Annotated in this window: 49 protein-coding genes, 1 pseudogene and 1 riboswitch (2 of these 51 cut by a window edge); of the genes and pseudogenes, 28 read left to right on the top strand and 22 right to left on the bottom strand. The window is 74.6% G+C overall.

What is annotated here, in order from left to right; translation table 11 throughout:
* Positions 1–1,180 carry the 5' portion of an NtaA/DmoA family FMN-dependent monooxygenase gene (locus ACIF6L_RS15850; RefSeq protein ID WP_359804645.1) on the bottom strand. 179 nt of this gene lie to the left of the window's left edge, so the window shows 1,180 of its 1,359 coding nt (coding positions 1–1,180); the start codon lies at positions 1,178–1,180; its stop codon lies off the left edge, out of view.
* A gap of 262 nt (positions 1,181–1,442) precedes the next feature.
* Here ACIF6L_RS15850 and ACIF6L_RS15845 point away from each other — a divergent pair, with 262 nt between their 5' ends.
* Positions 1,443–2,234, top strand: coding sequence for an arylmalonate decarboxylase (locus ACIF6L_RS15845; RefSeq protein ID WP_329491367.1), 792 nt, complete (start codon positions 1,443–1,445; stop codon positions 2,232–2,234).
* Positions 2,235–2,315: 81 nt separating this feature from the next.
* Here ACIF6L_RS15845 and ACIF6L_RS15840 read toward each other — a convergent pair whose 3' ends face one another.
* A complete protein-coding gene (locus ACIF6L_RS15840; protein WP_396487463.1) occupies positions 2,316–4,217 on the bottom strand; it encodes a hypothetical protein in 1,902 nt (633 codons plus the stop codon).
* A 54-nt stretch (positions 4,218–4,271) separates the two neighbouring features.
* On the bottom strand, positions 4,272–5,801 hold the full coding sequence (locus tag ACIF6L_RS15835; protein ID WP_396487461.1) for an SDR family oxidoreductase: 1,530 nt from the start codon (positions 5,799–5,801) through the stop codon (positions 4,272–4,274).
* 282 nt (positions 5,802–6,083) lie between these two features.
* Between ACIF6L_RS15835 and ACIF6L_RS15830 the strand changes: the two genes are divergently transcribed.
* Both ACIF6L_RS15830 and ACIF6L_RS15825 read left to right on the top strand, forming a co-directional pair.
* Positions 6,084–6,806 carry a CBS domain-containing protein gene (locus tag ACIF6L_RS15830; RefSeq protein WP_359834721.1) on the top strand — a complete coding sequence of 241 codons (723 nt, stop codon included), beginning with the start codon at positions 6,084–6,086 and terminating at the stop codon, positions 6,804–6,806.
* 169 nt (positions 6,807–6,975) lie between these two features.
* On the top strand, positions 6,976–7,626 hold the full coding sequence (locus tag ACIF6L_RS15825) for a beta-glucanase (RefSeq protein ID WP_359804655.1): 651 nt from the start codon (positions 6,976–6,978) through the stop codon (positions 7,624–7,626).
* 55 nt (positions 7,627–7,681) lie between these two features.
* Here ACIF6L_RS15825 and ACIF6L_RS15820 read toward each other — a convergent pair whose 3' ends face one another.
* The gene (locus ACIF6L_RS15820; protein ID WP_352290761.1) at positions 7,682–8,053 is read right to left on the bottom strand and encodes a hypothetical protein; all 372 of its coding nucleotides are present in this window, start codon (positions 8,051–8,053) and stop codon (positions 7,682–7,684) included.
* Positions 8,054–8,171: 118 nt separating this feature from the next.
* Between ACIF6L_RS15820 and ACIF6L_RS15815 the strand changes: the two genes are divergently transcribed.
* Positions 8,172–8,573, top strand: coding sequence for a hypothetical protein (locus ACIF6L_RS15815; RefSeq protein WP_396487458.1), 402 nt, complete (start codon positions 8,172–8,174; stop codon positions 8,571–8,573).
* A gap of 59 nt (positions 8,574–8,632) precedes the next feature.
* Here the strand turns inward: ACIF6L_RS15815 and ACIF6L_RS15810 are convergent, their stop codons facing one another.
* Entirely contained in the window at positions 8,633–9,043 is a 411-nt protein-coding gene (locus ACIF6L_RS15810; RefSeq protein WP_352290759.1) for an organic hydroperoxide resistance protein, read from the bottom strand.
* Between the two features lie 259 nt (positions 9,044–9,302).
* On the opposite strand from ACIF6L_RS15810, the gene ACIF6L_RS15805 reads away from it, so the two are divergent.
* Positions 9,303–9,785 carry a MarR family winged helix-turn-helix transcriptional regulator gene (locus ACIF6L_RS15805; protein WP_396487683.1) on the top strand — a complete coding sequence of 161 codons (483 nt, stop codon included), beginning with the start codon at positions 9,303–9,305 and terminating at the stop codon, positions 9,783–9,785.
* 105 nt (positions 9,786–9,890) lie between these two features.
* Positions 9,891–12,137: a TnsA endonuclease N-terminal domain-containing protein gene (locus ACIF6L_RS15800; RefSeq protein ID WP_396487456.1), complete on the top strand. Its 2,247-nt coding sequence runs from the start codon at positions 9,891–9,893 to the stop codon at positions 12,135–12,137.
* Between the two features lie 268 nt (positions 12,138–12,405).
* Here the strand turns inward: ACIF6L_RS15800 and ACIF6L_RS15795 are convergent, their stop codons facing one another.
* From ACIF6L_RS15795 to ACIF6L_RS15765, 7 genes are all read right to left on the bottom strand, one after another.
* Positions 12,406–12,789, bottom strand: coding sequence for a VOC family protein (locus ACIF6L_RS15795; RefSeq protein WP_329491376.1), 384 nt, complete (start codon positions 12,787–12,789; stop codon positions 12,406–12,408).
* 127 nt (positions 12,790–12,916) lie between these two features.
* Complete coding sequence (locus ACIF6L_RS15790) at positions 12,917–13,876, bottom strand: STM4011 family radical SAM protein (RefSeq protein ID WP_396487453.1); 960 nt, start codon at positions 13,874–13,876, stop codon at positions 12,917–12,919.
* Positions 13,873–15,207 (bottom strand): STM4012 family radical SAM protein, encoded by a 1,335-nt coding sequence (locus tag ACIF6L_RS15785; protein WP_396487451.1) that lies wholly within the window; start codon positions 15,205–15,207, stop codon positions 13,873–13,875. Before ACIF6L_RS15785 ends, ACIF6L_RS15790 begins: the two co-directional genes overlap by 4 nt.
* The gene (locus tag ACIF6L_RS15780) at positions 15,204–16,121 is read right to left on the bottom strand and encodes an STM4013/SEN3800 family hydrolase (RefSeq protein ID WP_396487681.1); all 918 of its coding nucleotides are present in this window, start codon (positions 16,119–16,121) and stop codon (positions 15,204–15,206) included. Before ACIF6L_RS15780 ends, ACIF6L_RS15785 begins: the two co-directional genes overlap by 4 nt.
* Positions 16,122–16,195: 74 nt before the next feature.
* A complete protein-coding gene (locus ACIF6L_RS15775; protein WP_396487449.1) occupies positions 16,196–17,431 on the bottom strand; it encodes an STM4014 family protein in 1,236 nt (411 codons plus the stop codon).
* Positions 17,432–17,446: 15 nt separating this feature from the next.
* Positions 17,447–18,388 (bottom strand): STM4015 family protein, encoded by a 942-nt coding sequence (locus tag ACIF6L_RS15770; RefSeq protein ID WP_396487447.1) that lies wholly within the window; start codon positions 18,386–18,388, stop codon positions 17,447–17,449.
* A 98-nt stretch (positions 18,389–18,486) separates the two neighbouring features.
* Complete coding sequence (locus tag ACIF6L_RS15765) at positions 18,487–19,440, bottom strand: STM4015 family protein (RefSeq protein ID WP_396487445.1); 954 nt, start codon at positions 19,438–19,440, stop codon at positions 18,487–18,489.
* A gap of 154 nt (positions 19,441–19,594) precedes the next feature.
* Here ACIF6L_RS15765 and ACIF6L_RS15760 point away from each other — a divergent pair, with 154 nt between their 5' ends.
* The 3 genes from ACIF6L_RS15760 (at position 19,595) to ACIF6L_RS15750 (ending at position 21,801) form a co-directional block, all read left to right on the top strand.
* Positions 19,595–19,921, top strand: coding sequence for a hypothetical protein (locus ACIF6L_RS15760; RefSeq protein WP_359834735.1), 327 nt, complete (start codon positions 19,595–19,597; stop codon positions 19,919–19,921).
* A gap of 127 nt (positions 19,922–20,048) precedes the next feature.
* Entirely contained in the window at positions 20,049–21,167 is a 1,119-nt protein-coding gene (locus ACIF6L_RS15755) for a DUF6745 domain-containing protein (RefSeq protein WP_396487443.1), read from the top strand.
* 52 nt (positions 21,168–21,219) lie between these two features.
* Entirely contained in the window at positions 21,220–21,801 is a 582-nt protein-coding gene (locus ACIF6L_RS15750; protein WP_396487441.1) for a MepB family protein, read from the top strand.
* Between the two features lie 42 nt (positions 21,802–21,843).
* Here the strand turns inward: ACIF6L_RS15750 and ACIF6L_RS15745 are convergent, their stop codons facing one another.
* A complete protein-coding gene (locus tag ACIF6L_RS15745) occupies positions 21,844–22,710 on the bottom strand; it encodes an SDR family oxidoreductase (RefSeq protein WP_396487440.1) in 867 nt (288 codons plus the stop codon).
* Positions 22,711–22,868: 158 nt separating this feature from the next.
* Between ACIF6L_RS15745 and ACIF6L_RS15740 the strand changes: the two genes are divergently transcribed.
* On the top strand, positions 22,869–23,258 hold the full coding sequence (locus ACIF6L_RS15740; RefSeq protein WP_329491386.1) for a helix-turn-helix domain-containing protein: 390 nt from the start codon (positions 22,869–22,871) through the stop codon (positions 23,256–23,258).
* A 139-nt stretch (positions 23,259–23,397) separates the two neighbouring features.
* On the opposite strand, the gene ACIF6L_RS15735 is transcribed toward ACIF6L_RS15740, so the two are convergent.
* Positions 23,398–23,607, bottom strand: coding sequence for a hypothetical protein (locus ACIF6L_RS15735; protein WP_359804680.1), 210 nt, complete (start codon positions 23,605–23,607; stop codon positions 23,398–23,400).
* A gap of 218 nt (positions 23,608–23,825) precedes the next feature.
* Positions 23,826–25,307 (bottom strand): bifunctional phosphatase PAP2/diacylglycerol kinase family protein, encoded by a 1,482-nt coding sequence (locus ACIF6L_RS15730; protein WP_396487438.1) that lies wholly within the window; start codon positions 25,305–25,307, stop codon positions 23,826–23,828.
* A 122-nt stretch (positions 25,308–25,429) separates the two neighbouring features.
* On the opposite strand from ACIF6L_RS15730, the gene ACIF6L_RS15725 reads away from it, so the two are divergent.
* The 3 genes from ACIF6L_RS15725 to ACIF6L_RS15715 all read left to right on the top strand — a co-directional run bounded on the left by ACIF6L_RS15725 (position 25,430) and on the right by ACIF6L_RS15715 (position 27,761).
* Complete coding sequence (locus tag ACIF6L_RS15725) at positions 25,430–26,074, top strand: lysophospholipid acyltransferase family protein (RefSeq protein ID WP_396487436.1); 645 nt, start codon at positions 25,430–25,432, stop codon at positions 26,072–26,074.
* A 619-nt stretch (positions 26,075–26,693) separates the two neighbouring features.
* A complete protein-coding gene (locus ACIF6L_RS15720) occupies positions 26,694–27,452 on the top strand; it encodes a class I SAM-dependent methyltransferase (protein WP_359804686.1) in 759 nt (252 codons plus the stop codon).
* Between the two features lie 63 nt (positions 27,453–27,515).
* Complete coding sequence (locus tag ACIF6L_RS15715) at positions 27,516–27,761, top strand: hypothetical protein (RefSeq protein WP_396487434.1); 246 nt, start codon at positions 27,516–27,518, stop codon at positions 27,759–27,761.
* Positions 27,762–27,820: 59 nt separating this feature from the next.
* Here ACIF6L_RS15715 and dnaE read toward each other — a convergent pair whose 3' ends face one another.
* Positions 27,821–31,378, bottom strand: coding sequence for a DNA polymerase III subunit alpha (gene dnaE / locus ACIF6L_RS15710; protein WP_352290743.1), 3,558 nt, complete (start codon positions 31,376–31,378; stop codon positions 27,821–27,823).
* 380 nt (positions 31,379–31,758) lie between these two features.
* Between dnaE and ACIF6L_RS15705 the strand changes: the two genes are divergently transcribed.
* The gene (locus ACIF6L_RS15705) at positions 31,759–32,553 is read left to right on the top strand and encodes a metal-dependent hydrolase (protein ID WP_329491395.1); all 795 of its coding nucleotides are present in this window, start codon (positions 31,759–31,761) and stop codon (positions 32,551–32,553) included.
* Positions 32,554–32,598: 45 nt separating this feature from the next.
* Here ACIF6L_RS15705 and ACIF6L_RS15700 read toward each other — a convergent pair whose 3' ends face one another.
* Positions 32,599–33,960 (bottom strand): MFS transporter, encoded by a 1,362-nt coding sequence (locus tag ACIF6L_RS15700; RefSeq protein WP_396487431.1) that lies wholly within the window; start codon positions 33,958–33,960, stop codon positions 32,599–32,601.
* Between the two features lie 364 nt (positions 33,961–34,324).
* On the opposite strand from ACIF6L_RS15700, the gene ACIF6L_RS15695 reads away from it, so the two are divergent.
* From ACIF6L_RS15695 to ACIF6L_RS15670, 6 genes are all read left to right on the top strand, one after another.
* Positions 34,325–35,692 carry a hemolysin family protein gene (locus ACIF6L_RS15695; RefSeq protein WP_359804887.1) on the top strand — a complete coding sequence of 456 codons (1,368 nt, stop codon included), beginning with the start codon at positions 34,325–34,327 and terminating at the stop codon, positions 35,690–35,692.
* Complete coding sequence (locus ACIF6L_RS15690) at positions 35,689–36,714, top strand: hemolysin family protein (RefSeq protein ID WP_352290741.1); 1,026 nt, start codon at positions 35,689–35,691, stop codon at positions 36,712–36,714. The genes ACIF6L_RS15695 and ACIF6L_RS15690 overlap by 4 nt, the downstream gene beginning before the upstream one ends.
* 255 nt (positions 36,715–36,969) lie before the next feature.
* The gene (locus ACIF6L_RS15685; protein ID WP_396487429.1) at positions 36,970–37,881 is read left to right on the top strand and encodes a RimK family alpha-L-glutamate ligase; all 912 of its coding nucleotides are present in this window, start codon (positions 36,970–36,972) and stop codon (positions 37,879–37,881) included.
* Positions 37,882–37,959: 78 nt separating this feature from the next.
* Positions 37,960–38,133, top strand: a riboswitch (M-box (ykoK) riboswitch).
* A 364-nt stretch (positions 38,134–38,497) separates the two neighbouring features.
* A complete protein-coding gene (locus ACIF6L_RS15680) occupies positions 38,498–39,667 on the top strand; it encodes a magnesium and cobalt transport protein CorA (RefSeq protein WP_329491400.1) in 1,170 nt (389 codons plus the stop codon).
* 236 nt (positions 39,668–39,903) lie between these two features.
* A complete protein-coding gene (locus ACIF6L_RS15675) occupies positions 39,904–40,977 on the top strand; it encodes a helix-turn-helix transcriptional regulator (RefSeq protein ID WP_396487427.1) in 1,074 nt (357 codons plus the stop codon).
* Positions 40,978–41,060: 83 nt separating this feature from the next.
* Positions 41,061–41,720 (top strand): helix-turn-helix transcriptional regulator, encoded by a 660-nt coding sequence (locus ACIF6L_RS15670; protein ID WP_329491402.1) that lies wholly within the window; start codon positions 41,061–41,063, stop codon positions 41,718–41,720.
* Positions 41,721–41,875: 155 nt separating this feature from the next.
* Here the strand turns inward: ACIF6L_RS15670 and ACIF6L_RS15665 are convergent, their stop codons facing one another.
* Complete coding sequence (locus ACIF6L_RS15665; RefSeq protein ID WP_359804698.1) at positions 41,876–42,703, bottom strand: alpha/beta hydrolase; 828 nt, start codon at positions 42,701–42,703, stop codon at positions 41,876–41,878.
* A 391-nt stretch (positions 42,704–43,094) separates the two neighbouring features.
* Between ACIF6L_RS15665 and ACIF6L_RS15660 the strand changes: the two genes are divergently transcribed.
* From ACIF6L_RS15660 to ACIF6L_RS15650, 3 genes are all read left to right on the top strand, one after another.
* Entirely contained in the window at positions 43,095–43,841 is a 747-nt protein-coding gene (locus tag ACIF6L_RS15660) for a hypothetical protein (protein ID WP_396487424.1), read from the top strand.
* A 360-nt stretch (positions 43,842–44,201) separates the two neighbouring features.
* Positions 44,202–44,408: a hypothetical protein gene (locus tag ACIF6L_RS15655; protein ID WP_359804702.1), complete on the top strand. Its 207-nt coding sequence runs from the start codon at positions 44,202–44,204 to the stop codon at positions 44,406–44,408.
* A gap of 106 nt (positions 44,409–44,514) precedes the next feature.
* On the top strand, positions 44,515–45,708 hold the full coding sequence (locus ACIF6L_RS15650) for a trans-sulfuration enzyme family protein (protein ID WP_396487422.1): 1,194 nt from the start codon (positions 44,515–44,517) through the stop codon (positions 45,706–45,708).
* 138 nt (positions 45,709–45,846) lie between these two features.
* Here ACIF6L_RS15650 and ACIF6L_RS15645 read toward each other — a convergent pair whose 3' ends face one another.
* Positions 45,847–46,314 carry a MarR family winged helix-turn-helix transcriptional regulator gene (locus tag ACIF6L_RS15645; RefSeq protein WP_396487420.1) on the bottom strand — a complete coding sequence of 156 codons (468 nt, stop codon included), beginning with the start codon at positions 46,312–46,314 and terminating at the stop codon, positions 45,847–45,849.
* Between the two features lie 88 nt (positions 46,315–46,402).
* Between ACIF6L_RS15645 and ACIF6L_RS15640 the strand changes: the two are divergent.
* Positions 46,403–47,246, top strand: a pseudogene (locus ACIF6L_RS15640) (SDR family NAD(P)-dependent oxidoreductase).
* A gap of 190 nt (positions 47,247–47,436) precedes the next feature.
* Positions 47,437–48,663, top strand: a complete 1,227-nt coding sequence (locus ACIF6L_RS15635; protein WP_396487418.1) for an ROK family transcriptional regulator — start codon at positions 47,437–47,439, stop codon at positions 48,661–48,663.
* A gap of 102 nt (positions 48,664–48,765) precedes the next feature.
* Here the strand turns inward: ACIF6L_RS15635 and ACIF6L_RS15630 are convergent, their stop codons facing one another.
* Together ACIF6L_RS15630 and ACIF6L_RS15625 are read right to left on the bottom strand one after the other, a co-directional pair.
* Positions 48,766–50,175: a lamin tail domain-containing protein gene (locus ACIF6L_RS15630; protein ID WP_396487416.1), complete on the bottom strand. Its 1,410-nt coding sequence runs from the start codon at positions 50,173–50,175 to the stop codon at positions 48,766–48,768.
* 213 nt (positions 50,176–50,388) lie between these two features.
* Positions 50,389–50,607, bottom strand: coding sequence for a hypothetical protein (locus ACIF6L_RS15625; protein WP_329491412.1), 219 nt, complete (start codon positions 50,605–50,607; stop codon positions 50,389–50,391).
* A gap of 214 nt (positions 50,608–50,821) precedes the next feature.
* Between ACIF6L_RS15625 and ACIF6L_RS15620 the strand changes: the two genes are divergently transcribed.
* Complete coding sequence (locus ACIF6L_RS15620) at positions 50,822–51,631, top strand: arylamine N-acetyltransferase (protein ID WP_396487414.1); 810 nt, start codon at positions 50,822–50,824, stop codon at positions 51,629–51,631.
* 100 nt (positions 51,632–51,731) lie between these two features.
* On the opposite strand, the gene ACIF6L_RS15615 is transcribed toward ACIF6L_RS15620, so the two are convergent.
* Positions 51,732–53,129: an APC family permease gene (locus ACIF6L_RS15615; protein ID WP_396487679.1), complete on the bottom strand. Its 1,398-nt coding sequence runs from the start codon at positions 53,127–53,129 to the stop codon at positions 51,732–51,734.
* 361 nt (positions 53,130–53,490) lie between these two features.
* Between ACIF6L_RS15615 and ACIF6L_RS15610 the strand changes: the two genes are divergently transcribed.
* Both ACIF6L_RS15610 and ACIF6L_RS15605 read left to right on the top strand, forming a co-directional pair.
* Positions 53,491–54,534, top strand: a complete 1,044-nt coding sequence (locus ACIF6L_RS15610) for a chitinase (RefSeq protein ID WP_396487412.1) — start codon at positions 53,491–53,493, stop codon at positions 54,532–54,534.
* A gap of 11 nt (positions 54,535–54,545) precedes the next feature.
* Positions 54,546–55,284, top strand: the start of a protein-coding gene (locus ACIF6L_RS15605; protein WP_396487411.1) for a glycosyl hydrolase family 8. Its footprint extends 917 nt past the window's final position; only the first 739 of its 1,656 coding nucleotides appear in the window; its start codon is at positions 54,546–54,548; its stop codon lies off the right edge, out of view.

The following is a 55,284-nucleotide window of genomic DNA, read 5'->3' as shown; positions in this document are numbered from 1 at the left end:
CGAAGCGGTCGATCGTGTCGGCGACGGTCTGCGGGCTGCCGACGAAGTTCTGGCCGCCGTGGACCTCGATCATCAGTTGACGGATGCTCAGCCCGCGCTCCTCGGCGATCTTGCGCCACCGCCGCGCCGTCTCCTCACGGCCCTTGCGGAACACCGAGTGCCCCTTCAGCAGGAGGGCGTCCGGCTCCGGATCGATGTCGGGCAGCGGCCCGTCCGGGTCGTACGCCGAGAGGTCGCGGCCCCAGACGCCCTCCAGGTGGGCGATCGCGGTCTGCGGGCTCACCTGCGCGCGGGTGATCTCGTCCGCGTACGCGGTGGCCTCCTCGTCCGTGTCGGCCACCACGGCGGTCGCGGTGGGCAGGATCTTCAGGTCGTCCGGGCGCCTGCCGTACGCGGCGAGCCGGGACTTCACGTCCCGGTAGAACGCCCGGGCCTCGTCGGGCCGGTTGTACTTGCTGAAGATGACTTCGGCGTCGGAGGCGGCGAACTCCCGGCCCACGTCCGACTCCCCGGCCTGGATGATCACCGGATGGCCCTGCGGGCCGCGCGGGGTGGTGAACCGGCCCGCGATGTCGAAGTGCGTGCCGCGGTGGGCGAAGGTGCCGGCGCCGGGGCGCACGAACCGGCCGGCCGCCGCGTCGGCGGGTACGTCGCCGTCCGCCCAGCTGTCCCACAACTCGCGCGTGGTCTGCAGGAATTCCGCCGCCCTGGTGTAGCGGTCGGCCTCGGCGAGGAAGCCGCCGCGGCGGAAGTTCTCGCCGGTGAAGGCGTCGTAGCTGGTGACCACGTTCCAGGCCGCCCGGCCGCCGCTGAGCAGGTCCAGGCTCGCCAGCTTGCGGGCCACCTCGTAGGGCTCGTTGAAGGTGGTGTTGACGGTCGCGGCGAGCCCGAGCCGGTCGGTGACGGCGGCGAGCGCGGCGAGCACCGTCAGGTTGTCCGGACGGCCCACCACGTCCAAGTCGTAGACCTGGCCCTTGTGTTCGCGCAGCCGCAGCCCTTCGGCCAGGAAGAAGAAGTCGAACTTGCCGCGTTCCGCGGTCCGTGCGAGCCGGATGAAGGAGTCGATCGCGATCTGGCTCTCGGAACGGGGGTCCGACCAGACGGTCACGTTGTGGATGGCCGGCAGTTGCACGGCGAGGTGCACCTGCTTCCTTCCGGCGTGTTCTGCGGCGGCAGGCACGGGGCTTGCTCCTTCGGGGAAGGGCCGGCCCCAGGGAGGCCGGCCGCGTGGCCACGCGTGTGCGGTCCGGTCCACGGGGCGGCTGTGATCACCAGGGTTCACCGAACGGATGTGGCGGACAAGGGGATTCGGGTCAGGGATGTGTGGGGGAGTGTCAAGGAATGTCAATAACGGGAACGGCGTGCAAAGCGCTTGTGAGTGGTCTGTCGCTTAATGTCGGCGGATCTGTCCCCTGTCTCGGCGTTCGGCCTACTGTGCGGCCATGGATCTCTTCTCGCTGCCCAGACTCGGAGTCGTCGTCCCCCCGGAGAACCCCACGGCGGAGCCGGAGTTCAACCGCTTGATCGGTGCCGCCGTGCACGTGTACACCTCCCGCTTCCCCACCACGCCGGGGGTGGAGCTCCGGGAGATGCTGGAGACCTACAACCGGGTCCTTCCCGACACCCTCGACGGTTTCGGCGGCATGCGGCTGGACGCGGCCGTGGTCGCCTGCAGTGCCTCGCACTACCTGCTGGACCCGGCGGGCGACCGCGCCCTGTGCGAGGAGATGTCGAACCGCTCAGGGTTCCCGGTCAGTTCCTCGACGCAGGCGATCCTGGCCGCCTGCGAGGCGCTCGGGGTGAACCGGCTGACCCTGGTCTCGCCCTACCAGCCGTGGCTCACCGCGACCTCCCGCGCCTTCTGGGAGCGGGCCGGGCTCACGGTGGACGGCGTCGTCCTCGTGCCCGCCGGGACGGCCCCGGACGGGTCCGACCACTTCGACCCCTACGAGGTGACCACGGGCCGGATCCGCGAGCGAATACGGGCCCACCAGCAGGAGAACGGGATCCCCGACGACTCCGCGCTGCTGTTCACCGGGACCGGGATGGGGACGCTCGGCGCGCTCGCCGAGCTCGCGCGGGAGGACACCAGCGGGCGCCCGCTGCTCTCCTCGAACCTGGCGTCCGCCTGGTGGGCGCGCCGCGTGACGGGACGGCGGACCGGGTCCGGGACCGCCGGGGACGCGCATCCGCTACTGCGACGCCTGGACGTCCGGGCCCGCTGGGCGGCCTGAGGCACCGTCGGGCGTCGGTGCGCCCGCGGCCGGCGGGCGCACCGGGGGCGGCTGCCGAGGGGGAGGCTCCCGCGGCCGCCCTCACCGCAGCGGAGCGATCCGGGTGCCGCCGTCCAGTACCGCCTCCAGCGTGACGGCGGCCCGGCCGGGCCGCTCGACCGCCAGGGTGTGGTCCGGCGTGGCCCGGTCGGCCGACCAGTCCGGTCCCTTGGCCGTGATCCGGCCGACCCGCCGGCTGCCCGCGGCCAGCAGGAACTCGGTGCCCTGCGGCGAGCGCCACCACGTCCACCCCACCGTGTCCTGTTCGAACCGGCTGCACGCCCGACCCGGCCCGCCGCCCGTGCGCTGCGGGCCCCGGGCGTTCGGCAGCAGCACGGCGGTCGCGGCGCTGCCCTCGCCGTTCCAGCGGTCGGCGCGCAGGCAGACCCAGGACGCCGCGCCCGCGTTCTGCGGCAGCTGCTGCACCGCGAAGGCCCAGAGGTTGAGCTGCTTGACACCGGGGGTGCCGTCCGGAACGGCGCAGCCCGCGCGGGCCCAGGCCAGCAGAGCGTCCTGGCCGACCGCCTCGCGGGGCTGCCGGGCCGGCTGGGTGCGGTCCGGCGGCGGGGTGTAGCTGAGGTGGGCGGGCACCAGCCCGCCGAGGTCGGCCAGCAGGAAGGAGTGCTTCTCGGCGATCGTGGTGGAGGAGCGCAACTGGAGCACGGTGGCGCCCAGACAGTCCGCGAGCGCCCCCGGGGAGCGCGAACCGGGGGTGCTCGCGCCGGGTGCCGCGGCGGTCACGCCGTCCACGCGGTCCAGTGCCCTGGCGGGTACGTCCGGCTGGTCGATCCGGCGGGTGTCGGCCGCGTCGATCCACGGGGCGAGCAGGTAGCGGGCGGTCGCCCCCTGACGGTGCAGCACCACCGCGCCGGCGGTGGTGACGGAGGAGTCGTCGGCACGGGCGAGGTCCAGCCCGCCGCCGGGTCCGTCGGTCCAGCGGGCGAGCCGGCCGCCGTCGTAGAGCACCACCACGGCCGCGCCGTCGACGGTGCCGGCGAACAGCAGCTGGGGCGGGCCCTGCGGCGGGGCGGCCGGGGTGCCCGGCTCGGGCCTGGTCCGCGGGCCGGGGCCCGACCAGGCGGCGAGCGCCCGGCCGAGCAGGGCGGTGTCGTCACGGCGGTCGCCGCGGGCGGGCCAGGCGGAGAAGTCGATCCGGGCGGTGTGCTGCCACTGGTCCGCTGCCACCCGGAGCAGCCGGGCCGGGTCGGGCGCCGTTCCGCCCGGCGGGACGGCGAGCGGACGGACGGGCGCGCCGGCCGGGGCCGGGGCACCGGGGACGGCCAGCGCGGCGGCGGTACCGGTGAGCGCGAGCGCGGCCACCGCGAGCGAGGCACCGAAGGCCCGGCGGCGGCGCAGCAGGTCGGTCGGCTGGACGCGCACCGCGCAGGGGTCGAAGGCCGACAGGCCGTGATCCGGTCCGGCGCAGAGCCGTGCGGCCTCGTCGACGGCCTGCCCGGGGTCGGTCGCACCGGCCTGAAGCAGCACCTCCGCGGCCTGCTCGGGCGTCAGCTCCTCCACGGCGAGCAGCGCGAACGCGGACCGGGCGGGCGCCCCCAGGGCGGCCAGTCCGCGGTCCAGTGCCGCGTCCCGCTCACCGCCGCCGGGGGTGAACAGCCGCAGCCCCCAGACCCGGGGCGTCCGCAGCCGGTCGGCGGGCCGCGGGTGCAGCGCGCCGCGCAGCACCCGCAGGCGCAGGGCGGCGTACAGCGGGTCCTCGTCCGTGCCGGCCGGCTCCCGCAGCCTGCTCCAACGGGACGGCAGGGCCCGCTGGACGGCGGCGTGCGCGGCGAGCACCCGGCTGTGGCGGTCCCGGTCGGCCGGCAGGGCCAGGTACGCGAGCCGGACCAGCCGGCGGTAGTGGCGGACCAGGGTCGCCTCGGCCCGGGCCACCGGACGCGCGCCCGCGCCCCGGGGCGGTGCGCCGCCGTCTATCCGTCCTGCCAAGGCGTTCTCCCCGGAGCCGTCTGTCGTGTGGTGGCGGACGGTCCAACGAGTCGATCATGTGATGGTTGCGCCGTCCGGGGCGGTGTTCCGGGATCCGGCGGCGCGTTCGGTGATCCGGCGCGCCATCCCGCCGAAGACGATGGCGTGGAACGGTGCCACCGACCACCAGTACGCGTGCCCGGCCAGCCCGTGCGGGTGGAACAGTGCCCGCTGCCGGTAGCGGCTGCCGCCGAGGCCGTCCGGGGTGACGGACAGCTCCAGCCAGGCCAGTCCGGGCAGCCGCATCTCGGCGCGCAGCCGCAGCAGCCGCCCGGCCTCGATCTCCTCCACCCGCCAGAAGTCCAGCGAGTCGCCGACCCGTAGCCGGGCCGGGTCGCGCCGGCCCCGGCGCAGGCCGACGCCGCCGGCCAGCCGGTCGAGCCGGCCGCGCAGTGCCCAGGCGAGCGGGAAGGAGTACCAGCCGTTCTCGCCGCCGATGCCCTCCACCACCCGCCAGAGCGCGTCCGGCGGGGCGCCCACGTCGCGCTCCCGGACGTCCTGGTAGAGGCTGCCGCCGGCCCAGTCCGGGTCGGTGGGCAGCGGGTCGCTCGGCGCGCCGGGCAGGGTGGCGGAGGACCACCGGGTGGCCACTTCGGCGTCCCTGATCCGCCGCAGTGCCAGCCGGACCGCCTCGTCGAAGCCGGTCGGGCCCCCGGGTGGGTCGGGCACGTACTCGGCCAGGTCGTGCTCGCCGCGGACCACCTCGTGCCGCAGCGACTCCACCAGCGGGCGGGCGAGCGAGTTGGGGACGGGCGTCACCAGGCCGACCCAGTGGCTGGAGAGCCGGGGGGTGAGCACCGGCACCGGGACGATCAGCCGGCGCGGCAGCTCGGCGACGGCGGCGTAGCGCATCATCATCTCGCGGTAGGTCAGGACGTCCGGGCCGCCGATGTCGAAGGCCCGGTCCACCTCCGGCGGCAGCCGGGCCGCCGCGGTGAGGTAGTACAGGACGTCCCGGACGGCGATCGGCTGGATCCTGGTGTCGACCCAGTTCGGGGTCACCATCACGGGCAGCCGCTCGGTGAGGTAGCGCAGCATCTCGAACGAGGCCGAACCGGATCCGATGATCACCGCGGCCCGGAGTTCGGCGGTCGGCACCCCGCTCGCCCGCAGCCGGCGGCCGACCTCGGCACGCGAGCGCAGGTGCGGGGACAGCTCGGCGGCCGGCACCCCGGCGGGGTTGATACCGCCGAGGTAGACGATCCGGCGGACCCCCTCCCGGGCCGCCGCCTCGCCGAAGGCCCGGGCGGCGGCCCGGTCGGTCGCCTCGAAGTCACGGCCGGTGCCCAGCGAGTGGACCAGGTAGTAGGCGACGTCGATGCCGGCGAAGGCCCCGGTCAGCGACTCCGGCCGGGTGACGTCCCCGGCGGTGGCCTCGACCGAGGCCCGCCAGGGGTGGTCGCGCAGCCGGCCCGGGTCGCGGACCAGGCAGCGGACGGAGTGCCCGGCGGCCAGCAGCTCGGGGACGAGCCGGCCGCCGATGTAGCCGGTGGCGCCCGTGACCAGGCAGCGCAGCGGGGCGTCGGGGGTGCTCGGTCCGGCCATGGTGCCTCCCAGAAAGCCGCGTCAGGGGTGCGGGGCTCGGCGCGGCGGCGCCGGCGGGCGGGCCGCACGCGCCCTCCGCCAGCTTCGCCGCCCGCCGTCCGGGCCGCCACAGCACCGGCCCGGCACCCGCCCGCGCGGGCCGCCGTCCGGAGCGGGCCGGGCTCGACGGCCGGGCGAGCGGAGCGCACCGCCGTACGCTGTGAGGGGAGCGTCGGACGGCGGTGCCGTTGGTCCCGGGATGTCAGCCCCTTCGGCCCCTGGCCGGGGGCGCGGCCGGGAGGGATGCTCCAGATATCCGGCCGGACGGCGGTCGTCCGGCCGACATCGCTCGTGGACGAGGTGACCGGCGTGCTGCATGCCACCGTCGAATCAGTGATGACCAGTCCCGTGGTGCGGGTCGCGCCCGAGACCGGGTTCCGGGAGATCGTCGCCGTGCTGACCGAGTACGACATCACGGGTGTCCCGGTGGTGGACCCCGACGGGCGGCCCCTCGGCATCGTCTCCGAGGCGGACCTGCTGCTCACCCTGGCCGCTCAGGAGGACCCGGGCAGCCTGGTGCCGCCGCCCGAGCTGACCCGGACGGGGCCGGGCGGGGCCGTCACCGCCGCGGACCTGATGACCGGCCCCGCCGTCTGCGTCACCCCCGGCACCAGTGTGGTGGCGGCCGCGCGGCTGATGAGCCGGCACGGGGTGAAGCGACTGCCCGTGCTGGACGAGGACGGCCGGGTGTTCGGCATGGTCAGCCGGGGCGACCTGCTGCGCGTCTTCCTGCGCGAGGACCGGGTGATCCGCCGCGAGATCGTCGAGGAGGTGCTCGGCCGGATCGAGGGCGTGAGCCCGGCGGAGGTGGGCGTGGAGGTCGACCAGGGCCGGGTGGTGCTCAGCGGCAGCGTGCCGGCGCCGCACCTGGTGCCGATCGTGCTGAGCCTCTGCCGCTCGGTGGACGGCGTGGTGTCGGTGACGGACCGCCTCGGCAGCAGCGACGAGGCCGCCGTCGTCGGCTGACTCCGGCCTGGGCCGGCGCCGCTGTCCCGTGGCGTCCCGTCGCGGCCCGCCGTCCTGACCACGGACTCGGAGCGTCCGCTTCGCATACTGCGGAGAGTATCGGGTAAGTCACTCCTTGTGTGCGGCGGCAGCGGGCCGCCGAACGCGCCGGGTGACCCGGGAGGCGGCCGTGGCAGTCGTGTTCGACGCGGATTTCACTTCGACCAGGCAGTGGGTGGCGGGCCGCAGCAGCGCCTATCCCCGGATGGGGCCGACCAACCGGGGCGATCACAAGCTGGACTTCCTGAGCCGCTCCTACTGCCCCGGTGGCGTGTTCGCCGCCGTCCGGCGGCACGGCGGCGACCTGTGGACGTGCAGCCTGCTCACCACCGAGGGCAGCCCGGAGGCGTTCCAGGTCCGCACCGGCGACGTGCTCACGGCGCGGGTCACGCTCCCCGTCGAGACGGGCGCCTGGCCGGCCATCTGGACCTGGCGGGACGGCGGCAACGAGGTGGACGTCTTCGAGTACCACCCCGACCATCCGGACCTGCTGGAGGTCTCGAACCACGTTCGCGGCGGCTCCCGGTACTGGCACGGCGCCGACGCCGGGATAGCCCCCGGCGCCACCTTCGACCTGCGGGCGGTGCTGGGCGCGCGCTCGGTGGACTGGTTCGTCGGCGACACGCTCGTGCACGCGGACCGGCGCGGGGTCGGGCCGGACTTCCACGCCTACCTGATCGTCAACCTCTCGGTGGCGGACGGCACGTACCACGACCGGCCCCCGGCCACGGGTCCGGACCGGCTGAGCTGGACCTGCCACAGCCTGCGGATAGAGCGCTGACGAAGGCCGCGCGGCTGCCCCCGGGTCGGAGCCGTCGGCCCGGGGGCAGCGCGGTTCACCGGTCCGGCGGGAACGTCGCCGTGATCAGGCCGCGCGGGCCGGTGCGCTGGAACCAGACCACCCGGCGGTACGGGCCGATGTGGGCGGGGTGCGTCACGTACAGGTCGTCGCGCGGGGCGCCTTCGTTGCCGGGGGCGAGGGCGGCGTCGACGGCCTGGTCGGCGATGGTGGCCAGCAGCGCGTGCGCCGTGGCGGCGGCCGCTTCCGGGGCGATGGCGAGCGCGGTGAGCTCCGCCCAGAGCCGGCTGGAGACGTAGAAGATCGGCGAGTGGCGCAGGGCCGGATGCAGGCGTCGGTCCTCGTAGCGGCGGAGCACCCCGGCCGCGACGAGCCGCTCGCGGTCGTCGGCCGGCGGGTGGTGGTCCATGGGCCGCAACGCTACCCCGACGGGCACGATCGGCGCGTCGCGAGCGTTTCTCAGACAATCCTCAGGTCCGCCGGAGCACCTGCGGGCGCAGGATGGTGATGAGGCGCCGATCACCTCGATGAGCCCTGCGGGGCCGGAGGAGGAGGCCGTGATGGGGCACTGGAACGGTCCGCGCCACGGGCACGGCCACGGTCACGTGCTGGGCGGCTGGGGCTACGGCCTGCTGGCCCTCCTCCTGCTGCTGGTCCTGGCGGTCCTCGTCCTGGCGGCCGTCGCGCTGGTCCGCCACCTGTCGCGGACCTCGCGGGGCGCGCGGCCGGTGCCGCCGGGCCCGTGGGCCGCGACCGGGCCGGCCGGGCCGCCGCGCCGGGCGGTCTCGCCGACGGCCGAGCAGCTGCTCGCCGAGCGGTTCGCGCGCGGCGAGATCGACACGGAGGAGTACCGGCACCGCCTGGACGTCCTGCGGGACGCCGGCGGACCGGGTGAGGCCGCCGCCGGGGAGCCGCCCGGCGGCGGATGACGCCGCGGGGCCCCGCCGACGGCGCGGCGGGGCCCTGACCTGCCGGGGGGCGGGTGCTGCTACTCGACGACGAGCTCCACCGGGATGTTGCCCCGGGTGGCGCGGGAGTAGGGGCAGACCTCGTGCGCCTGCTTGACCAGGAGTTCGCCGCCCTCGCCGGCCAGCGCGTCCGGCAGCTCGACCCGCAGGACGACCGCGAGGCCGAAGCCGGCGCCGTCCTTGCCGATCGAGACCTCGGCCGTGACCGAGACCTCGCTGGTGTCGACGCGGGCCTGTCGGCCGACCAGGCCCAGCGCGCTGGCGAAGCACGCCGCGTAGCCGGCCGCGAACAGCTGCTCGGGGTTGGTGCCCTGGCCGCTGCCGCCGAGGGCGGGCGGCATCGCCAGCGCGAGGTCCAGCTGTCCGTCGGAGCTGACGGCGCGGCCCTCTCGGCCGTTCGCGGTGGCCACAGCGGTGTAGATCGCGTCCATGGGTCTGGTCCCTTTCGTCCTGCGTCCGTACTGCTTCTGTCCCCGGCGGCCGGTGGGGCCGCCTTCCAGGTACAAGTAGAGCACGCAATTCAATTGCGCACAACTCAATGGTGCGCACGGCCGCTATCATGGAGTCATGGCAACACCCCCCGAGATCGCCGCCGCCGACCCGCCGTCCGTCGACGCCCTGCCCGTCCACGCCGTTTCTGTCGATGCCGCTTCCGTCGATGCCGCCCGCTCCGGTGCGCCCGTCGCGGACCTGCTCCACGGCGAGCAGCCGCTCCGCGACGAGGACCTGCTCCGGCTCGACCAGCAGATCTGCTTCTCGCTGAACGCCGCCTCGCGCGCGTTCGGCGGCGTCTACCGCGTCCTGCTCAAGGACCTGGGGCTCACCTACCCCCAGTACCTGGTCATGCTGGTGCTCTGGGAGCACCGCGAGTTGCCCGTGAAGCGGATCGGCGAGCACCTGCGCCTGGACTCCGGGACCCTCTCGCCGCTGCTCAAGCGGCTGGAGGCGGCCGGCCTGGTCCGCCGGGAGCGCAGCCCCGAGGACGAGCGCTCCGTCACCGTCAGCCTCACCGACGCCGGGCGCGAGCTGCGCGACCGCGCCGGGCAGGTGCCGCGCAGGCTGCTCGCCGCCACCGGCCTGCCGGTCGAGGACCTCGCCGACCTGCGAGCCCTGCTCAACCGGGTGACCGGCGCGCTCGACTCCGCGCTCCTGGCCGACAGCGCCGAAGGCTGACGCCGACGGCGCCGAAGGCTGACCGGCCGGGCCCGCCGGTGCGGCGGCGTCCAGTCGGTGGCGGCGGGCATACTGGATCCCTCGTGAACGAACCCGGGGGGGAACGTGGAGGGTCCGGCACCCGCGTCGCGGCAGGGCCGCGCGTGGAGCGACGAGGAGACCGGGCGGCTTGTCGACGGCGTTCGGGAGGGTTTCGACCTGTCCGAACTGGCCGGGCGGCACGGCCGGACGACCGGGGCCATCGGCGCCCGGCTGGCCCGCCTCGTGCCCGAGGCCGAGCTGGTCGAGGACAGTCCGGCTTCCGGCGGCGGACCGGCCTCCGGTGTCGCGCTGGTCGGGAGCGCTGAGCTGGAGTGGCTCCGAGCGCGCCTGGCCGCCGACCCGGACTATCCGTGGCGGAGCGTGTTCGACGCGCGCCGCCGTCCCCCACGCGGGCTGCGCCGGCGACGGGCCGCCGGTCACGCTCCGGCGGCCACCCCCGGGGAGCCTGCCCCGGCCGGGCCCACGCGCGGCGAGCCCGCCGCCGGGCCGCAGTGGTCGGCCCGCCTCGATGACGTGCGGGCCGAGTGGGAGCGGACGATCGGGCACCAGCTGCGGGCCGAGCGCCGGGCGGAGTTCGTCGCGCGTCCGGTCGTGGCGGACCTGGCGGTCGTAGCCGCACCGCTGCGGCAGGCGGCCGCCCGACGGCTGTGGGAGGGCGAGGCGCGTCTGCTGCTGGACGACTGGCTCCTGGAGTGCCTCTGCCCCGGGGCGTCGAGGCTGACGACCGACTGGGCGCCGATCGCCGAGCGCGACCCCGACACGGTGCTGCTGCTCCGCGAGCTGGCCGCCGCCGCGGCGGCGGAGATACCCGCTGGGCGGAGCCGCGAGATTGTTTGCCGCCGCCTCGGGCTGCACGACGGACCGGCCGAGTCGTTGGCGGCGGTGGGCGAGGCGTTCGGGATCTCGCGGGAGCGGGTCCGCCAGCTCCAGGTGAAGGCGGTGCGCGGCATGGCGAGCACCGCCGCGCCGGCGACCCGGAGCCTGCGGACCCTGCTCGCCGGGCTGAGCCGGGTCGATGATCCACCGTGCCCCGACGGTTCGCCCGACGGCTCGCCCGACGGTTCGCCCGCCGGGGACGGGCCGGATCCGCTGGACGGCTCCCGGACCGCCGGTGCAGCGGTGGCGGACCCCCCGGCGTCGGCCCGACTGCTCGACCTCGCGGAGGTGCTGCTGCCGGCGGTCCCGGTGCGGCAGGCCGCGCTGGTGATCGCCCAACTGGCCGGTGCTCGGAAGCTGCGCGCGGAGAACCTGGCGGCCGAGGCCGTGACCGTGCGCGCCCTTCGCCACGACGCCGCGCGTCGCGAACTGTCACGGCAGGGGCGGATCGAACGCGCCGCCCGACGCTGGGCCGCACTGGAGGCCGAAGTCAGCTGGTTCGGGGCGCCCCAGCCCGCCCCGCCGCGCGGGGAGCTGGCGGCCCTGCGGGACACGGCCGGGGAGGACGGGCGCTCCGGGTCCTGGCACTGCCCCAAGCTGGGCCGCGAGGTCGCCTACGAGTCGGAGACCGAGTGGCGGGTCGTCCAACTGCTCAGCTTCGCCCCGCAGATCGCGTACTACCAGGAACAGCCCCTGGCCATCGGCTACGACTTCGACGGTCGCCGGCGCACCTACTACCCGGACCTCCTCGTGGCCACCACCGACGGGCGCTGCGTCCTGATCGAGGTCAAACCGGTCTACGAGATGGCGACCGCCGTCAACGTCGCCAAGTACCGTGCGGTGGAGGCACTCTGCCGGGCCCGCGGGTGGGGTCTGGTGGCCACCGACGGCTGGAGGACCCGCAGACTCCTGGAGGACCGCCCGGTCGACGGCCGGTTGGAGGCCGCGCTGGACGAAGCGCTGGCGAGGGGCGGCGAACTGACCTGGCATCAGGTCAGGGCTGCCGCAGGGGCCCTGCCACTGAAGTCGCTGGACCTCGCCGCGCTGGTGCTCCGGCGCGGCTGGGCCTGGCGCACCCACCCCTACCGGCTGCGGGGCCGCGCGCCGGCGAGCGTTCCCGCCCCGCTGTCGGATCCGACTCCGGCATCGGATTTCATTCCGGTGTCCGCCCCCGCCCCGGACGCCCCCGCCCCGGACGCCCCCGCCCCGGACACCTCCGCGCCTCCGTCGCCGTCGCCGGGGACGGAGTCGATCCCCCTCTTTCCGGAGGTGTCCCCACAGCCGAGGGTCGTGCCCTCCCCGGCGGAGGTCGAGGCGGCCCGAACGGCGGCAGGCGGCTGGACCCGGGCCCAGCTCGCCGCCTGGGGAGTGGCCTGGCCGGCCCCGAAGGGGTGGAAGCAGCGCCTGGCGCAGGAATGGGCGGCCGGTAGGTAGCACCGGTGCGGTCCCCCGTGCGCCCGGGGCGGCGCGCCGGGTCCGCCCGGGTCCGCCCGGGCGGGTACGCCGGACCTCGTGGCCCCGGTGCCGGCAGTCGGCGGTACCGGCGCCATGGCACGGGCCCGGCCGCCTCGCCGGAGCCGGTCCACCGGCGAGGCGGCTGCGGCACGCCGACACCCGCGCCACCGTGGCGGTGGTACCCGGCACGGTGGTACGAGCCGACGGTGCGGGCCGGGGGGCGGGTGCTACCCGGCGGCCCGTGCGCTCACGCGGTCCGCTCGTTCAGGCAGATGATGTTCCCTTCGCTGTCCTTGAACCAGGCCGCGCGCATGCCCTCGGCCTCCACGACGCCGTCGACGGTCTTCAGACCCGGCATGTCGTACTCCTCGAAGGTGACCCCGCGGCCGCGCAGCGTCGCCATCTCGCCGTCGAGGTCGGGGACCTTAAAGCTGGCCAGCGTGTGCGCGGCCTGCCCGGCGCTCGGCGTCTCGTACATGCCGAACTCCGTGCCGCCGCACTCGAAGCTGACGTCCTGCTCGTTCTCATCGGTGAGCTTCAGGCCGAGGGTGTCGGTGTAGAAGCGCTTCGCCCGGGCGAGATCCGCCGCCGGGATGATGGCCACCATCGGTGCGTCTCCAAGCATTGCCATCGCCTCCTCCCTCCAGGCTAGATACGCCGGGGCCGATCTGCCCAGGGCCGGCGGCGCCGGAAGCCCGGTGTGCCCGGAGGGTGGCGGGCCGCTACCGCGCGGGCGGTGAGCGGCCGGGCGCGCCGCGTCACCAGGCGTGCGGCACCCGTTCCAGGACGCCTCCGGCGAAGAGGTCGTAGAGCGGCAGGGTCTCCAGGTGCACATAGCCGATGTGGCAGTCGCAGACCGGCAACGGGCAGGGCCGGGAGCGCAGTTGGCGCCGGTACGAGCCGTCGTAGAGGTTGCCCAGAACACCCCGGACGAAGTGGCAGCGGCGGACGGTGCCGTCGCCGTCCACCGAGAGCACGGACTCCCCGGTGCGGCAGGGGCGGCCGGCGCTGGGGTGGGGGTGCCGGCTGTAGCCGAAGTGCGGGTCGAGCGCCGTCCAGTCGGCGGCCTCGGCGTCGCTGTAGGTGAGCCCCTCGGCGGCGTTGATCCAGAGGTAGACCGCCGGGTCCAGCGCGGCGCGGAGCCGGCGGGCCTCCCCGAGGTGCCCGGGTTGGCCGACCACGCCGACGCTGTACCGCACACCGAGCGCGTCGAGCTCGCGGCACTTGGCGAGGAACCGCCGGTGGTCGACCTGTCCGGGGTGGTACGTCACCCAGAGGGCCAGCGTGTCGGGGTCGGCCTCGGCGAGCCAGCCGGTTCGGCAGCTGAGGTTGGTCTGGATCGCCACCCGGCGCACGTGCGGCAGCCGGCTCAGCTCGACCAGCGCCCGCCGGTACCAGGACCGCACCAGGCCCTCGCCCCAGGGCGTGAAGAGCACGGACAGCGTGTCGCCGGTACCGGCCCGTCCGGCGGCCCAGCCGGTGAACCGCTCCAGCGCCGCCCGGTCGGCCCGCAACTGCTCCGGCGTGTCACGCCGCTTGGCGAACGGGCAGTACGGGCAGTCGTAGTCGCAGGAGGACAGCGGGCCCCGGTAGAGCAGGGTGAGGTCGACCCCGCCGTCGTCCGGCGCGGGCCGGGAGGCCGCCGCGGGTACGACGTCGGGGCCGGACCGGGCGTCGCCGGTGGCCGGCCGGGGCGCGGGCATGCCGAGGAAGGTCATTTCGCCTCGTACTCGGCCATCAGCCGGTGGACCTCGGGCGAGAACAGCATCGGACCGGCCGCGTCCGAGTGCGCCAGCCCCTCCGGCGAGAGCATCAGGCGCAGCTCGTCCTGCGCCAGCCAGCCCCGGGCCTCGAACGCGGCCAGCTCGGCCGGGAAGTCCTCGTTGGGCGTGCTGCCGAACCGGGCGCGGTAGTCCGCCAGCGGCATGCCCTCGGCCTGGAGCAGCGACTGGACGAGGTGCCGCCGGCGGGCCTCCTCCGGCGTCATGTACCGACCGACCTCGGCGTGCCGGAAGTCGGTGGTGGCCACGTAGTCGTCGATGATGCCGCGCACCTCGGTGGCGTTCACCGCGTAGTCGAAGGAGTAGTGCAGCCGCGAGGTGTAGGAGCGGGCCCCGCAGCCGAGGCCGACCATGCCGTCGGTCTGGCAGGCGTACTCGCCGCTCCCGGCCTGCGGGGAGGCGGCGCGGCGGAACATCCGCATCGACACCTGCTGGTAGCCCCGGGCGAGCAGGTGGTCCCGGCCGGCCCGGTAGAGCGCGAGCCGGCGGGCGTCCCAGGCGGCCGGGCTCTCCTGCTCGCCGCGCCGGGCCAGGCCGGTCAGCGGCCGGACGTACAGCGGGTAGAGGTACAGCTCCTCGGGCTCCCAGGCCAGCGCGGCGTCCAGCGAGCGCAGCCAGCCGGTCTCGGTCTGGCTGTCGATGCCGTAGATGAGGTCGATGTTGAGGACGGGGAACCCGGCGGCGCGGATCCGCCCCAGGGCGGCCTCGACCTCCGCGCGCTTCTGCGGGCGGACGGCGGAGCGGGCCTCCTCGTCGAGGAACGACTGCACGCCCAGGCTCAGCCGGGTGGCGCCGCGGGCGGCCAGCACCTCCAGGCGGTCGGCCGTGGCGGTGGCGGGGGAGGCCTCGACGGAGAGCGGGACCGCCCGCAGGTCGACGCCCGTCCGCCGCTCGGCGATGTCGCAGAGCCGCTCCAGCTCGCCGGCGGTGAGGTAGGTGGGCGTGCCGCCGCCGAACGCCGCCAGCGCGAACCGGGCGCCGTCGTCCAGGGCCTCGCGGACGGTGGCGGCCTGGCGGTCGAGCGCGTCCAGATAGGCGGTGGTCAGCCCTTCGGGGCTGCCGATCCGGGTGAACAGGTTGCAGAAGCCGCAGCGGACCTCGCAGAACGGGATGTGCAGGTAGAGCGAGAGCGCGTGCTGCGGCTCGCCGGCCCACAGCTCGCGTAGCGCGGGACGCTCCGGCAGCCGCCGGTAGGCGGTCTTGTGCGGGTAGGCGTAGACGTACGACCGGTAGGGCGAATCGGTCGTCGGGGCCGCGGCCGTGGTCATGCGGTCTCCTCGGCGGTGGCGGTGGCGGTGGCGGTGGCGGTGGCGGTGGCAGTGGCAGTGGCAGTGGCGGTGGCTGTCGGGCGGGTGGCTGCGGTCGGGGCGGGTGCCGGGCGGGCCGGGAGGGTGAAGTGCGCGTACGGCACCGTCCAGACCACCTCGTGGCCGATCCGGTGGCCGGTGTATCCGTCCTCGCCGTACGCCGTTCCGTGGTCGGAGCAGACGATCGCGAAGCACGGCCGGCGGGCGCTCATCGCGGCGAAGAGCCGGCCGATGTGGGCGTCCACGTACTCCAGGGCGGCGGCGTGGCTCTCCCGGGAGTCCCCGTCCTCGCGGGTGCCGCCCGGCAGGTGGAACCAGTTGGGCTGGTGCAGCGCCGAGACGTTGAGGAACAGGAACAGCGGCTGCCCGGCCGGCTGTTCGGCGGCGACCTGCTCGGCCCTGGTGACCTGCGCCTCGAAGGAGGTGGGGGAGGGGACGCCCATCTCCGGCGACCAGTGGCTCTCCTGGAACAGCCCGGGCAGCACCGAGCCGAGCGGGCCCTGCTTGTTGAAGAAGCCGACGCCGCCGATGCAGACCGTCCGGTACCCGTGCCCGGCGAGCGCGCCCGGCAGGTCGGGCGCGTCGAACACCCAGGTGCGCGGAGCGGTGCTCTCCGACCCGGCGAAGCGGGCGGCGAACAGCCGCGGGTACGGACCGCCCGGAGCGGCGGGGGTGGGCAGGAATCCGGCCAGGATCGCCTGGTGCGCGGCGTAGGTGAAGCTGCCCGGGGAGTGTCGGCGCTCCCAGCGGCCACCGGGGAGGACGGCGGCGAGGTGCGGGATCCGCCCGGCCGCGGCCAGCTCCTCGGCGACGTCGAACCGCAGGGTGTCCAGGGTGACGAGGAGCAGGTCGTGGGTGCCCACGACGGCGTTCATGTCGGGCGCGGCGGCGGCCGCCGGCGGTGTCGGCGGCGCGGCCGGCGCGGGCGCCCGGTGGTCGTGCTGGTGGTTCATCGCGTGGGTTCCATCGGTTCCGTCGTCGGTGCGTCGTTCCTGGGCCCGGGCCGGTGGCCCGGGTGTCGTAGCGCGGAGATCTGGGCGGCGTAGGTGTCCAGGCCCTCGGCCGGGCCGCCGGGCAGGCCGGTCAGGTTCGGCAGGAGGTCGCCGAAGGCGTTCACCTCGCCGACCACGGCCCGGCGCCACCCGGCGGTGGGCAGGACGTCGACGCCGACCATCGGTGAACCGGGGAAGCAGGCCGCCGCCCGCTCGGCCGTCTCCAGCAGGCCCGGCCAGGCGCGGCCGGCGGCTTGCTGCGCCACGGCGAGGCTGCCGCGGGCGCCGCCGAGGTGGAGGTTGGTCATCGGCTGTGCGCTGGTGCGCACCACCACGTGGGTGGCCCGCCCGGCGATCACCACCACCCTGAGGTCGGCCGAGCGGCCCGCCTGGGCGGCCTTCGGGATCCACTGCTCGACGTGCAGCCCGTCCGGTGCCAGGCGGTCGACCAGCTCGGCCGCCTCACGCTCGTCCCGGTAGCGGCGGACCCGCAGCGAATTGTGCAGCTGCCCGCCGGCCAGCTCGACCGAGGTGGTGGCGAGCACCTGCCCGCGCGGGCCGAACTCCAGCGCCACCACGCCGGACGCGGAGGAGCCGTGCGCGGGTTTGACGAAGACCCGCCGCAGCCCGGCGGCCCGCAGCCGCTCCCGGAGGTCCGCCCAGCCGGTGATCCCGGCGCCGTCGAGCGCGCGCGGCACCGGCACCCCGGCGCCCGCCAGCAGTGCGTGCGCCCGCCGTTTGTCGAACATCACGGCGATCTCCTCAGGATCGCCGAGCAGCCGCACCCCCGGCACCCGGGCCACCGCGCGCAGGGCGGCCACCACCCCCGTGTACCAGGCCGCGCCGCCCTCCACCCTGGTCGGCGCGTACGAGGGGCCGAGGGCCGGGCCGCGCAGCAGCTCGTCCACGGCCGGGTCCTCGCCGGGCGACTCGATCCGCAGCAGGCTTCCCGCGGGCACGACGAACCGGCCGCGCAGGACGTCGATCCAGGGCAGCACGACCGGCTCGGGCAGGCCGGCCGCACGGGCGGCGGCGGCGAACAGCGCCACCCGCCGGTGCCCGGGATTGCCGAGGACGGCCAGCGGCGCGTCCTCCCCGGCACCGGCCGGTCGGAGCGCCTGAGGCCTGGGCGCCTGCGGGGTGGCCGCCAAGCGGGAGGCCGGCTGCGGGGAGGCCGTCTGGGGGGTGCTCATCCGGACCGCGCCGGGCTACTCGGCGACCGCGACGTAGCGGTCCTCGGGGTCGTCCTCGTACTCCGCCTCGGCCTCGTCGAGGTCGAGCTCCACCCCCGGCAGGGCTTCGCGCAGCCGCTGCCGGAGCTCCTCGGAGAGGTAGTGGTGGTGCAGGTCGAGCAGCCGAAGATGGGTCAGCGGCTGGCCCTCCAGCAGGGCGGCGGCGCCCTCGTCGGACAGCACGCCCATCGAGAGGTCGAGCACCTCCAACTGCGCCACGACCGGCGCGTGCGCGACGGCGGCGGCGATCTCGTCCTGGTACTCGCTGTTGGCCAGGGCGAGGTGGCGCAGGGCCGGGAGCCGGGCGCCGTCGAGGAGGGGCGCCAGGTCGTCCACGGTCGAGTCGCCGCCGTACTCGTCCACCCCGAGCCAGAGCTCCAGCCGCTCCAGGGCGGGCAGTTCGGAGCCGGCCACGGCCCGCACCACCGTGCCGGGCAGCCCGCCGGCCTCGAACCGCAGGGCCTTCAGCCGGTCGTGCCGGAACGGCGCGAGCGCCAGCCCGCCGCCACCGCGCACCACCAGCTCGGTGAGCCGGGGGAAGGCCGCCGCCACCAGGGTGACGTCGGACATCTCCAGCCAGGAGATCTCGCACTCCTCGGACGTCACATCGGCGACGAAGAGCGCTTCGAGGGCGGGGAGCCGCCCGGCGTCACCGACGACCCGGGCCAGGGCGTCGGTCACCGGCCCGTAGCCGTCCGTCCACCAGGGGCCGATCAGCAGCGCCCGGACCTCGTCCGGGTCCACCGTGTCGAGGAAGGTGTTCCAGAGCGCGTCGAAGCCGGTGCCCGCGCCGTAGGGCACGGCGAGCCGCCACGCGGCGGCGCCCGGCGCCGGCCGGTCGCCCGTGGCACCGGCCTCGCCGGAGAACTCCACCACGGGGAGCCCGTGGAACTCCCGCTGGTGCTGGTAGGCGTGCATACGGTCCCCTGTGCTGCGTGCGCTGCCGGTGAGCGGCAGGTGGTGAGTGGTGGGCGGCGAGCGGCGAGCGGTGAAGGTGTGGGCGGGGCGGTGCCCGGCTATTCGGCGACCGCGACGTAGCGCCACCGGTCGTCCGGGCTCCCGGCCTCGGAGAGGTCGACGGCCACCCCGGGCAGGGCCTCCCGGAGCCGTTCCTGGAGCGCGTCGGTGAGGTAGTGGTGGTGCAGGTCGAGGGCCCGCAGATGGGTGAGCGGCTGGCCCTCCAGCAGGGCGGTGGCGCCCTGGTCGGTCAGGACGCCCATCGAGAGGTTGAGCGAGTCGAGCCGGGCGACGATCGGGGCGTGCGCGACGGCGGCGGCGATCTCGTCCTGGATCTCGCTGTTCTGCAGGCCGAGGTGGCGCAGCGCCGGGAACCGGGCGCCGTCGAGGAAGGGCGCCAGGTCGTCGAGGGAGGAGTCGCCGCCGTAGTTCTCGACCCCGAGCCAGAACTCCAGCCGCTCCAACGCGGGGAAGTCGCTGGACGCGACCGCCCGCAGCACCGCGGCGGGCAGACCGCCCGACTCGAACCGCAGGGCCTTCAGGTGCTCGTGACGCAGCGCCTGGAGGGCGATCCCGTCGTCCTCGACCATGGAGCCCGCGGCGCCGCGCACCACCAGCTCGTCGAGCAGCGGGTACGTCGTCAGCACCGGCGTCACGTCGACCATGTTGATCCAGGAGATCTCGTTCTCCTCGTACGTGATGTCGCCGATGAACAGGGCGCGCAGGGCCGGCAGCCGGTCGGCGGCGGCGAGGATCGCGGCCAGCGGCCCGGTGAAGCTCTCCGGCCCGTCGGAGGACCACTCGCCGACCACCACGGCGGTGACCCGCTCGGTGTCGACCGCGTCGAGGAACTGCTGCCAGCGCTCGACGAACGACGTGGGCGAGTCGAACTCGATGCCGACCTTCCAGGCGACCGCCGCCGCCTCGGGCAGGCCGGTGCCGTCCTCGACCGCCTGGACGAAGTCGAGGACCGGGAGGCCGTGGAACTCTTCGATGTGCTTGCCGACCGTCATGCGCTGCTCCTCCGGAATGCGGGCCGAACAACTGTCTACCAGCCGGGTCCGACAAACCGGTCGCCGGGGCGGACCCGGGCGCGTTTGTCGGACCCCTGTTCTACGTTTCGGACCGTGAGATTCCGACGCCCGTCGGGACGGTCAGGGAGGACTGATGTATCGCCAGGGTGACGTGCTGATCGTGCCGACGGCGGAGGCCGCGGTGCCCCCGCGGGTGGCGGCGCTGGCCGCGCAGCCGCGGGACGCGCGGGGCCGGCTGGTGCTGGCGCTCGGCGAGGTCACCGGCCACGCGCACGCTGTGGTCGGCCCGGGGGAGCTGCGCCGGGAGGCCGGGCCGTTCGGCGCCGCCTGGCTGCACCTGCCCGAGGGCGGTCGGGTGGTGCACGAGGAGCACGCCGCGATACCGCTGCCCAAGGGCTGGTACCGGGTGGTGCGCCAGCGCGAGTACGTGCCGGGCGCGGTGCGCGTCGTCGCGGACTGACGAGGTCCGGGCGGGCGGGGCCCGCGGGCGGCGAGGCGGGCCGGGGGCCGGCGGCTCCCGGGGTGGTGGCGGTGGACGGAACGAGTGGGTCGGCCGGGCACGGGCCCGGCCGGGACAGGAGCAGGTGATGGTGACGGAGCAGACGGTCGGGCCGGCCGAGGTGACGGCCCGCTGGCGGGCGTGCGCGGCGGCCACCGGGGCGGCCGACCGCGTCGCGGTCGAGCGCGCGGTGCGGGCCGCCTACCGGGCGGCCGGGCTGGCCGAGCCGGCCGAGGTCCGCTGGTTCGGCTCGCCGCCGGCGGCGGCGCAGGCGGCCCTGGAGCTGCGGGCCGCCGGCGCGGTGAGCGTCCGCGAGGCCGTGCGGACGCTGCCCTGGGAGGCCGCCAGGCGGCGGGCCGTGGAGCGGGTCGGGCCGGCCGGGTGGGCGCCGCTCTGGTCCCTGACCGGTGGTGAGATCGGCCCGGTGACCAACGCGCTGGCCGGGCGGATCCGCGACGCGGTGCTCGACCGGCTCGCCCCCGAGCCCGACCTCGACGAGGTCGACCAGCCCGAGGCCGACGTGGCCCGCGCCCGTCGCACCGCCGTCCGGCTGGCGCTGCTGGACGCCGTCCGGGGCCAGCACGACGCGCCGTGGTTCGCCGCCTTCGAGGCGGCCGGCGTGCTCGCCGGTGCACCGGCGGAGCGGGCCGGGATCGACGCGCCGGCCGGGATCGACGCGCTGGCCGAGGTCGCGGGCGAGGCCGGCTGGTGGTGGCCGTACGAGGGCGTGGCCCTGGTCAGCGAGCGGCCGGTCGCGCTGCACCGCGATGAGGCGGGCCGGCTCGACCGGGCCGACGGCCCGGCCCTGGGCTTCGCCGACGGCTTCGCCCTGCACGCCTGGCGCGGCATGCCCGTCCCGGCCGACTTCCTGTCCGGCCTCGGCGGCGTCACGGTCGAGCGGATCCGGACGGAGGAGAACGCCGAGCTGCGCCGCGTCCTGCTGGAGCACTACGGCTACGAGCGGTACCTGGCGGACTCCGGCGCCGAGCCGCTGCACCGCGACGAGACCGGTGTGCTCTGGCGGATCCAACTCCCGGACGACGAGGCGGTGGTGATGGTCGAGGTGGTCAACTCCACCGCCGAGCCGGACGGGACCTTCCGCACCTACTGGCTGCGGGTCCCGCCGAGCACCCGCACGGCCCGGGCCGGGGTCGCCTGGACCTTCGGCATACCCGAGGCGGAGTACCACCCCCGGCGCGAGACCTGAGCGGTCGCCTGCCCGGTCCGGGCGGGCCGGGCGGCTGTGACAGGGTGAAGCCATGGCGACGAACGACGAGCACCCGGCCGGTCCCCGCGCGGGCCGCCTCGAACCGTGGTCGGACACCGACCAGGTCCACGGCGATCTCCACGGCGATCTCCGTGCGGCGAAGGCGCTCGTCTACGACCCCTGCGGGTTCACCTGCACCCGGCCGGTCCCCGAGGCCGAGAGCGCCGACTACGCCGCCCACGCCTTCACCCTGGACGGCCGCCCGGTCCGCTTCCGCGCGGCCAGGACGACCCCCACCAAGGCCGGCCAGTTCGTCACGGTCTGGAAGCGGTCCCCGGGCGGGCCGATCCAGCCCTTCGACGCCACCGACCCCGTCGACCTCTTCGTCATCGGCACCCGCGACGGTCGCCACGCCGGCCAGTTCGTCCTGCCCATGGACGCCCTCCGCCGGCACGGTGTCGTCGCGGTGGGCGGTTCCGGCGGGAAGCGGGCCTTCCGCGTCTACCCGCCCTGGGTGACCCCCACCAACCGGCAGGCCGGCAGCGCGCAGGCGTGGCAGCTGGAGCACTTCCTGCACCTGCCCGAGGGCGGCCCCGTCGACCTCGCCCGGGCCCGGGAGCTCTACCGGCGGTAGCGACGGCCGGCTGCCCGACCGCCGGCCGCCCCCGACGGCCGGTCACTCGGCGGGGCTCGTCCGGTGGAAGGCGGCGGCGTTGCGCCGGGCCCAGTCGGCGAAGGTGCCGGCGGGGCGGCCGAGCAGGCGTTCCACGTCCGGGCTGACCTGCCGTTCGGCGTCGGTCGGCGCGCCGAGGATGTCGAGCGTGCCGTCGGCCACGTGCTCCGGCATGAAGGCCAGGAGGTGCGCCCGGGCGGCCTCGCGGCTCAGCTCGACGAAGGCGAGCGGTGCGCCGGTCGCCTCCCCGAGGGCGGCGGCCTGCTCGCGCGGGGAGACCGGCGCGGGCCCGGTCAGCACGTACGTCCGGCCGTGGTGCCGCCCGGAGCCGCGCAGCACGACGGCCGCCACGGCGGCGAGGTCCGCCGGGTCCACGGTCGGCAGGGCCACATCGCCGAACGGTGCCGGCACCGTCCCGCCGGTGCGGACCGGCTCCGCCCAGGCGAAGGCGTTGGAGTGGAAGCCGCTCGGCCGCAGGATCGTCCAGTCGAGCCCGGACTCCCGGACGGCCTGCTCGAAGGCCCCCAGCCGGGCGTGCGAGGGCGGCACCGGCCGGGTGCCCAGGATCTGGGAGGAGAGCAGCACCACGTGCCGCACACCCGCGGACCTGGCCACGTCGACCAGCGCGGCCGGGCTCTCACCGCCCGTCAGCAGCTCGCCGGAGAGGAGGAGGAACAGCGCCTCGGCGCCGTCCAGGGCGGTCCGCAGGCTCTCCGCGTCCGCGAGGTCGGCGCGGTGGTGCCGCACGCCGTCCGGCAGGGTGGCGTCCGCCGGCCGCCGGGACACCGCCGTCACCTGCTCGCCCGCCGCCGCCAGCGCCTGCACCAGCGGTCGTCCGACCTTGCCCGTCGCACCCGTCACCACGATCATGTCCGTCCCCGTCCTTCGTACTTCGTTGTCGTCAATTCCCCCTGCTCACAGGGGAGTTACGGCCACTTGAGGGGATCCCTCGGTGGCGACAGGACGACGCTAACAGCCTGCGTACAGTAGGTACCTAGAGGAAAGTGACCCGGCTCGGAGGGGGCGGCATGAGCGAGATGGCCTGGGCGGCGGACGGAACGACCGATCCGGTGCGGGCGTGCCCGATCGGCCCGGTGGTCGACCTCGTGTTCAGCCGCTGGACCACCCCGGTGCTGTGGACGCTCCATGCGCACGGCCGCCAGCGCTACGTCGAACTGCAGCGGCGGGTGGCGGACATCAGCCCCAAGGTGCTCACCCAGCGGCTGCGCCAGCTGGAACGCGACGGGCTGGTCCGGCGGACGTACCACGCCGAAGTGCCGCCCCGCGTCGAATACGAGATCACCGAACTCGGTGACAGTCTCGCCCCGCTCTTCGCCACCCTCGCCGACTGGTCCGCCGCCAATCTGGACCGCGTCGCGCAGGCCCGCGAGGAGTACGACAGCGCGCCGCCCCGCTGATCCTCGGCGGCTCCGCCGGCGCCGCCATGGCGACCGCGAAGCGGGCCGACAGCACACCACCGCCCGCGCGGGGGGCGCGGGCGGTGGTGGCGGTCCGGGCAGTACCGGTACGGCCCGGTGCCGGGCGGTTCTCGGAGGGTCAGGAGATCTCGTTGCCGTTGAACGAGCCGACCACGTTGTCGCCACCGGTGTTGAAGATGTCGGCCCCGGCGAGCTGGTTGCCGGTGCCGATGACCGTGATGGTCGTGGTGGTCACCTCGGGGCCGTCGGCGAACGCCTGGGTCGGGACGGCGGCGGCGGCGCCGATGGCGGCCAGGAGGACGGCGACGGTGCGGACGGTACGGTACATGGCGTAACCCCTTCGTAGGCTAACTTGCTCTGCACACTAGGGACTCGGGGCGGGCACCGCCGGGGAATGTCACCCGGATGGTGCGCCTTGCGTGTCGCCCCCGGCCGGGGCCGCGACCGGACCGCGGCCCGGCCCGGGGCTTCGCCCAGAGCCCGGACCGCGGCCGCGGGCGGCGCCTACGGTGGGCTGCCTCCGGCAGGCCCCCACGGCCCCGCGCGCTACGAGGGCGCGGGGCGGTACACCGTCAGGGCGTTCGGCGCCTTGCCCAGCCGCAGGGCACCGGCCGCCGGCACACTCTCGCCGTCCACCGCGATCCGGTCGGCGTCGCCGAGCGAGTCGAGGCCCAGGCCGGTCAGCCGGGCCGAGTGGTAGACCCGCGAACGCGACAGCGTGCCGGAGAGGAAGGCCGCCGCCAGCCTGGTCCGGGCGAACGGGCTGCCGCCGTCCACCACGCGGATGTCCAGCAGGCCGTCGGCCAGGCCGGTCCGCCGGGTGGGGGCGAAGCCCGGCGGGTCATAGGCGCCGTTGCCCGCGAACAGCAGCCAGAGCCGCCGGCTGCGTCCGCCGGCCTCGACGGTGACCGGTTCGGCACTTCCCAGCGCCCGGGCGACGGCCACCGCCAGGGCCGGCCACTTGCCCAGCCGGCCCTCCAACGACTCGCGGAGCCGGACCAGTTCGGGATACACGCCGAGACTGAAGGTGTTCAGGAAGATCCGCCGCTCGGTGTCGTCGACGGCCAGGCCCAGGTCGACCCCGCAGGCGGAGCCGGCCTCCACGGCGCCCGCCGTCGCCTCCAGCGACTCGATCCCGAGGTCCAGCGCGAAGTGGTTGAGCGTGCCACCGGGGAAGACGGCCAGCGGCAGGTCGCGCTCGACCGCCAGGGAGGCGGCCAGGTTGACACTGCCGTCGCCGCCGCAGACCCCGAGCGCGCCGCCGTCCGCCGCCGCCCGGTCGGCCGCCTCGGCGAGCAGGGCGGGCAGGTCGTCGTCCGGTCCGCAGACCCGCACCTGCGCGCGCGGCAGCAGCGTGTGCAGGACGGCCGCGGTGTCCTCCGGGCCGTCGGCGAGCAACGCCCCGCTCCCCGAACCGCTGTTGACCACCACCGAGAGCCCGGCCCCCTCGGTCAGCGCCGGCGCCGGCCGGGGCGGCGGGCCGGCGAGCGGCGGCCGGTCGTTCGACCGGGGCCACCAGCGAAGCGTCAGGGCCGCCAGCCCCGAACCCAGCGCGAACCCGGCCAGCACGTCTCCGGGGTAGTGCGCGCCGGTGTAGATCCGGGACGCCCCGACGGCGGCCGCCACCGGCGCCACCACGACGCCCAGCAGCGGCGCCTCGATCGCCACGGCCGTCGCGAACGCGGCGGCCGAGGCGGAGTGGCCGGACGGGAAAGAACTCGTCACCGGCTGCCGCAGCAACTGCCGCACCACCGGCACCTGGTCCAGCAACGGGCGCGGACGGCGGGTCAGCTGCTTCGCGGCGATGTTGGCCACGGCCGAGGCCATCGCCAGCGATCCGACCCCGCGCAGCGCCGCCCGCCGCCCGGCCCGGCCGCCGACCGCCCCCAGCACGGCGGCCGTGCCCATCCAGAGCACCCCGTGGTCCGCGGCCCGGCTCAAGCGCCGTAGCCACGGCTGGGCATGGCGCAGGCGCGCCAGCGCCACTCGGTCGAACAAAGCACGGTCCACTGCGTCGAGTCGCCTCATCCGGCGAGCCTAGTCGGGCTCCCGCAGATCTGCGCGGCATTGAGTACGGGTACTCAGGCGTGCCGGGCCGCAACGGCGAACACTGGTGGCAGCTCACCCGCCCACCGGAGGACCCACCAGCCATGCTCAGCCGAACCGCCGCCCTCCTCGTCCCCGCCTTCGGCTCCCTGCGGGTGAGCGCCGACCCCGAGGCCGTGCTCGCACCCGGGAGCATCGTCGCCGCCAACCACACCTCGCTCGCCGACCCCGCGATCGTGTTCGCCGCCCTGCACCGCCTCGGCGCGCGACCGGTGGTGCTCGCGACGGTCGGCCTCTGGCGGGTCCCGCTGCTGGGGCGGCTGCTGCGCCACGAGGGGCACATCCCCGTCCACCGCGGCACCGAGCACGCCGCCGACGCCCTGGACCGGGCCGCCGACGCCCTCGCTGCCGGACACCTGGTCCTCATCTACGGTGAGGGCGGCCTGCCGCGCCGTTCCGACTCCGGCGAGCTGGCGCCCGGCCCGTTCCGCAGCGGCCTCGCCCGGCTGGCGGGGGCCACCGGCGCACCGGTGGTCCCGCTCGGCCAGGCGGGCGCCCGCCGCCTGAGCTCCGGCGGCGCGGTCAAGCAGCTCGCCGGCCTCACCACCGCCCCGGCGCGCCGCCCGGCCCTGCACGTCCACCTCGGCGCCCCACTGCACCTGGACGACGACCTCGCCACCGCGACCGCCACCGCCCACCGCGCCGTCACGGCCGCCTGGGCCACCGCCGCCCGCAACGCCGCCGCCTGACGGGGAGCCGCGGCGCACCACCGCGTCGACCGGCCTCTGCGTCGACCGGGCTCTGCGTCAACCGGCCTCTGCGTCGACCGGGCGACCCGAACGGGCCGGTCGGCCCCGGGACCGTAGCCGAGGAATCGGCCCGACGCCGGGCCGCAGCACCCGACCGCGGGGCCGTCGCCCCGCCCGGTGACCAGCCGCGCGGACCTGTTCGGCCCCCTCCCACCCCCCCGACCACCGGAGGGGGCCTCCTCGGCGACCAGCACCGGCGCACCCGCCGGGGCCCCACCCGCTGGCCCCCGCGACTGGGCCGAAGCCCTGCGACCCGGCCCGCCCGGCGCAGGTGGATCACCGCCACGCACTCCGTCGGCCGCCGGGGACACCGGGTGACTCCCCGTCCCGGCCCCGCGCGTCCGCCCCGGGCACCCTGCCGGGCCTGGGCGGCGATCCCGGCTCCGCGACCGCCGACGCTCTCGGGGCGGGGCGGCTCCGGTGTCGCCGATTCCTCCGCCGGCCCCTTCGACGAGGAGGCCGCCGGGCCGCGCCGGGACGGCCGGTGCTCCCCTCGGCAGCGGCCCCGCCTGCGGAAATCCGGTTGGCCGGGCCTGCCGGTGGCAGCGATGATGCGGTTATGTCGCGTACGTTCGAAGAGCTGATTGCCGAGGCCGAGGCCGTGTCCGTCGATGGCTGGGACTTCTCCTGGCTGGACGGGCGGGCCACCGAGCAGCGCCCCTCCTGGGGCTACCAACGCCTGCTGGGGGAGCGGCTGGCGGCGGCCTCGGCGGCGCTGGACATCCAGACGGGCGGCGGCGAGGTGCTGGCCGGCGCCGGTCCCCTGCCGCCCGCGATGGTCGCCACCGAGTCGTGGCCGCCCAACGTGGCCCGGGCGACCGGGCTGCTGCACCCGCTGGGAGCGATCGTGGTCGCGGACCCGGACGAACCCCCGCTGCCCTTCGCCGACGGGGCGTTCGACCTGGTGACCAGCCGTCACCCGGCGACGGTCTGGTGGGCGGAGATCGCCCGCGTGCTGCGGCCCGGTGGTACGTACGTCGCGCAGCACGTCGGCCCGGCCTCGGTGTTCGAGCTGGTCGAGTACTTCCTCGGCCCGCAGCCGGAGGCCCGCCTGGCGCGGCACCCCGACACCGAGAGCGCCGACGCCCGGGCCGCCGGGCTGGAGGTGACGGACCTGCGGTCCGAGCGGCTGCGGATGGAGTTCTTCGACATCGGCGCGGTCGTGTACTTCCTCCGGAAGGTGATCTGGATGGTGCCCGGCTTCACGGTCGCCGCCCATCGCGACCGGCTCCACGACCTGGACCGGCAGATCCGCGCCGAGGGTTCGTTCGTCGCCTACTCCGCACGCTTCCTCATCGAGGCCCGCAAACCGCTGTGACCTCGCGGCCGGGGGGCGACGGCCGAGCTGGTCGAGCGGCTCGGTCGGGACACCGCCGAGGAGGTGCGGTGCCGGGTCGCGTCGGACCCGCGGCTCTCCGCGGCGTCGGCGGTCCGGCTGCTCGACGACCCGGGGCCGGGGGTCCGTCATGCCGCCGCCCGCAATCCCCGGCTGCCCGCCGCCGTCCTGGTCGCCCTGCTGCGCGAGCCCGACAGCGCGGCGGTCGCGGCCGGGAACCCCGGCCTGCCGGTCCCGGTGCTGCGCGCACCGGACCGGCGGGCCGGGACGCCGGTCCGGCCGGAGGGCTGACGCGGCCCGCCGTCCGGAGCCTCGTCCCCGTCCGGAGCCGGTCCCGCCCGGCGGGCCCGCTACAGGGTGCCCGCCCAGGAGTTGGTGCCGAGCAGGGTCTTGATGTCCGAGGCGAGTCCGTTGTCGGGGTTCACCAGGAAGCCGAGTTCGTAGAGGGTGTCCTTGTCCCAGTTGGTGGTCAGCAGCCGGACCGGGACGTCGCCGGGGTGGGCCTGGAGGGCGAGCTTCAGCTCGCCCACCACGGTCGGGGTGATCTTGCCGAGCGGCGCGGTGATCTGCACCGGCGGCTTGGTGCCGAGTTCGGCGGAGGAGACGTCGAGGGTGGTGATCTCCTGGCCGAAGATGCTCAGCGAGCCGTCGCGCTCATTGAGCCGGCCCCGGGCCGAGATGACGTTGTCCTCGACCATCTGATCGGCCATCAGGTTGTAGGTGGCGGGGAAGAAGAGCACCTCGACCGAGCCGTCGCGGTCGGCGAGGGTGATGATGGCCCAGGCGTTGCCCGCCTTGTTGATCCGCCGGTCGACGGCGGTGATCAGGCCGGCGAGGCGCACCTCGCCCTCGGTGCGGCCGGAGCCGAGGAGTTCGGCGATGGAGGTGTCGCGGTTGCGGGAGAGGATGTGCTCGGCGCCGTCCAGCGGGTGGCTGGAGACGTACAGGCCGAGCATCTCCCGTTCCAGGCTGAGCAGTTGCCGGCGCGGCCACTCCCGGTCGGTCAGTTCGAAGTCCAGCCCGATGGCCGGTGCGCCGCCGTCCCCGGTGTCCAGGGCGCCGAACAGGTCGTCCTGGCCGATCGCCTGCTGCTTCTTCAGGCCGGTGACGGCGTCGATCGCGCTCTCGTGGACGGTGCTGAGCGACAGGCGGGTGTGGCTGAGCGAGTCGAAGGCGCCCGCCTTGATCAGGGAGTCCACGGTGCGCTTGTTGCAGACCACCAGCTCGACCTTGTCCAGGAAGTCCGCGAAGGAGGCGTACTTGCCCTTCTCCTTGCGGGTCTTGACCAGGGACTCGATGACCGGCACGCCGACGTTGCGGACGGCCTTCAGACCGAACCGGACGTCGCTGCCGACGGCGGTGAAGTCGACCACGGACTCGTTGACGTCGGGGGACAGGATCTTGATGCCCATCTGGCGGCACTCGGCGAGGTAGACCGCCATCTTGTCCTTGTCGTCCGCCACCGAGGTGAGCAGCGCCGCCATGTACTCGGCGGGGTAGTTGGCCTTGAGGTAGGCCGTCTGGTACGAGACCAGGCCGTAGGCGGCGGAGTGCGACTTGTTGAAGGCGTAGCCGGCGAACGGGACCAGCACGTCCCAGACCGCCTGGATGGCCTCGTCGGAGTAGCCGCGCTCCTTGCAGCCCGCGTGGAAGGGGACGAACTCCTTCTCCAGCACCTCCTTCTTCTTCTTGCCCATCGCGCGGCGGAGCAGGTCGGCCTGGCCGAGGCTGTAGCCGGCCAGCACCTGCGCGGCTCGCTGCACCTGCTCCTGGTAGACGATCAGACCGTAGGTGGGGCCGAGGACCTCGCTGAGCGGGGCCTCCAGCTCGGGGTGGATCGGGATGATCTCCTGCTGGCCGTTCTTGCGCAGCGCGTAGTTGGTGTGCGAGTTCATGCCCATCGGGCCCGGCCGGTACAGCGCCGAGACGGCGGAGATGTCGGCGAACTCGGTGGGCTTCATCAGCTTGAGCAGGGCGCGCATGGGGCCGCCGTCGAGCTGGAACACGCCCAGGGTGTCGCCGCGGGCGAGCAGTTGGTAGGTGGTGGGGTCGTCGAGCGCGATCTTCTCGATGTCGACGTCGATGCCCCGGTTGGCCTTGACGATCTTGATGCAGTGATCGATGATGCCCAGGTTCCGCAGACCCAGGAAGTCCATCTTGATCAGGCCCATGGCTTCGCACGACGGGTAGTCGAAGCCGGTGATGATCACGCCGTCCTTGTCCCGCATGTGCAGCGGGATCAGGTCGAGCAGCGGGGTCGAGGAGAGGATGACGGCGGCGGCGTGCACACCGGTGCCGCGGATCAGGCCCTCGATGCCCAGACCGGTGTCGATGATCTTCTTGACGTCGGGCTCGTTCGCGTACAGCGAGCGGATCTCGGTGCCCTCGTTGTACCGCGGGTGCTTCTCGTTGAAGAGGTCCGCGAGCGGGACGCCCTTGCCCATGACGTCCGGCGGCATCGCCTTGGTGATCCGGTCGCCCATCGCGAACGGGTAGCCGAGGATGCGGTTGGCGTCCTTGACGGCGGCCTTGGCCTTGATCGTGCCGAAGGTGTTGACCTGCGCGGTGTAGGCGGAGCCGTACTTCTCGGTGACGTAGCGCACCATCTGGTCGCGCTGGCGGTCGTCGAAGTCGATGTCGACGTCCGGGGGGTTGATGCGCTCGGGGTTCAGGAACCGCTCGAACAGCAGGTCGTGCTCCAGCGGGTCCAGCTCGGTGATCCGGGTGAGGTAGGAGACCATCGAGCCGGCCGCCGAGCCTCGGCCCGGGCCGACCGGGATGCCGTTGTCGCGGGCGTACTGGCAGATGTCGGCGACCACGAGGAAGTAGGCGTCGAACCCCATCGGGGAGATGACGCCCATCTCCAGCTCGATCCGGTCCAGGACCTCCTGGCTCGGGTTGTCGCCGTAGCGGACCTTCAGCCCGGCGTCGATCTTCTTGCGCAGGAACGACGCCTGGGTCTCGCCCTCGGGGACGTCGAACTGCGGCATCCGGTCGACGTAGGTGAAGACGTCCTCGTACGACTCGACCCGCTCGGCGATCGCCAGCGTGTTGTCGCAGGCCTCCGGGAGCTCGCGGAACAGCTCGCGCATCTCGTCGGCGGTCTTGATGTAGTAGCCGGTGCCCTGGAACTTGAACCGGTTCGGGTCGTCCTTGTTCTTGCCCACGCCGACGCAGAGCAGGCTGTCGTGCGCGTCCGCCTGGTCGGCGGTGACGTAGTGCGAGTCGTTGGTCGCCAGCAGCGGGATGTTCAGCTGCTTGGCCAGGCGCAGCAGGTCCTGGCGGACGTCCTGCTCGATGGACAGGCCGTGGTCCATCAGCTCCAGGAAGTAGTTCTCCTTGCCGAAGATGTCCTGGTAGGCGCCGGCCGCCTTGACCGCCTCGTCGTACTGCCCGAGCCGCAGCCGGGTCTGCACCTCGCCCGAGGGGCAGCCGGTGGTGGCGATGATGCCGGTCGCGTTGGCCGCGATCAGCTCGCGGTCCATGCGGGGCTTCATGTAGTAGCCCTCCATCGACGCGAGCGAGGAGAGCTTGAAGAGGTTCCGCAGACCGGTCGCGTTCTGCGCCCACATGGTCATGTGGGTGTAGCGGCCGCCGCCCGAGACGTCCTTGCCGCCCTCGCCGTCGGAGCTCGCCGGGCGCTGACCGCCGGGGGACCAGAACACCTGCTTCTTCAGGAAGCGCGAAGCCGGGGCGACGTAGGCCTCGATGCCGATGATCGGCTTCACGCCGGTCTTGGCGGCGGCGTGGAAGAACTCGTACGCGCCGAACATGTTGCCGTGGTCGCTCATCGCGATGGCCGGCATGCCCTGCCGCTCGGCCTCCGCGAAGAGCTTCCCGTTCTTCGCCGCTCCGTCCAGCATCGAGTACTCGGTGTGGACGTGCAGGTGTGCGAACGTGTCGGACACGGCGGTGGGCTCCTTGTCGGTGCGGCGCGGTGCTGCGCGCTTCGGTGCGTGCGGTGCGCTTCGCTGCGGGGCGCGAGGCGGTACGGGTGGGGCTCCGGCGGGTGCGGGCGGGGCGCGGTGCACGGGGCCGGTGGGGCTGGCGGTCCGGGGGCGTAAGCCGTCCAGGCTAGCGGGTCCCGGGCCCGGACTCGCGATCGCGGCGGCCGGTCCCGCCCGGGCGGCGTGTCGCGGGCGCGGTGCTTGACAGCGCCCTCGGCGGCGCACTGCCGACGGGGGCGGTCGGGTTCGACCCGGCGACGGGAGTGGATCTTGGACGGCTAGGCTGCTGCCCCGTCACGTCCTCGTGGAGGGCGCTTGGGAACGAGGGCGGGAGCCAGCTCATGATGGGACCGGCGCATGCGCTGTCGGGTGCGGCAGCGTGGCTGGGGGCGGGGGCGATCGCCGCGGGGCTGGGCGAGCCGATGCCCTGGCCGGTGCTGCTGGCGGGAACGCTGATCTGTGCGGGGGCCGCGCTGGCGCCGGATCTGGACCACAAGGCGGCGACGATATCCCGGGCGTTCGGGCCGGTGTCCCGGACGCTCTGCGAGGTGATCGACAAGCTCTCGTACGCGGCCTACCGGTCGACCCGGAAGAAGGGCGACCCGCGCCGCTCGGGCGGGCACCGGACGCTGACCCACACCTGGCTGTGGGCGGTGCTGTGCGGCGCCGGCGCGGCCGCGGTGGCGGTCTACGGCGGCCGCTGGGGCGTGCTGGCGGTGCTCTTCGTGCACATGGTGCTGGCGATCGAGGGGCTGCTCTGGCGCCACGCCCGGGTCTCCAGCGACGTGCTGGTCTGGCTGCTCGGGGCGACCAGCGCCTGGGTCCTGGCGGACGTCCTGGACAAGCCGGGGAACGGCTCGCAGTGGCTGTTCGACCAGCCCGGGCAGCAGTACCTGTGGATCGGCCTGCCGATCGCGCTCGGCTCGCTGGTGCACTGCCTCGGGGACGCGCTGACGGTCTCGGGCTGCCCGGTGTTCTGGCCGATCCCGATCGGGCGCAAGCGCTGGTACCCGGTGGGGCCGCCGAAGGGCATGCGGTTCCGGGCGGGCAGCTGGGTCGAGCTCAAGGTGCTCACACCGGTGTTCATGGGCCTCGGCGGGGTCTGCGCGCTGGGGGCGCTCGGCTTCTTCGGCTGAGCCGTGCGGCCAAGGGTGCCCCTGACGTCCCGGGGTGCCCGGCCGTCAGCCGGGGCGGACGTCGCCGTGCACCGGCCACCGGCGGTGGTACTGGTCGATGACGAAGCGGTGCCCGTGCCGCCAGCCGCCGGCGGCCGGGTGGGCGTCGCCGAGGTGGGGGTGGTCCGGCGGCAGGTCGGCGTGGACGTGGTCCAGCTCGGCGGCCTCCCGGGCGGGCCAGAGGGCGGTGGCGGCGGCCGCCGAGGCGAGCGCGACGGCGCCGAGGGCCGCGGCGGTGGCCGGGAGCCCGGCTCCGGCGGCCAGCCAGCCGGCCAGCGGGTAGGTCAGCAGCCAGCAGGAGTGGGAGAGCGAGAACTGCGCGGCGAAGGCGGCCGGCAGGTCGGCGTCGGCCGCGGAGCGGCGCAGCACCCGGCCGCCGGGGGTGAGGACCGCCGAGCAGGCCGCGCCGATCGCCGCCCAGGCGGTCAGCACGGCGCCCCAGGACCACGCGCTCGGGGCGGTGGCGGTGACGGCGGCGACGCCCGCCAGGACCACCGGCAGGGCGAAGGCGGCCGGCAGCATCACCGCCCGGTCGCCGATCCGCCCGAGCACGCGCGGCAGCAGCAGCGCGGCCAGGATGGAGCCCGCGCCGTACGCGCCGAGCGCGAGCGAGAGGGCGCCGGCCGGCCGGTGGAAGTGCTCGCGGACCAGGACGACGGTGTTGACGAAGACGATGGCGCCCGCGGCGGCGACGCCGAGGTCCAGGGCGAGCAGGGCCCGCAGCCGGGGAGTGGCCCAGAACAGCCGGGTGCCGAAGGCGGCCTTGGCGTAGACGCCGCCGGCGCGCTCGACGGGCGCCGGTTTGGGCAGGACGGCGGAGACCACCAGGGCCGCCGAGGCGAGGAAGCCGGCGGCGGTGCCCGCGAACAGCCAGCCGCTGGAGAGCAGGGCCAGCAGCCCGGCGGCGAGGGCCGGGCTGAACAGGCTCTCCAGGTCGTAGGCCAGCCGGGACAGCGACAGGGCCCGGGTGTAGTCGCGCTCGGCGGGCAGCACCTCCGGCAGGGTGGCCTGGAAGGTCGGCGTGAACGCGGCGGAGGCGGCCTGGAGGAGGAAGATCAGGGCGTAGACCTGCCAGACCTGGGTGACGAACGGCAGGGTGAGCGCGACGGCGGCCCGGGTGAGGTCCATGGCCACCATCAGGGCCCGGCGTGGGATCCGGTCCGCCAGCGCGCCGGCGAGCGGGGCGATGGTGACGTACGCCACCATCTTGATCGCCAGTGCGGTGCCGAGGACGGCCGAGGCGTGGTCGCCGGCGATGTCGTAGGCCAGCAGACTCAGCGCCACGGTGGCCAGACCGGTGCCGACCAGGGCGACGAGCTGGGCCGTGAACAGGTGGCGGTAGGTGCGGTTGCGCAGGATGGCCGGCATGCGGTGGTCCCGTCCCCGGTCGGCGTCGTGCGGGTACGCCCACCATCGTAGCCAATATGTGCGTACCTGTGCACATGTTCCCGGCGGCGAGGGCCGTGCCGGCGGTGGTGACGGCCGCGGCGACGGCAGGGTTGGCCCAAAGCGGCGGCGACCGCACAGGTGGCGGCCCTTACGGCACTCTGATTTGCCAACCCTTTACACTCCTGTAGAGCTGGTGACCCGTTCCCCCCGGACCGGGCCGCCCGCCGACCGGCCACCCTCGTCGCAGTGAAGGAGTCGCGGACCCCGCGATGGACGAACCTCCCAGTTCTCACCGTGCTGTTCCCGTCAAGACGTGTTCGACCAACGGGGCGGGGGTGGCACGGTGACCGACGTCCTGCTGCTGCTCCTCGCCCTGGTGCTCACCGCCGCCTGCGCGGTCTTCGTCGCCGCGGAGTTCTCCCTGACCACCGTCGAGCGGGGCGCCCTCGAACGCGCCGCCGACGCCGGTGAGCGCGGCGCCCCCGTCGCGCTGAAGGCGGCCCGGCGCCTCACCTTCCAGCTCTCCGGCGCCCAGCTGGGCATCACCATCACCAGCCTGGTGATCGGCATGGTCGCCCAGCCGGCCGTGGCGGGGCTGCTGCGCGCACCGCTGGAGGCCCTGGGCCTGCCGAGCGGCGCGGTCAACACCGTCGGGATCCTGCTCGGGGTCCTGCTCTCCACCGTCGTGCTGATGGTCGCCGGCGAGCTCGTGCCCAAGAACTGGGCCATCTCGCGCCCGCTCGCCGTCGCGAAGGTGGTGGCCGGGCCGCAGTACTACTTCTCGGCCGCCTTCTCGCCGCTGATCGGGCACCTCAACAACACCGCGAACCGGGTGGTGCGGCGCCTGGGCCTGGAGCCCGCCGAGCACCTCGCCTCCGCCCGGACGCCGCAGGAGCTGGTCGCCCTCGCCCGGCACTCCGCCCGGGCCGGCGCGATAGAGCCCGACACCGCCGAACTCTTCGTCCGCTCGCTCAACCTGCGCGAGCTGACGGCGGAGAACGTGATGACCCCCCGGGTCGACGTCCGGGCCCTGGAGGAGCACGCCACGGCGGCCGACGTCGCCAACCTCACCCGGGCCACCGGGCTGTCCCGGTTCCCGGTCTACCGCGGCAACCTCGACCAGGTCGTCGGCGCCGTCCACATCAAGGACGCGCTCACCGTCCCCGCCGACCGGCGCCACCTGCACCCGGTGGCGAACCTGGTGACCGAGCCGCTGCTGGTGCCCGAGACGCTCACCGTCGACCGCCTGCTGGACCTGCTCCGCGGCGAGGAGACCATGGCGGTGGTGATCGACGAGTACGGCGGCACCGCCGGCATCGCCACCCTGGAGGACATCGTCGAGGAGGTCGTCGGCGAGGTCGTCGACGAGCACGACCCGGCCGAACTGCCCGACCTCATCGACCTCGGCGAGGGCCAGGACGGCCGCCACCGCTGGGACGCCGACGGCATCACCCGCACCGACCAGCTCGACACCGTCGGACTGCCCGACACCGAGGGGCCGTACGAGACCCTCGCCGGACTGATCGCCGACCACCTCGGCCGGATCCCCGTGCCCGGCGACGTCGTCGAGACCCACGGCTGGACCCTGCACGTCACGGCCGTCGCGCACCACGTCGCCGAACGCGTCCGGATCAGCGGCCCGGCACCCGACGCCGACCCGGACACCGGTACCGCCGACGGCACCGGACGTCGCCCGGAGGAGAACCGATGACCGCGATCCAGCTCGTCATCGGGCTGCTCACGCTGGTGACCAACGCCTTCTTCGTCGGCGGCGAGTTCGCCCTCATCTCGGTGCGGCGCAGCCAGATCGAACCGCGCGCGGAAGCCGGCGACCGGCGCGCCCGCACGGTGATCTGGGGTCTGGAGCACGTCTCCGCGATGCTGGCCACCGCCCAGCTCGGCATCACCGTCTCCTCGCTGGTGCTCGGCGCGGTCGCGGAACCCGCGATCGCCCACCTGCTGGAGCCCCCGCTGCACAGCGTCGGCGTGCCGGACGCCCTGATCCACTCGATCGCCTTCGTCGTCGCGCTGACCGTGGCGACCTACCTCCACATGCTGCTCGGCGAGATGATCCCCAAGAACATCGCCCTGGCCGCGCCGGAGAAGGCCGCCTACCTGCTGGTGCCGCCGCTGGTCGCGGTGACCCGCGCGGTACGGCCGATCGCCTTCTCCATCAACGCCTTCGCCAACCGGATCCTGCGCCTGCTGAAGGTCGAGCCCAAGGACGAGGTCGCCTCGGTGTTCACCGAGGAGGAGCTGGCCCGCATGGTCAAGGACTCCTCCGACGCCGAACTGCTCAGCGACCGCGACACCGAGCTGTTGCGGGACGCCCTGGAGCTGGGCTCGCGCCCGGTCTCCGAGGTGGTCACCCCGCGCGAGGAGATCGTCTTCGCCGGCCCCGGCACCACGCCGGTCGAGCTGGAGCAGCTCGCCGCCCGGACGGGGTTCTCCCGCTTCCCGGTGCTGGACGCGGACCGGACGGTGCTCGGCTACCTGCACATCAAGGACGCCCTGGAGCAGGACGGCGCCCGCGACCGGCCGTTCCCGGCCCGCGCGCTGCGCCCGATCGCGCGCGTCCCCGAGTCCACCCCGCTGGACGACGTGCTGACCGCCATGCGCCGCTCCGGCACCCACCTGGCCGCCGCGATCGCCGCCGACGGCACCGCCTCCGGCCTGGTCACCATGGAGGACGTCCTCAAGGAGCTGGTCCGCCCGGCCCCCGCGCGGCCGTAGCGGCGGGCGGGACGCGCGCCCGCCGTCCGCACCCGTGACACAGCCCGCCCCGGACGCCACCGGGGCGGGCTGCGGGCTTTCCGGGGCCGCCGCCGAGCCGGCGCGACCGGCGACCGCCCCAGCCCGCCCGACGACCCGCCCGCCCGGCAGGGGCGGTTTCGGCCATCCGGAGCCGGAGCGGCGCAAGAGGCACCCTTGTCGCCGCGGGCCGGGCAGCTGTTCCATGGCGGCATGGTCCGAAGCGAGCTCGTTCTGATGACCGATCACAGCTCGACCGAGGGCAGCCGGGAGATCCTGTCGACCGCCGTACGGGAACTCACCGGCCGGGCACCCGTCCTCCTCGACGCCCGGCACTTCATGACCGGCGGCACCGGCCGGATCTCCGGCTCCGGTGCTTCCGGCGCGGGCGGCGGCCTCCGGCTGGAGGTGCCCGGCGAGGGCGTCGCCGTGACGGCCGGGGCGGTGATCGTCTACGAGATCCCGCCGCACCGGCGCCGTGACTTCGAGCAGTGCCAGCGCCTGCTCAGCGCCCACGGCGCCCGCTCGCTCGGCACCGACGTCGACGCCTGGCGGGTGGCCACCGAGAAGGACCGCACCGTCGAACGTTTCACCCGGGACGGCATCGCGCACATGCCCACCGTCGCTTTCTCCCGGCCCGCCCCGGGGGCCGTCGCCGAGGCCTTCGGCCGGCTCGGCGGCGACGTCTGGGCCCGGCCGACCGTCGGGATGGGCGGCAACGACGTCTTCCACCTCACCACCGCTGCCCAACTCGCCGCCGCCGCCCGCTACTACGCCGAGGCGGGGGCCGACTGGCTGATCGCCCGCGACGCCCGGAACTTCACCGCGGACGGCCGGCGCCACCAGTACCGGGTGGTGGTCCTCGACGGACGCGTGGTGCGCGCCGTCGAGCACGTCCAGCCGGACCCGGACGCGCCCTGCAACGAGAGCCGGGGCGCTCTCTCGGCCGTCCTTCCGGAAGGTGAACTACCGGCCGGTCTGGCCGAGTTGGCGATCTCCGCGACCAAGTCGCTCGGCCTCCCGCTGGCCGGCGTCGACCTCGCGGCCGAGAGCGGCGGCGTGGTCTTCGAGGTGAACGTCCACCCGCAGTTCGGCACCGTCGGCGGCCTGGAGTCGACCGCCGTCCCGTACGTGGCCGCGCACCTCTAGCCGGGGCCGGGGCGCCACTCCGGTCGGGGCCCTGGTCGGAGGCACGGGCGCGCGGGTACTAGAATCGGGACAGTTGTGCAGGCACCTCGTTCGGTGAGGCGTCGCCACGGACACAGGCCACTGACCCCACGACGTCGAGAGACGCCCAGGTTCAGGACAGGTCTCCCCGGCCTAAGGGGTGACCCCAAGTGGCTGCGCCCCCGGGCGCTACGCCGTGGCGTGCCAAAGCTCTGACGAGATCAGGGGTGCCCACCCGTTCCCGCAGGGCAGCCGTGCCCTCGGCCGTACGGCGTGGCTCGCTCCCTGATGGCCCGGTAACGGCGACCCGGGGTACGGGCGCCCCGACGGCGAGGAGGTGAGAGCTGTGGATCCCAGTAGTCCGGGCCGAAGTCGGCCCTGCCCCGGCACCGCCCCCTCTTCTCCTGGCCCCCGGCACCCCTCCTCCCGTACCGCTCCCGCTCCCCGCCGCCGCACCGCCCGTCGCTGACGACGGGCCACCGCGCGGCCGGGCGCCGTGCGCGGTGGAGGCCGGCCGGGCGCCTCCCCACCCGCCCCGGCTTCCCGCGACCGACGTCCCGGGAGCGCGGCGGACACCGAACCGTGGAGGTACCCCGCCATGTCCGACTGGCGTGTGCGCGCCGTGCGCGCGAGCAAGCGTCCGTTCTCCCGCTCCGACAACACCGCCCCCGGCGGCGAGGTCCAGCCGGCGCCCGAGCACTCGATGGACCCCCGGCCCGACCAGCCGGTCGAGCCCGTGGCGCTGGAGCGCTCCGTCGTGGAGGCCGCCGTCTACCGCGACGGCCGCCGGGTCGAGCCGCCCGCCAGCCTCGCCGACATCTACCGCCAACTGCCCGCCAAGCCCGGCACGATGGCCTGGATCGGGCTGTTCCGGCCCGCCGAGGCACAGCTGCTGGAGGCCGCCGAGCGGTTCAACCTGCACGAGCTCGCGGTCGAGGACGCCATCGTCGCCCACCAGCGGCCGAAGCTGGAGCGCTACGGCGACACGCTGTTCGTCGTGCTGCGCGCCGCCCGCTACCTGGACGACGTGGAGGAGGTCGACTTCGGCGAGGTCCACCTCTTCGTCGGCCCCGACTTCGTCCTCACCGTGCGCCACTCGCAGGCGCCCGACCTCTCCGCGGTGCGCCGCCGGCTGGAGGACGACCCGGAGCTGCTCGCCCTCGGCCCCGAGGCCGTGCTGTACGCGGTGCTCGACGCGGTGGTCGACGGCTACGCGCCGGTGATCGCCGGTCTCCAGCACGACATCGACGAGATCGAGACCGAGGTGTTCGGCGGCGACCCGCAGGTCTCCCGGCGCATCTACGAACTCTCCCGCGAGGTGATCGAGCTCCAGCGGGCCACCCGGCCGCTGCTGGAGATCATGAAGAGCCTGGAGGCGGGCTTCGGCAAGTACGGCACCGACGACGAGCTCCAGCGGTACCTGCGTGACGTCGCCGACCACGCCACCTACGCCGCCGAGCGGGTGGACGGCTTCCGGCAGATGCTGCAGAACATCCTCACCGTCAACGCGACCCTGGTGTCGCAGCGGCAGAACGAGGAGATGAAGCAGCTGGCCGAGGCCGGGCACATGCAGAACGACGAGATCAAGAAGATCTCCTCCTGGGCCGCCATCCTGTTCGCGCCGACCCTGATCGGGACCGTCTACGGCATGAACTTCGAGAAGATGCCCGAGCTCAAGTGGGCCTTCGGCTATCCGTTCGCGATCGGCCTGATGGCGCTGGTCTGCGTGAGCCTCTACTTCATCTTCAAGCGGCGCGACTGGCTGTAGCGGGGGAGCGGGACGGGGACCCGGCCCCGGGTGTACGGGGTCGGGACGCCAGGAGTACGGGGTCGGCCGTTCCGGCGTACGGGTCCGGCACTCCGGGCGTACGGGTCCAGCACTTCCGGCGTACGGGCCGGGACCTCCGGTGTAGGGGACCGGGCCGGTGCCATCCCTGCGGGGGATCCGGCACCCCGCCGATCGGCGCGCGCCCGGTGCTTGGTGTGCGTGCTAGCTTCCGGGCCATGGGATCACGTGGGTCACGCGCGGCCGCGGCGCAGCAGGCGATCGAGGGCGTAAGGGAGTTGGCCGGTGCGGGGCTGACGGCCGAGCAGGTGTTCCGGCGGGCCGACGGACTGCTGCGCGACGTCCTGGAGTACGACGCCGTCTGCTGGCACACCGCCGACCCGGCGACCGGTCTGGTCAACTCCGTGCTGAGTGACGACCTCAGCCTGGACTCCTTCGAGAACGCCGTCCGGCTCGAGGTGTGGGCCGACGACCCGGCCACCTTCCCCAGGATCCGCCGCAGCGGCGTCCGGGCCGAGACGCTCAGCCGGGCGACCCAGGGCCGCCCCGAGCGGGCCGCCCGCTTCCGCGAGCAGATCGCCCCGGCCGGGTTCGGCGACGAGCTGCGCGCGACCTTCGACGCGCACGGCGGGATGTGGGGCTGCGCCGCGTTCATGCGGGCGGCCGACCGGGGGCACTTCCTCGGCCGCCACCGCGAGCTCGCCGACACCGCCGCCCGGCACCTGGGCCACGCGCTGCGGGCCTGCCACCTGCCGCCGGGCGGCGGGGCGGACGCCGACGCGGGACCGGCCGTCGTGGTACTGGGCCCGTCGAACCGGCTGGTCGCCCTCTCCGGCCCGGCCGAGGAACTGCTCGCCCGGCTGGCCGACCCGTCCCGCACTTCGCTGGGGCTGCCGACCGCCTTCGCGATGGCCGCCGAGCAGGCCCGCCGCACGGCGAGCGGGCTGCCGGTGCCCCAGGCGAAGATCCGCATCCAGTCCGGCGACGGCCGCTGGTACGTGCTGCACGGCTCGTCGCTGCAGGGCTCGGCGGCGGACGAGGTGACGGTGGTGGCGACCGCGGCCACCCTGGCCGACGCGATGCCGCTCTACCTCTCCGCGTACGGGCTGACCGCGCGCGAGCAGGAGGTGGCCCTGCTGCTGGTGCGCGGCTGCGACACCCGGGACGTCTCACGGCTGTTGACGATGAAGCCCTACACCGTGCAGGACCACCTCAAGTCGGTGTTCGCCAAGGCGAGAGTGGCCAGCCGCCGCGAGCTGATAGCCCGGATCATGCTCGGCGGCGGGCACTGAGCGGGGGGGCGGGGCGGGCGACGGGACCCGGTCGGCCGATGCCCGTTTGACAAATCCCCTTGCCGGAGCGGCAGATAGGAGCCATGGCCGACCACCCCCACGACAGCGTCCACCCCACCGCAGACCCCACCGCGGACCCCCGCGGCGCCGCCGGTGACGACCTCGCCGCGGTCCTGACCACGGTGGGCCCCCGACTTCGGGCCCTGCGGCGCGAGCGCGGCAGCACCCTGGCCGGGCTGAGCGCGGCGACCGGGATCTCCCTCAGCACGCTGTCCCGCCTGGAGTCCGGTCAGCGCAAGCCGACCCTGGAACTGCTGCTGCCGCTCGCCCGGGAGTACCGGGTGCCACTGGACGAACTGGTCGGCGCCCCGGCCACCGGCGACCCGCGGATCCACGCCCGCCCGTTCAAGCGCTACGGCCAGACCTTCATCCCGCTCACCCGCCACCTCGGCGGGCTGCACGCCTACAAGCACATCATGCCGCCGGGCCACGGCGCCGGCCCCGAGCTCGAAACGCGGGTGCACGAGGGCCACGAGTGGGTCTACGTGCTCGCCGGGCGGCTGCGCCTGCTGCTCGGCTCGCAGGACCTCGTCCTCACCGCCGGGGAGGCCGCCGAGTTCGACACCAGGACCCCGCACGCGTTCGGCAACGCCGGGCCGAACGCGGTCGAGTTCCTCAGCCTGTTCGGCGCCCAGGGTGAACGCATCCACGTCCGGGCGAAGCCGGGAACCCCCGTGCGTTAGCTGTCCGCGGGGTTCCGATCGGGGCCCCGCGAGGCGGTGCGGAGGGGGCCGGGGACGAGTGTCGAGGAGAGCGCGGGGAGCGGCACGAGCGGCGGTCCGGCCGCGCCGCGTCCGTCCCCCCGGACCCCGGGGGGACGGACGCGGCGCGGGGGCACTCAGGACTTGAGGAACTCCAGGAGGTCGGCCTCGAAGGCGGTCCGGTACGCCCCGTGCAGACCGTGCGAGCCGCCCGGGTAGACCTTGAGGACGTTGTCCGGGACGAGCTTCGCCGCCTTCAGCGCGGCGGCCGCGATCGGGACGATCTGGTCGTCGTCACCGTGCGCGATCAGCGTGGGGATGTCGATGCGCCGCAGGTCCTCGGTGAAGTCCGTCTCGGAGAACTGCCGGACGCACTCGTACGCGCCGCGCGCGCCGACCTGCATGCCCCAGAGCCAGAACGCCCGGCGGATGCCCGCGGCGCCGACGAGGTCCGCGTCGGGGCGGTCGAACCCGTAGAAGGACTCGCTGAGCTCCCAGTAGAACTGCGAGCGGTTGCCGTCGACCCCGGCCCGGATGTCGTCGAAGGCGGCGAGGGGCGTGCCCTCGGGATTGCCGGGGCCCTGCAGCATCAGCGGCGGGACGGCGCCGAGCAGGACGGCCTTGGCGGCCCGGGCCGACCCGTGCCGGCCGAGGTAGCGCGCCACCTCGCCGCCGCCGGTCGAATGGCCCACCAGGACGGCGTCACGCAGGTCCAACTGCTCGATCAGCTGGGCGAGGTCGTCGGCGTAGGTGTCCATGTCGTTACCGTGCCAGGGCTGGTCGGACCGGCCGTGGCCGCGCCGGTCGTGGGCGATCGCACGGAAGCCGTTCCCGGCGACCAGCCGCAGCTGTTCGTCCCACACGTCGGCGTTCAGCGGCCAGCCGTGACTGAAGACGACGGGGCGGCCGCTGCCCCAGTCCTTGTAGTGGATCCGGGTGCCGTCGCTGGTGGTGATGGTGGGCAAGGGGGCTCCTTCGCACGGGATGCGGGACGGGGAGGAGGTGGGGACAGGGCGGGGTCGGGGCGCGGTCGGGGCTTCGGCTGTCCCCGAAGCGGGTCGGTCGTGCGGGTCGGTCGTGCGGGTCGGTCGTGCGGGTCGGGCGGCCCGGTGGGGCATGACCGCGCACTCCGCCGACGCTAGGCCCGGAGCGGGCCCGCCGCCCCGCGAAGGTGACGCTCCGTCAGCGTGTCGGCCGGGAACGTCGGCCGAACGGGTGACCGAGGACTGGGGCCGAGGCAGCCCGGGCCCGCCCGGCCGACGGTTCGGCGACGGCCCCCGGCCGGTGCCGGACAGCTGCCATCGCGCCTGGTGGGCAGCGGTCCGCCGGGCGTCCGGGCCGTCCTATGCTGGCGGGATGAGCGAACTTCCCGGCTTCGCCGCGCTGCTGGCCCGACTGCTGGACCACCGGGGCCCGGAGCCCGCCGAGTCGGCCCGCCGGGCCGGCGTCACCGACGCCGAGCTGGCAGCGGTGCTGGACGGCGCCGCGCCGGATCCGGCGCTGCTGCGCCGACTCGCGCCCGCCCTCGGCCTGGACACCGCCGACCTGTTCGAGATCGCGGCGCTGCCGCTGTCGGCGGACCTCGCGCCGGCCGGCGGGATGGCCACCACCTCGATCGTCGGCGTGGTGCGGTTCGGCATGGCGCTGCCGGCCGACCGGCGGGCGGAACTGCGCTCCTTCGTCGCCTCGCTGCCGCCGGCCGACCGGCCGGGGCGGATCGAGGGGCTGCCCGCCTCAACGCCGGACCCGGCCTCCGCCGGGAACCTGCTGATGCGGATGGTCGCCACCCGGAACCTCGGGTGGACCGGAACCACGAAGATCTTCCACCTGCTCACCGGCCGGTACTGGATGTCCGACGCGTACGGGCGGATCTCCTCCGGGGCGGACGCGCCCACCCCGGACCTGGTCGCCGACTTCGCGCTCGTGCTGGGCATCCCGGCGGGCGACCTGGCGGCGCTCCTCGGGATGCCGCTGCCGCCGGAACTGCCCGGGCCGGACGCCGCCGTCGCGGACGCCGCCCTGCTGCTCCGGGGCCTGCGGCGGCTGGGCGTCGCGCAGCTGCGCGAGGCGGAGGACCTGGCGAGGGCCCTGCAGTCGTCCTGACCGGGGCGGGCGGCCGGTGGTGCGGTCGGCCGGTGGCCCGGTCGGCGGGCGGTGCGGCCCACCGATGATTCGGGCGGGCTCCGGCACGGATCCTCTACAGCGCTGTAGAGTCGTTCGGGTGGCGACTACGCCCGGTCGCGCGGCCGTCCCGTCGGGGAGCCGGCGACCGCACCGGAACGGGAGGGCGCAACCGTGGTGGAAGGTCGGGGCATGCCCGTACTCGAAGGCAGGCGCGAGGCACGGAACGGAACAGAGCCGCGCGGAGCAGAGCCGCGCGGAGCGGGACCGGGCGGACCGGGGTGGGGTGAACCCGGGCCGGACGGACCGGAGCGGGGCGGACCGGAGCGGGGCGCGGGCCCGGTGGACACCGAGGTGGAGTGGGTCTACCAGCCGGTCGAGGTGCACTTCGACGACGACCGATGGGCCCTCGGGCGGATCAGCGGCTGGTGGCAGGACGCGGGCGGACGGCGCTGGTGCCGGCTGAGGGTGGCCCGGAGCGGTCGCCCGGCCCGCTGGGAGCCGTTCGACCCGGCGCGGGTGGTTCTGCTGCCCGTCGGCGGACTCTGAAGCCCCGTCGGGGCGGTGCCGCCCGGGCCCGGACCGGGCCGCGGCAGGCCACTTGCCCGGGATTGGCCCTGGCCCCGGCGGAGCGGACCGGCCGAGGATGAGCGGTATGAGCGATTTCGACAGCGCGCTGCGCCCCGAGAGCCGGATCGTCCACCCGCCCGTCCCGGAGGTGACCGGCAGCCGCCCGATGGGAGTGCCGCTGCACCAGAGCCACCTGTTCGCGTTCGAGGACAACGACGCCCTGACGCGCGCGTTCGCCGGACCGGACGAGGCCTTCCTCTACAACCGCTACGGCAATCCGACGGTCCGCTCGCTGGAGCAGGCGGTCGCCGGGCTGGAGGGCGGCGTGGGCGCGATCGCCACCGCCTCCGGCATGGGCGCGATCAACACCGTGCTGCTCGCACTGCTGAGCTCCGGCGACCACGTGATCGCCCAGCGGAGCCTGTACGGCGGCACCTTCGCGATGCTCGCCGACCTCGCCCGGCGCTGGGGCGTGGAGGTCACCCACGTCGGGGGCGACGACCCGGAGGAGGTGCGGGCCGCACTGCGCCCCAACACCCGCCTGCTGCACCTGGAGACGATCTCCAACCCGACCACCCGCGTCACCGACCTGCCCGGGCTGATCGGGGTCGCCCGGGAGGCCGGGGTGCTCAGCGTGGTGGACAACACCTTCGCCACCCCGCTGCTCTGCCGGCCGATCGAGCACGGCGCCGACATCGTGGTCCACTCGGCCACCAAGTACCTCGGCGGGCACTCCGACGTGCTGGCCGGGATCGCCGTCTTCGCCGACCCCGAACTCCACCGCACCGTCTGGCACTACGCGGTCGAACTGGGCGCCTCGGCCGACCCGCACAGCGCCTGGTTGACGCTGCGCGGCCTGCAGACCCTGGCCCTGCGGGTGCGCCGGCACTGCGAGAGCGCCCGGGAGCTGGCCGGCCGGCTGGCCGGTCACCCGGCCGTCACCGGCGTCCACTACCCGGGCCTGCCCGCCCACCCCGACCACGAACTCGCCCGCCGGCTGCTGCCGGAGGGCCACGGCGGGGTGCTCGCCTTCGACCTGGCGGGCGGCCGGAAGGCGGCCCGGGCCTTCACCGAGTCGGTCCGGCTGGCCTCGCTGGCTCCCTCACTCGGGGGCGTGCACACCCTCGTCCTGCACCCGGCCAGCACCTCGCACCGCCAGCTCGACGACGCGGAACTGGCGGCGGCCGGCATCGGCCCGGGCACCGTCCGAGTCGCCGTGGGGATCGAGCATCCCGAGGACCTCTGGGCCGACCTGGAGCAGGCGCTCGCCAAGCTGTGAGCCCGACGGCCGTGCGGCGGTGCGGCCGGGGCGGCCAGGACGGCGATGTCGTCCTCGGCCGCCCCGGCGGCGGCCGGGCCGAGCGCGTGCGGCGTGGCGAGCAGGTCGTCCGGCTCGCCGGCGGCGCGTGCGGCGGGGTCAGGCCCCGGGTGCGGGCGGCTGCTTGAGCTTGGCCCAGACGACCTCCAGGGCCGCGATGTCCGCGTCGTCGAGCCGGTCGTCGAAGGACTCGGCCAGGACGGCGCGCCGGGTGGCGTCGGCGGCGGCGAAGAGCCGGCGGCCCTCGGGGGTCAGGGTGATCCGCACCGAGCGGGCGTCGACGGGGGAGGGGACGCGCTCGACCAGGCCGCGGGCCTGGAGCGAGTCGGCCACCCGGGAGACCTGGCTCCGGCTGAGCAGCGTCTTGGCGCCGAGGTCGGAGGCGGCCACCGGTTCCTCCTGCCCGTGCAGCCAGAGCATCACCTCGAACCAGGAGAGCGGCAGGTCGTGGGCCTTGCCGAGGGCCTGGTCGACCTTGGCACTGAGGGTGGTGCCGGCCCAGACGAGCCCGTAGAAGGCGTGGTCGCGGGCGGTGAGCTCGCCCAGGGTGAGTTCGGTACGCGCCATGCCGACACCCTACCTGTTTGCGTGTGCGCACACACGGATCTATGGTGTGTGTGCACGCACACAAATCCGAGCCGTCGGGAGCACCCTCATGACCACCGCCCGCATCGCCCTGATCACCGGTACGTCCTCCGGCATCGGCCTGGCCGCCGCCGTGGCCGTCGCCCGCGCCGGGCACCACGTCGTCGCCACCATGCGTGACACCGGCCGCTCCGGCGCGCTGCTCGCCGCCGCCGAGGCGGCGGGTCGCCGACCGGATCGAGGTGGCCCGGCTGGACGTCACCGATCCGCGGTCGGTCGAGGCCTGCGTGGCCGGTGTGGTCGCCCGGCACGGGCGCCTCGACGCCGTCGTCAACAACGCCGGAGCCGGCTACGTGGGCACCGTCGAGCAGGACGGACTGAAGCCGGTCCGGGCCACGATGGAGGTCAACTTCTTCGGTGTCGTCGACGTCACCCGCGCCGCGCTGCCGCACCTGCGGGCCGTCGGCGGCCGGGTGGTCACCGTCACCAGCGTCGGCGGCGTGGTCGGGCAACCCTTCAACGAGGCCTACTGCGCGGCCAAGTTCGCCGTCGAGGGCTTCATGGAGGCGCTGGCGCCGGTCGCCGCCACCGTCGGCGTCAAGGTCACCGTCGTCGAGCCGGGCGCGGTGGCCAGCGAGTTCGTCGCCAGCCAGGGCCTGGACATCCCCGCCCTGCTGGCCGCCGCCGGCCCCTACGCCCCCGCGCTGGACGCCTACGCCGCCCGCACCCGGGCGGCGTTCACCCGGGCGCAGACCCCGGAGCAGGCCGCCGAGTCGGTGGTGGAGGCGCTGACCGCCGAGCAGCCGCCGTTCCGGATGCAGACCTCCGAGACCGCCCGCGCCTTCGTCGGCGCCAAGCTCGCCGATCTGGACGGCTCCGCGGTGCAGGAGCTCACCGGTGGCTGGGTCGGCTGACCGCCGCCGGGGCCGCCCCCGCACCTCCTCTGGTCGAGGACATGCCAGGTCAGCGGGGTGCGGAGCGGCACCTGCCCCCGAGAGGTTCCAGCCGATGGACGGATTGACGACCGGTCATACTGGGCGAGGCCTGAGCGCAGGCCACAGGCGCCGACGACGGCGCCGAGCACGCCCCAGACCGGAGGAACCGATGAGCCGCCACCTGCCGACCACCGTTCCGCCGGGCGCGACGCCGGCGCAGCCGTGGAACCGGCAGCGACTGCGGAGCAACAACGAATGGCTGCTGCTCGAACTGCTGCGCACCGGCGGTCCCTCCTCACGCGCCCAGCTCGCCCGGGACACCGGGCTGTCCAAGCCCACCGTCTCCGCCGCCCTGGCCGCGCTGGAGCAGGCCGGACTGGCCCGCGAGGCGGGCCGGTTCGTCCCCGAGCGCGGCCGGACGGCGGTGCTCTACGAGCCGGACCCGACGGCCGGCCACGTACTCGGCGTGGACATCGGCCGGGGCTGGCTCCGGGTCGCGGTGGCCGACCTCGCCGGGCGGATCGTCGCCCGCCGGGACGTGCCCAACAAGGGCCGCTCGGCCAACGCGGTGGCCGACGCCGTGGTCGCGGCCGCCCGGGAGACCGCCGCCGAGGCGGGGCTGGCGGCCGGCGACATCGTGCACGCGGTGATCGGCACCCCGGGTGTCTGGGACGAGCAGCGGCGCGGCGTGCGGTACGCGACCAGCCTGCCCGGCTGGGGCAGACGCGGTCTGTTCGACCGGATCGCGGCAGGGCTGGAGACCGCCGTCACCGTCGGCAACGACGCCAACCTCGCCGCCCTCGGCGAGTTCACCCTCGGCGCCGGGCGGGGCAGCCGGATGTTCGCCTACCTGCTGATCGGCACCGGCCTCGGCGTCGGCGTCCTCAAGGACGGCGAACTGCTCTCCGGCGCGCACGGCGCGGCCGGCGAGGTCGGTCTGGTGCCGCTGCCCCCCGGAGCCGACGGCGAGCCGGGCGGGACGATCGAGCAGGAGGCCGGGGCCGACGCGGTGGTCCGCACCGCACTGGGCCTCGGCATGCGCGGCCCGCTGACGGCCAAGCAGGTCTTCGACGCGGCCCGGGCCGGCGACCCGCTCGCCGCCCGCGCGGTCGAGCGCGAGGCCGAACAGCTCGCGTACGCGATCGCCGTGCTCGCGGCCGTGCTCGATCCGGACTTGGTGGTGCTCGGCGGCGGCGTCGGCGGCAGCGCCGACCTCCTGCTGGAACCGCTGGAGCGCGAGCTGCACCGCCTCACCCCGCTGCGCCCCAAGCTCGCCCCGAGCGGGCTGGGGGAGCAGGCCGTGCTGCTCGGCGCCGTCGCCACCGCCCTGGACACCGCGCGGCCCGAGGTCTTCGAGCGCCGCTCGGCCCTGGCGGACCACGGCATGCCGCTCTGACGGACCGCGGCCCCGCCGCTCCGGCGAACCGGCCGACCGGCCGACCGGACCATCGCGCCGTGGCCCGGCCGGAGCGGCCCGGACCACGGCGGTGCCTCCCGGTCAGCAGCTGATGCTGCCCCGGCGCAGCGCGTGGCCGCCGGTGTTGCTGTCGTCGGCCCAGTAGACAGGCTTGGCGCCGGCGGTGCACTCCCCGGCGCCGGCCAGGGCGAAGCCCTCGTTGTTCAGGTTGGCCAGGCCGCTCGGCCGGTTGAACACCGCGGTGGTGACGAAGGTGCCGCCCGCGCCGACCTGCATCGTCCGGTGCTGGCCGTCGCAGGTGTCGTCGCACACCACCCAGAGCCGAGAGGCCTGCGGCTCCCACTGCAGCTCCATGACCCCGGCCATGCCACTGCCGAGGGTGGCCACCTTGGTGAACGCCCCGCTGTCCTGGAGGACGAAGCCGTAGATCTGGCCGCCCTCGACGCCGACCAGGAACACCCCGCCCCCGTGCGCGCCGTACCCGGCCGGGTTGTAGGCCGTATGGGTCGACTCGTCGGTGAACCCGGCGCCGGTCAGATAGCCGTCGGGGATCCAGGTGATGCCTTCGAGCCCGAGGTTGGAGCCCACCGACGGCAGGGCGGAGGTCAGGTTCCACTCCTTCGCGGCGGTCAGCGTGGTGCCCGTGCCGCTCACGTCGTACCGCAGGACGGAGAGCCTGCTGGTGCCGGAGGCGTCGCCGTTGCGCTCGCTCGCGACGAACACGCCCCCCGAGGCGCCGGCGCCGGTGAGGGTGACGCCCTCGCTGTCAGGGGTGCCGGAGCCGCCCGGGAAGCGCAGCTTCTTGCCGGCCGTCCAGCCGTTCGCGGTGTCCGGCTTCCACCCGCCGGACCCGTTCGGCACCAGCCGCCACAGCTTGCCGGAGTTCTGCGCCCCCCACAGCACGCCGCCCTCCTGGTAGAGACCGCTGAGGTCCGACCCGAAGACGTTGGAGGCGTCGGCGTTCGCCATCGTCCCGCTGCCCGGCCAGGCCACGGGCGAGGTGCCGCCGGTGCTGCCGCAGGCGTTCGCCGCCCCCAGGGTGAGCGCCGCCTTGCGGAAGGCGCCGGTGCCGTCGGGGCAGCGCGACCAGGACGGGGCGGAGTGCTCGCTCCAGCTGAAGCTGTCGACCAGGGTGCTGCCGTTCGGCAGGTACAGCCGTGCCTTGTCGGAGGAGCCCAGGCCGAACGCGCCGTGGACGTCGAAGGCGCGGAACCCGCCGGGGGCCAGCGTGGTGCCGGCGGCGATCGCGTACTTCGAGCCGTTGTCGTCGTCCTTGAGGATCCAGCCGGAGACGTCCACCGCGGTGGTGCCCTTGTTGTAGAGCTCGACGGAGTCGTCGACGTCCCCGGTGGTCACCACCTCGTTGATCCGGATGTCGTCGGTCGAGGCCGCGCGGGCGGGCGAGGCGCTCAGCAGCCCCGCCGGCCCGGCGGCGGCGACGAGGAGGAAGGCGAGGCTTCGGCGCCAGCGCGGTGCGCGCGATTCGGTCACGATGTCCGTCCCGGGATCGTCCTGTCAGGGTGTCACCACCCTTCCGCCACCGACCCAACGGGTGCCCGCCGCCGGGCGAGCGCCGTATGAACAGCGGACGAACCGCCGGGCGCGGCCCGGGTGGCAGGAGACCGGGTAGGTCGTACTTCCCACTGTTCCCCTCGCCGCCCCCGTGAACCGCCCCTCCCGCGGGCCGCGGGCCCCGGCCCGCGCCTAGCCGACAGCCTGGTACCCACCGTCCTCGGCGCGGAAGATCTGCTTGGCCTTGGCGAGCAACTGGAGGTCACGGCGCACGGTGCGCGGGTCCGGGCGGGGCAGGTAGGTCTCGCGGGCCCGGTGCCAGTCCCAGGTGCCGCCGTCCTTCCGCATGATGTCCAGGAGCCGCTGCCGGCGCTCGATCGCCGAGGCGGGTGGGGTTTGGTCGTCGTTCATGGGTTCATTCTCTCGCATCGCGGTGCCGGGTCGGGACGGGGGCGTCCTGGGCGGCGGGAAGCCGCGCGTAGTCGTCCGTGTTCCCGCAGTTCAGGGCCGGACCATGATCCTCCAGCCGGGACCGACCCGGCGGCAGAGCCTAGGCCGCTCGGCCGATCGCGACCGGGACCAGCGGCGGAGGCCGGCCGGACCGCTCGGTCCGTACCGTGGTGGAATGACTGTCGATCTGGAGAAGTACTTCGCCCGTATCGGATGGGAGGGCGAGTCCGCGCCCACCGCCGCGACCCTTCGTTCCCTGCACCGCGCGCACATCCTCGGCATCCCGTTCGAGAACCTCGACGTGGTCACCGGCTCGGTGCCGTCGCTGGATGTCGGTGAGCTCCAGGCGAAGCTCGTCGACAGCTCCCGCGGCGGCTACTGCTTCGAACACAGCTCCCTGTTCGCTGCTGTGCTGGACGAGTTGGGCTTCGGGGTCACCCGGCTGACCGGCCGGGTGCGGGTCGGCGCGCGTGCCGGGGAGGTCCGACCGCGGACCCATATGGTGCTGGCCGTCCAGGTGCCCGGCGAATCCGGCCGCCACCTCGTCGACGTCGGATTCGGGTCCATCGGCGGGCTGCTGGAGCCGCTCCCGATGATCCCCGGTGAAGCTCGCGAGGCTGCCGGGCGCACCCACCGGCTGGTCGTCGAGGAGGCGGACGGCCCCGCGCCGATCTGGGTGCTGCAGGCGAGGACGGGCGAGGTCTGGGAGGACCAGCACGCCTTCACCCTGGACCCGGTCCCGGCGCCAGACCTCACGATGTCCAACTGGTTCGTGGCCACCTACCCGCGCTCGCCGTTCCGTCGGTTCTACCTCCAGCGAACCCGGACCGCCGATCACGTGCGGCTCGACGGGAAGACCTTCACCCACACCGCCGCGGCGGGCACGACCACCGCCCGGGAGCTCGAAAGCCCCGAGGAACTGGTGGAGTTGCTGGCGTCCGAGTTCGGCATCAACCCGCCCCCGGGCGTCGCCGCGGCCTTCTGACCCCGCACCTCGGAGTTCGCCCCCCCCCCGGGATCACGGGGCACCGGTGCGGCGGCCCCGGAGCCGGAGCTCCGGGGCCGCCGCACCGTCGTCGGACGGGTCAGGCCGTGGCGTCCGCCCTGGTGGTCGGCGTCAGGTACTCCTCGCGGATCTCGCGGGGGCCGAAGGGCCAGGTGCGTTCGGTGCGGGCCCAGAGGAGGAAGGCGCCGCAGCCCGCGACGACCCAGGCCAGCGACCACTCGATGGGGTGGAAGCCGGGCGCGTTGCGGTCCGCGTAGCCGTAGATGACCAGCCAGCCGACGGCCGCGACGATGCCGGGCGCCGGGTAGAGCCACATCCTGTACGGCCGGACGAGTCCAGGCTGGCGGCGGCGCAGGACGGTGACCGCGACGATCTGGGCGAGGGCCTGGACGATCACCATCACGGTGGTGAGCAGGTTGATCAGCAGGGTCAGCGGGGGGTGGTCGGTGCTGGCGCCGAGGTGGCGGCCGAGCAGGAAGCCGGCCGCGGTGAGTACGCCCATGGCGGCCAGGCCGAGGACGGGGAAGCCGTGCCTGGGGTGCAGCCGGCCGAAGGCCCGGAAGAAGACGCCGTCGCGTGCCGCGTCGTAGGGCACCCGGGAGCCGCCGAACAGGCCGGCGAGGACGGAGGCGAAGGCGGTGACCAGGATCAGTGCGGTGACCACCTGGGCGGCGCCCTTGCCCCAGGTGCTCTCCAGGACCGCCGAGGCGACCGACTTGGAGGCCACCGACTCCGGGTCGAGCATCGCGTGCCAGTCCATCGCGCCCAGGACGCCGATCTGCAGCAGCAGGTAGATGGTCATGATGCCGACGATGGACAGCACGATGGCGCGCGGCAGGACCCGGCCCGGGTCGCGGACCTCGGCGCCGACGTAGGCGGCGGTGTTGTACCCGAGGTAGTCGTAGATGCCGATGGTGAGGCCGGCCGCGAAGCCGATCCAGAACTGGCCGTGGGTGAGTTCGACGGCGTGCGCGGGCCAGTCGAAGGCGCGGCTCGGGCTGAAGTGGGTGTAGCAGGCCACGATCACGGCGAGCACCGAGAGGATCATCACCCCCCACATCACGGTGGTGAGCCGGGCGATGTTCTCGACCCGCCGCCAGAGCAGGAGCACCACCAGCGCGCAGAACGCGATCCCGACCAGATCGCCCTGGCCGCTCGTCATGCCGGGCCAGAGGTAGCCGAGGTACTGGACGAAGCCGACCACGCCGGTGGACATGATCAGCGGGATGAAGAGCATGGCCGTCCAGACGAAGAGGAACGGCATCAGTCGCCCGGTCCGGTACTGGAAGGCCTCGCGCAGGTAGACGTACGTCCCGCCGGCTCCCGGCAGGGAGGCGCCGAGTTCGGCCCAGACCAGGCCGTCGGCGAGGGCCAGGACGGCGCCGGCTATCCAGCCGATGACGGCCTGCGGGCCGCCGAAGGCCGCGACCATCAGCGGGATCGTGACGAAGGGGCCGATGCCGCACATCTGGCTCATGTTGAGCGCGGTGGCCTGGAAGAGGCCGATTCTTCGGGTAAGGCCGGGGGACACCGGGGCCTCCGAACGTGGGGGAGTCGGGCGCCGGGCGGGGTGCCGGGGGGTTCAAGTTAGGGAGCATTACTTATTTCGTCAAGCCGCTCGGACGGCAGGGGGGTTACTCCGGTGACAGTTGGGAAACTTTCCTAACGAAAGCCATTGACCGCGCGCCGCGCCGCCCCGATTCTGTAGGCGCCCGCTGTGGTCGCCGCCGTCCGCCCCGAGTGCTCCGCTCCTCCCTCCGCCTCGCTCCCCCCTCCGCCTCGCCCGTCTCCCCCTCGATCCGCCGTCGCAGGCGGTGGATCGGCGAAAGTGAGTTGGCATGCCCATATCTATCGGAGTCCGTCCGACCGCCCCGTCGGTGGCCGCCGTCCTCGGCTCGGCCGCCCTGCTGCTGGCCTCGGCGACCACCGCGACAGCCGCCCCGGCCGCGTCAGCCGCCCAAGCCGCCCCGGCCGCTCCCGCCGCGGCGGCGGCCGTGCCCGCGATGGCCGCCGCGCCGTACGAGTACCTGGGCTGGGGCAGCCCGCAGAAGCCCACCGACGTGATGAAGGCGACCGGGGTGAAGTGGTTCACCCTCGCGTTCGTCCTCTCCGACGGCGGCTGCAACCCCAAGTGGGACGGCAGCCGGGCGCTGACCGGTGGGTCCGACGAGGCGGCGATCAAGTCCATTCGGGCGGCCGGTGGCGACGTGGTGATCTCGGTCGGCGGCTGGAGCGGCAACAAGCTGGGCGAGAAGTGCTCCAGCGCGAGCGCGCTCGCCGGCGCGTACCAGAAGGTGATCGACGCCTACAAGCTCAAGGCGCTGGACATCGACATCGAGGACACCGAGTTCTCCAACGCGACGGTCCGTCAGCGCGTTGTCGACGCCCTGAAGATCGTCAAGACCAAGAACCCGGGCATCGTCACCTACGTGACCATGGGCACCACCCCGAGCGGCCCGGACGCCACCGGGAAGGACCTGATCAAGCGCGGCGCGCAGGCCGGCCTCGCCAACGACGGCTGGGTGATCATGCCGTTCGACTTCGGCGGCCACACCGGCACGATGGGCCAGGCCTCGGTCAGCGCGCTGGAGGGCCTGAAGGCGGCGGTCAAGAGCGCCTACGGCTACGGTGACGACGCCGCGTACCGGCACATCGGCGTCTCCTCGATGAACGGGAAGACCGACGAGGCGGGCGAGACGGTCACCACCGCCGACTTCCGGACCATCCTCGGCTACGCGCAGCAGCACCACCTGGCCCGGTACGCCTTCTGGTCGGTCAACCGCGACCGCGCCTGCGGCTCCGGCACGGACGCTGACGCCTGCAGCGGCGTCGCGCAGTCCCCGTACGAGTTCACCAAGATCGTCGTCCAGTACCAGGGCTGAGGAGCATTCCGATGACACGACCGAGCACCAGACACCGCGGCCGCGCCGCGGCCCTGCTCGCGGGGGCCGGCCTGGCCGCCGGGCTGCTCGCGGCCCCGCCGGCCTCGGCCGCGCCGGTCCGCTACGAGGCGGAGGGCGCGGGCCTGTCGCAGGGCGTGGTGGAGTCCAACCACAGCGGCTACTCCGGCACCGGATTCGTCAACACCGAGAACGCCACAGGCAGTTGGGTCGAGTTCACGGTCGACGCGGCGAGCGCGGGCAACGCCGTGCTCGGCATCCGCTACTCCAACGGGACCACCGCGAACCGCCCGGCGGCCGTGGCCGTCAACGGCGCCACGGTCGAGCCGGCCCGGGCCTTCCCGTCCACCGGGAGCTGGGACACCTGGGCGACCTCGACGCTGACCGTCCGGCTCACCGCCGGGGCCAACCGGATCCGGCTCACCTCCACCACCACCGGCGGCACGGCCAACCTGGACTACCTGGACGCCGACCTCGGCAGCGGCCCGGCCCCGGGCGGCCCCGCGGTGCCGTTCGGCAGCCACCGCTACCCGTACGCGGCCGGCACCCTCAAGCCCTCCGGCGCGCAGTCCGTGACCGACCAGCAGGTGATCGACAAGTACAACGCCTGGAAGGCCGCCTTCGTCCGGCAGAACTGCGGCAACGGCTGGTACGAGACCATCTCGCCGGACGCCGACCACCCGTACGTCGCCGAGGGCCAGGGCTACGGCATGGTGGTCACCGCGCTGATGG

The sequence above is a fragment of the Kitasatospora sp. NPDC086009 genome (assembly GCF_044540385.1).
In the GTDB taxonomy this organism is placed as follows: domain Bacteria; phylum Actinomycetota; class Actinomycetes; order Streptomycetales; family Streptomycetaceae; genus Kitasatospora.
Note: the sequence above shows the minus strand (reverse complement) of the source record. Positions and strands in the feature narration are given on the sequence as shown.

Bases quoted from the DNA above. Each gene is read 5' to 3' on its own strand.
- ACIF6L_RS15845 (WP_329491367.1), top strand. From the start codon at position 1,443: ATGGATCTCTTCTCGCTGCCCAGACTCGGAGTCGTCGTCCCCCCGGAG.
- ACIF6L_RS15835 (WP_396487461.1), bottom strand. From the start codon at position 5,801: ATGGCCGGACCGAGCACCCCCGACGCCCCGCTGCGCTGCCTGGTCACG.
- ACIF6L_RS15830 (WP_359834721.1), top strand. From the start codon at position 6,084: ATGCTCCAGATATCCGGCCGGACGGCGGTCGTCCGGCCGACATCGCTC.
- ACIF6L_RS15820 (WP_352290761.1), bottom strand. From the start codon at position 8,053: ATGGACCACCACCCGCCGGCCGACGACCGCGAGCGGCTCGTCGCGGCC.
- ACIF6L_RS15815 (WP_396487458.1), top strand. From the start codon at position 8,172: ATGAGCCCTGCGGGGCCGGAGGAGGAGGCCGTGATGGGGCACTGGAAC.
- ACIF6L_RS15810 (WP_352290759.1), bottom strand. From the start codon at position 9,043: ATGGACGCGATCTACACCGCTGTGGCCACCGCGAACGGCCGAGAGGGC.
- ACIF6L_RS15795 (WP_329491376.1), bottom strand. From the start codon at position 12,789: ATGGCAATGCTTGGAGACGCACCGATGGTGGCCATCATCCCGGCGGCG.
- ACIF6L_RS15790 (WP_396487453.1), bottom strand. From the start codon at position 13,876: ATGACCTTCCTCGGCATGCCCGCGCCCCGGCCGGCCACCGGCGACGCC.
- ACIF6L_RS15785 (WP_396487451.1), bottom strand. From the start codon at position 15,207: ATGACCACGGCCGCGGCCCCGACGACCGATTCGCCCTACCGGTCGTAC.
- ACIF6L_RS15780 (WP_396487681.1), bottom strand. From the start codon at position 16,121: ATGAACGCCGTCGTGGGCACCCACGACCTGCTCCTCGTCACCCTGGAC.
- ACIF6L_RS15775 (WP_396487449.1), bottom strand. From the start codon at position 17,431: ATGAGCACCCCCCAGACGGCCTCCCCGCAGCCGGCCTCCCGCTTGGCG.
- ACIF6L_RS15770 (WP_396487447.1), bottom strand. From the start codon at position 18,388: ATGCACGCCTACCAGCACCAGCGGGAGTTCCACGGGCTCCCCGTGGTG.
- ACIF6L_RS15765 (WP_396487445.1), bottom strand. From the start codon at position 19,440: ATGACGGTCGGCAAGCACATCGAAGAGTTCCACGGCCTCCCGGTCCTC.
- ACIF6L_RS15760 (WP_359834735.1), top strand. From the start codon at position 19,595: ATGTATCGCCAGGGTGACGTGCTGATCGTGCCGACGGCGGAGGCCGCG.
- ACIF6L_RS15755 (WP_396487443.1), top strand. From the start codon at position 20,049: ATGGTGACGGAGCAGACGGTCGGGCCGGCCGAGGTGACGGCCCGCTGG.
- ACIF6L_RS15750 (WP_396487441.1), top strand. From the start codon at position 21,220: ATGGCGACGAACGACGAGCACCCGGCCGGTCCCCGCGCGGGCCGCCTC.
- ACIF6L_RS15745 (WP_396487440.1), bottom strand. From the start codon at position 22,710: ATGATCGTGGTGACGGGTGCGACGGGCAAGGTCGGACGACCGCTGGTG.
- ACIF6L_RS15740 (WP_329491386.1), top strand. From the start codon at position 22,869: ATGAGCGAGATGGCCTGGGCGGCGGACGGAACGACCGATCCGGTGCGG.
- ACIF6L_RS15735 (WP_359804680.1), bottom strand. From the start codon at position 23,607: ATGTACCGTACCGTCCGCACCGTCGCCGTCCTCCTGGCCGCCATCGGC.
- ACIF6L_RS15730 (WP_396487438.1), bottom strand. From the start codon at position 25,307: ATGAGGCGACTCGACGCAGTGGACCGTGCTTTGTTCGACCGAGTGGCG.
- ACIF6L_RS15725 (WP_396487436.1), top strand. From the start codon at position 25,430: ATGCTCAGCCGAACCGCCGCCCTCCTCGTCCCCGCCTTCGGCTCCCTG.
- ACIF6L_RS15720 (WP_359804686.1), top strand. From the start codon at position 26,694: ATGTCGCGTACGTTCGAAGAGCTGATTGCCGAGGCCGAGGCCGTGTCC.
- ACIF6L_RS15705 (WP_329491395.1), top strand. From the start codon at position 31,759: ATGATGGGACCGGCGCATGCGCTGTCGGGTGCGGCAGCGTGGCTGGGG.
- ACIF6L_RS15700 (WP_396487431.1), bottom strand. From the start codon at position 33,960: ATGCCGGCCATCCTGCGCAACCGCACCTACCGCCACCTGTTCACGGCC.
- ACIF6L_RS15690 (WP_352290741.1), top strand. From the start codon at position 35,689: ATGACCGCGATCCAGCTCGTCATCGGGCTGCTCACGCTGGTGACCAAC.
- ACIF6L_RS15685 (WP_396487429.1), top strand. From the start codon at position 36,970: ATGACCGATCACAGCTCGACCGAGGGCAGCCGGGAGATCCTGTCGACC.
- ACIF6L_RS15680 (WP_329491400.1), top strand. From the start codon at position 38,498: ATGTCCGACTGGCGTGTGCGCGCCGTGCGCGCGAGCAAGCGTCCGTTC.
- ACIF6L_RS15675 (WP_396487427.1), top strand. From the start codon at position 39,904: ATGGGATCACGTGGGTCACGCGCGGCCGCGGCGCAGCAGGCGATCGAG.
- ACIF6L_RS15670 (WP_329491402.1), top strand. From the start codon at position 41,061: ATGGCCGACCACCCCCACGACAGCGTCCACCCCACCGCAGACCCCACC.
- ACIF6L_RS15660 (WP_396487424.1), top strand. From the start codon at position 43,095: ATGAGCGAACTTCCCGGCTTCGCCGCGCTGCTGGCCCGACTGCTGGAC.
- ACIF6L_RS15650 (WP_396487422.1), top strand. From the start codon at position 44,515: ATGAGCGATTTCGACAGCGCGCTGCGCCCCGAGAGCCGGATCGTCCAC.
- ACIF6L_RS15645 (WP_396487420.1), bottom strand. From the start codon at position 46,314: ATGGCGCGTACCGAACTCACCCTGGGCGAGCTCACCGCCCGCGACCAC.
- ACIF6L_RS15635 (WP_396487418.1), top strand. From the start codon at position 47,437: ATGAGCCGCCACCTGCCGACCACCGTTCCGCCGGGCGCGACGCCGGCG.
- ACIF6L_RS15625 (WP_329491412.1), bottom strand. From the start codon at position 50,607: ATGAACGACGACCAAACCCCACCCGCCTCGGCGATCGAGCGCCGGCAG.
- ACIF6L_RS15620 (WP_396487414.1), top strand. From the start codon at position 50,822: ATGACTGTCGATCTGGAGAAGTACTTCGCCCGTATCGGATGGGAGGGC.
- ACIF6L_RS15615 (WP_396487679.1), bottom strand. From the start codon at position 53,129: ATGAGCCAGATGTGCGGCATCGGCCCCTTCGTCACGATCCCGCTGATG.
- ACIF6L_RS15610 (WP_396487412.1), top strand. From the start codon at position 53,491: ATGCCCATATCTATCGGAGTCCGTCCGACCGCCCCGTCGGTGGCCGCC.